Raw genomic sequence first — 57671 nt, 5'->3', positions numbered from 1 at the left:
ACGGTTTCTGTACGTGTGTTGTAATGATGCATCTTCTGCTTATCCAGCACCCATATGTCCTTTTTTTTATCTACATATACATGAAAATCCCCGTCGACGAGTATTCCCAATTCCCGCAAAAATTCAGGCACGTCAGTAATAAAATTATCCTTGCTACGGTTGTACACCAGATAAGAAAAACTACTGATCCAGATATTCCCCAACCCATCTTCCTGCAATCCCATTACATTATTCAATAGGCGGTTATTGGATGCCCCCAGTTCAGCACTGTAGCTTTTAAACCCATAGCCATCGTAACGGTTTAGTCCATACTCCATTCCAATCCATAAAAAACCGTAGCTATCCTTTAAAACAGCGCTGACATTACTGTTGGAAAGTCCTTCTTTAGTCGTGAGGTGTTGAAATTGATAATGCCGCTGCCCTACCGCCCTTATGGAGAAAAAATGAACCAGTATTAAAACACTTAAAACAGGAACTAACCACTTCATACTTAACTGCTATAGGATAATTGGAAAATACAAGATGAATCGAGCCTGCCTACTGTCAGGTGGGCATGATGCAAGCTACACTCAGAGGGATGATTATCAACCATAGATTTGCCTAAAGTACGGCAGCCACGTGGAGCCTCTTAAAAACAAATTATAAACACATAGAAAATAATCGATGATTATCAGGCATCAAGCTAGTTTACAGACATTTCAAACAGCTCAATCAGCCTTTGTCATATACTTCTTTATGCCAATTATACCAATTTCTCTGTATGTGAACCAAAAGAGGTGACTATTTACAGCATTGCTTTCTGCTACTCCCCCTGAATATTGGACTGAAAAGGCTCTGGGCTTCATACTATCCGATAAATTTCGGCTAAATATCCCAATAACATGCTTTAGGGGAGGTGTGTTATGTGTTCAATAAGGTATAAATATGTATCCTTATCAACGAAATGGGTACTTTTTTTCAGTTTAGAAAGGATTTGGATCCAAAAAAGGCTAGAGCATCAAGAAATTGAAGCTCTAGCCTAAATAACAGGCTGACGAAGAACTAAAAAAACTGACATCGTAAACAATAAGACTAAGTCAAACCCATGGTGCTATGATTGCTGTTCTTCCATGGTGCTGTATGAAAAAAGCTAATCCTATCTGTTGCTTTGGGGCTATTCTGCATCCGGACAAAGAACATATTCCGTATTCGGAACATCAATACCTCCATCTTTTCTACCAACTACTCCAACCCCGATATTCAGTTACTGCGTAATCACATCTATTTCAGCGTATCCGACCGTATTGTTGTCATTGGTATTTTTCAACGCTTCCAATTTGATGTACCGTGCTTTCACTGCCTTAAATGACCTGACTTGTTTTAACGGGTTATTCTTGATATTAGAAAATTCACCCTGATCCGCCAGTTGCCACTGGCTTCCATTCTGAGATACATAAAACCGGAAATCCGTGATGATACCGTCACCCCACCAGTTTTGATCAGGCAAATAACTGAACCCTACCAGATTCTCCTCCTTCCCTAAATCGATCACAATACTTTTGGGCAGACTTGTATTTTTGTCCTGATACCAGGATGACCCCATATTTCCGTCGATAACCCTATTTACCTCTGCATCTTCGATTCCTACTACTTTCCAGTTACTTCTGGAAATATCGAATTTCTCCTCAGTTTCCGGACTGCTTTTTTGCGTTTTGGAGTTATAGGCCATAGCCTTTACTACCACTTTGCCATCATCGGTACTGACGGGGCTTGTGTACAGGGATGATGCCGGGGTGGGATTGGTACCATCCAGAGTGTAATAGATTTCGGACTCGGGATCTCCGGGGGTGATGATTACCTCACCGGATTGGTTTCTGTTGATGATAGGAGCAGTCAGAATTTGTGACGCATTGTACACACCTAGGGTAGATATCAAGGGACTGCTCTTGGATGCTGTAATATTCAGTCTTATTTTGGTGGCTTCTACAGTAGGAAAACGTAAAATCCTCTTGTATCCAATAGTCGTCTCTGAAGCCAGCTCTTTCCAATTTCCGTCGACGAGTGCTTCAAGTGTAAAGGTCTTCACCCGCTGGCCCAACCTGATATATTCCTGCACCAAAAACCTGTTAAAGCTTGTGGGCTTTTCAAAAGTGACAGTCAACGAGCCGGTAGAAACCCCGTCATCCGTAGTCCAGTAAGAAGTTGTATTGCCGTCGATGGCTTTGTCAGCAGAATAAGCAGAACTGTTTCCACGTACGTTGCTTGCCTCTGTCTTTGCATTTTCCGCCAAATTATTGGTAAATGCTTCCTTTACCGCATCCGCAAATTCCAATACCGCTTTCTCGTCTTTTTCATGGATCAATCCATTGGGCATTATCGGGAAATTCAACAGCAACGTACCGTTACGGCCGATGGAATGATAATACGTATCCATGAGCTCAGGCAAGGTTTTTACTTTACTGTCTTCTTTGGGGTGATAAAACCATTCCGGACGTATGGAGGTATTTACCTCTGCCGGAACCCAAGAATCCCCATCTTCCACTCCATGACGTAACATGTCCTCAGGCACATCCCCTGTGGCATTTAATAAACTCCAATTAGTCTCCCCTACATATCCCGCTTCGGTGCCTACCCAGCGCAAGTCCGCTCTATCACCACCATCATTCCAGATCACTATATTAGGCTGTAGCTTACGTACCAGCGCATAGGTGTTTTGCCAGTCGTAATAGGTATTTCTGTCAATCTTGCGGGTCTCGTTCGCTCCTCCATAATACCCCGATCCACCATGTGCTCCGTCAAACCATACCTCGAAAATCTCACCATAGTTGGTCAGCAGTTCCGTAAGCTGGTTTCTAAAATAGGTGATGTATTCCGGGCTGCCGTATTCCGCATAATTTCTATCCCAAGGAGAAAGATAAATACCGAGTTTAAGTCCATACTCCTTGCAGGCTTCTGCCATTTCACGTACTAAATCACCTTTGCCGTTCTTATAGGGAGAGTTTTTGACGGAATAATCTGTGTATTCCGATGGCCATAGACAAAATCCACTATGGTGCTTGGCCGTAAGGATAATCCCCTTCATCCCGGCTTCCTTGGCAATCCTCGCCCACTGCCTTACATCCAGCTTCTCCGGGTTGAATATCGCAGGATCCTCATCTCCAAATCCCCAGGACATATCCGTGTATGTATTGACTGAGAAATGGACGAATGCATAATATTCCATCTCCTGCCATCTCATCTGATTTTCGGAGGGAAGGGGGCCTACCGGCTCGGGGACGTTCACCTCTTTACAGGAGCTCAATACAAGAAGGAATAGAAACAGATAGAAACTGGATTTGACAAAACTCATCTTATGGTGTTTTAAAAACTTTTAGTTCAATAAATAATTCTAGTTAACTTCCATCACCCGCTAAAACTTCTTCTCCATCAGTTGAGGAAATAGTTAGTACAAAGCTCAATTCTCCGCCGGTAGCAATTCCAGCAGCGTTGGCAGGAATCTTAAACTTACTCCGGAAAGATTGGAACGGCAGCAAGTCAGGGAGTTTAATCATTTTGCTAAGCAGGGTTTCTCAGTTTTTGATCAGCTCCAGGGCCAACTTGACGTTTTTGGATTTAACCTGTCCGAAATTCTCCACCCTGACGATGATGTCGTCCGAAGATAAAAAGAATTCCGGTTTTCTGGCGGATAGAATAGCAGTAGTGTACACTACCCCCGGCAATCTCATGCCCGAGTATCCGTGGATAAGAAAAGTAGGGCTGTGTACCTTCATATGCATGTAAATCTGTGCTACATATTCCTTCAGACCTTTCGATCATGGGCTATGCCGACGAACCTATTTCCACCTACTTAGAGCATGCTGAAAAACGTCTGTAATAGATCAAAAGCTATCATTTTGAATGATTAACCCGTTTTTGATGCGAACGGTTTTTCAGCAGGTGCAAGCTTATTGACCACAATAGGTCTTTATACATGTATCAGAAAATCCCAAAATCTGGATTTTCAACCCGGATTTTGAATTAGGTTTCGTTAAGAGACCATTAATTGCAATAAAATCAGGCTGTTTGAAGACTGAGTCCGCCGCGGCGGATATGGTGAAGTCGAAAACTGCAACGCAGTGACTGATTTTGAAGAAATTATTGGTCGCAATAACTTGTGCGCCGTGGCGTAGAAATGCTAATTCATAATACGGTTTTAAGCTAGCCTCAGCCATACCATCTTCTACGTTGGCCTTGTTCGAGGTATAAGCATACATCTTCACTCGGCCGCCTTGAAGCTGGCATAACTGAGACTTTTTCAGCAAGCCCTACTTAACTCCCCAGCTTTCCAGCGTTAATCAACAACCTTTTGAAATGGGGGTTTTGGCCGCCAAATTCCTATTGAATCAAGTAAATAACACCAGCCTTTCTATTGAAACCAAAAGTCTGAAAACAAAGCTAATCCCTAGTGGATCAACAAAATAGCACCAATTCTAGCTTATCATGTAATCCAAATCAAGTTTTACCCTGATAGCTTTCAGCCCGGAGACCCCTTGCAGGTCTTCGACATCAATTTTCTCTATTTGCTCCAGCAGCAGACCTTTATGCTGAAGGTATTTGGCATATTTAATATAATCAATCCCATCGCTTTCCCGGCTGTACACTATTGTGATTTTACATGGCTCCGTAATACGCTTATCTGTTCCTTTAATCAAGGCTTTATCAAGTCTTTTCTTTACGATTTCATATCGTGCATTGTAAGATCCGTCTACATCAAAATGTTTTTCATCCATCCTAAACCGAATTGAAATGGGGGGATTAAAGACGAGAATAAGTGAGGCCACTTCCAGTTGGCAAGGCAGGCTCGCACAGAGCTTATAATGGAAGTGCTCCATTTCACACATGGTTTCAAACTGAAATAGCCGTAAGTTATCCAGATAAAATTTTTCGAATTTCCTGTTTGGCTCAATCGATGCGCCTATGTAGAGATTATGCTCCACACCGTCTGTCTTAAAGCGCTCGTAATAATGCGGAAAGGCCTGCTGGGCAATTTGGTTCTTTTCATCGAGCAATGCCGTCAGCGCTCCGTTAATAGTCATAATACTATCGTCTAGTTCCTTTCTTGCCTGAAAAAACAAGCCTGTTTTTGGATCAGTCAATTTCAAATAGTCCAGAACCAGTCCATAACAGTGATGATCTGTACTGACAGTTTTTAAAATAGGATGAACTTCATTCTCAATATACCGCTGGATTAGTTGCTCCAATTCATTTTGAAATGATTTACCCAGCGCTTCTTCATATCTTTCAAGCATAAATCTGATCTGGGCGAAAAAAGGAACAGGGCTAGAATCCTCCAGTATCAACAGCAAAGCTATGATCTGCCCGATTTGTCGCTTAAGGTCGCTGACTATTGCCTGATTTTTTCTTTCGGAAGACCCCTTGATATCCGTCTGTCCATAAAGGGCGTACACATCCTTAAAAACGATATCTTCAAAAACAACCGTCTCTCTATTCGCCTTAAGCGGACTAAATGGGTCTATCTTTTTTTTTACTTCTTCCCTGAACTTCCAGTAAACACTCTTGTGAATAGAAGTATATTCTCTTTGTATCACTGCTTCAATTTCATTTTCCATTTCCATCAAAACCCTGTTTATACTGTCGGTTAAAATTGGAAGGATCAACATTAGCTTTTCTTCAGTTATAGCATTTATAGCATATTTTCTTGAAGAGAAAAAGAAAGCTATACCTATAACCATATCATCCTTTATGGCAGGGGAAAACATACAGCTCAGAATGCCTCTATTTGCGAAATATCTACCTATTTCTCCATCTGCTCCGGTATCATAATTCCCCATATTGGAAATAACAAAGGCTTTTTTGGATACAGCTACATCCTCCAATACTTCAATAAAATAAGGATTACTCTCTAAATCCTGATCAATAACGTCTTTCGGATAGTCGAATTGATGAATCATCCTAAAAGAGCTTTTTTCTTTATCATACAGATAAAAACCTCCATTCAAGTCAACGATATTAAATATTGATCTAAACAAGGGCAGCATTTGTCGCTGTACATCCAGGTCCCGGTCGATAGGGCGGACCAGTATGGACTTGAGTGTCGAAATAGCTGTTTCGGTAGTGACATCAGTCAAATTTACAGGCATAAAGCCTCGAATGCTCCAACTGCCCGTCGGAAACATTTCTTTCCATAGCGCTATATTGTCCCTGCTATTCAACAAATTCTCGACATCTGCCGTCGTCAATGACTTGCTGTAAACCGTATTTTTTATTTCCAAAAAATCCAAATTATAGGAGGCCTTGTAATGACGCATAATCCCTTCTTGGTCAGGAATATTCATAATAAGCGGAAACTCAATATCAACTGCTATAGCGTAGACCTCTTTGAGTATAACACAGCAGCTTAGAATATAAAATTTGTCAGGAGATATATTGCTAATCACAGGTTCGTATCCTATACCCGCAGCATCGAGGATTCTGGCAAAACCTTCACTGCGATGAAAGAAGAATGTGGTAAAAGGAGTAGAAACGGCTTTTAGTTCATGGTATGTGAGCGACTTCGGAAACAACTCCTCCAGCAAGTCCGCTAGAATTGGATTTTCAAAAATCAGGGTGTCCGGGGCTGTTAGGCTTTCAGTTTCACACAGTTTATAGAAGCCCTTAAGTAATTTTCTGGCATGTCCACTCTTGTAGCTTGTGGTGTCCATGGCTATGCCTTCCCAGATTTCTATGATTTTGTGAAAGGAAAGTTCAGTAATAAAAGGACTCTCGTTAAAAATCTTCTTCATGCTTCTGAATTTTCGCTTGCTGTAGTTAATACTTAGAAAACTGTCTGAGATAAGAACAGTATCATCTTTTATGCTTTAAGAAAAAAATAACATTCTTTTTTCAACAGTTTCTTTATTGATAAAACACTGACTTATACCCCACTGAATAAGCTATAGTCTCTAGAGAAATCCCCGTAAAAGTCGGCCTTACTCTGTTGTGGATAGTAAGGCCGACTACTGTTTCAAGAATTATCAGTATTGATCGTAGCCAGTATTTGCCAAAGAGCCGGTAGCTCTCTTGTAGCTTGCCAGATTAATCATGTACTCCGATTTGGCATCCACCAAGGACAAAACAGCCTGTTCCCAGATCACCTGAGCCTCAAGCATATCATTTCCCGTGATTGTACCTACGCTAAACCTGTCATTGGCCAAGCGGAGGTTTTCATCGGATTGCTTTAAGGATATTTCTGACAGTTTGATTTTTTTAAACGATTGATTCAATCTCATTTGGGCATTTACCATCTCTAGGTTGAAAAGCTCCCTATTGTCTTCAAGCTCTGCTTTTGCCGCATCAATCTTATAATACTGTTCCCGTACCTTGCTTTTATTTTTGCCCCAATTGAATATTGGAATAGAAACATTGACCATTCCGTAGTAGGTATAGAGCTGGTTTTTTCCTGTAGAGAAATTGGCACCATCGCCAAATGCAGTAAGTCCGCTTAGAGAAGCCCCTATTTGCGGGAGTTGATCTGCTTTCACTATTTTGGCCTGCAGTTCATCGATCTCAAGGCTTTTCTCCAGGATAGCCAATTCCGGGCGGCTTTCTATTGATCCCGATTCCACGATTGGCATATACTCATAATCCAGTGCTTCCAATACCCTATATTCGATATTTCCGGGTTGACCGATTAGTTGTGCGAGTGTCAGCTTATGAAGTATGAGTGCATCGCTGGCCTGTATAATGGACAGTTCCGCATTATTAAGATTCACTTCTGCACGGAGCAAGTCATTCTTATAGGTGAGACCGGCATCCACAGAATTCTGGAACTCCTGTCTTAATTCCTTAAGCATATCCCTGTATTTATTCGCCACAGCGATTCTCTCTGTAGCCTGTACAAGCTGCCAATAACTTGTTTCTACGGAAAGTAAAACCTCAGCTTCTGTCATTGTTTTCTGGCTTTCATACAGCTCCACCGCCTTAGCGGCACTTTGCTTCCCGTAATTGACCTTGCCCCCTGCATAAATGTTTTGCTTGATATCGAGTCCCCCGCTGAGCATTTCAGAAGGCAGCAAGGTACTTAACGGATCTCCCAAATGCACACCCGTAATTGATCCCTCCACAGAAGGCAATGCAGAAGCTTTAGTAGAAGCTAAGCCCTCATTGGCAGCATCAATACTATGTATTGCGGATTTTATTTTTTTATTATTGGCTAAAGCGAGGTTGCGACATTCTTCCAAGGTGAATGTCTTATCCTGCGCAATAGCGGTATTGCCATTAGCAAATGCGAGCAATACCAATATGCCATATATGATTCTCATTTTATTTCTTGTTTATTAGTGGATAGTGGTAAGCATACCATCTTGGTCAACCTCCTGAAGCTCATTATCAATAATTGGTTCAGGCTTAATGAACTTGTAGTACATCACAGGTATCACAAATAGCGTCAGTACCATAGATACAATCAGACCGAAGGCCAGCACACTGCCCAACGGAGACCAAAGGGGGGACTTGCTGATGATCATCGGAATAAGCCCTACGGCACCTGCTGCAGAAGTCAAGAATATGGGTCTCATCCGTCTTTTGGCAGCTGTAAGCGCAGCATCCCGTATACTGTAGCCATGATCCTTAATCAGCTCATCGGTAAAATCGACCAGGATGATCCCATTCCTCACGACAATTCCTATTAAGGCTATAATGCCCATAAATGCCGTCATGCCTATTGGATTTCCTGTAATCCAAAGCCCCAAAAATGCACCTAAAAGGCTAAGCAGGAATGTGGAAAGAACGATGAGTGCCTTTACCAGGGTTTTGAACTGGAATAACAGCGTCAGGAAAATCAGTAAGATACTCACAGCAAGTGCTGTGGCCATTCCAGGCATATTATCGGCACTGGATTCCGCATCCCCACCGTATGTGATAGAAATACCGGCTGGCAAGTCAATGGCCTTTATCTGCGGAGCAATATTCTTCAGAATTGTTGCCGCTTTAATTCCGGACTGAGCCTCCGACAGCACTGACAGTGTACGCAATCCATTTCTACGCGCTATCACTCCTGTGTGCCAAGTGGGAACCACTTCCGCAACTTCCTTGATGGGGATCGAAGCACCGTATGAGCTAGGGACATGTAGGTTCTCTATATTACTCAGGTCATTTCTGTTGCTGTCTTCCAATCTTATATAGATATCAATGGGATTATCCCCTTCCCATACTTTGGAAACAGAATAGCCCTTTAAGCCGGCTCCCAGAGTTTGCGTAATAACTTCATTGGTGACGCCCAGTCTGGAAGCTGCACTTTCTTTGATTTTTAAGCTTACTCCCATGTAATCCTGCTCATAATCGCTGCGCACCCAGTTTGTACCCTGGGCATTCTCCAATATTTCAATGATTTGGTCTGCCACAAGCTTCTGATCTTTCATATCATTGCCTATGACACGTATCGCTATAGGAGCACCCTCCTGTAAACTCAGCTGCTTAAAGCGTACATATCCATCCTTCAAAAATCCCTCAAACTGAGGCCGGTATTCTTTGACCAGCTCATCAGTAGCCTTGTTGCTCTCTGTTGTTATTAAAAGCTGTGCAAAATTCCGTCGCGGGTTTTCAGGGGAGTATGATGTCTGAAACCGGGGCGAACTGGTTCCTATAAAGCTGGCAATCTCTACAATCCTGCTGTCCTCTCTTAAAATCTCCTCTACCCGCATCGTAGCTCTCTCTGTCTCGGCCAGCGAGGTGCCGTTTGGAAGCCAAAGTTCCACACTAAATTGATCTCTCTCACTCACGGGGAAAAATTCCTGTTGTACATTCCCCGCTATTACAAAAGCCAAGACTATAGCCAAAACACCTCCGGCCAAAGTGGCTTTTGGCTTGGTGAAGCAGTAGGTTACGGCTCTGTCAAAGATCTCCTGCATATGGTCAAGCAAGGATTTCTTCTGGGCCTTATTGCTATCTTTCCCGTGATGCAACCCCTTTTTGATAAAAACATAACACATGTATGGGGTTAGGAACAGCGCTATAAGCAGTGAGGCAGTCAGCGCCACAGCTATAGTCACCGGCAGGGAAGCCATGAAATCCTTGGCAATTCCATCCATAAATAATGCAAGCGGCAAAAATGCAAATATGATGGCCAGTGTAGCTGTGAATATGGAAAGTGCCAGCTGCTTTGCAGACTTGTGCGCAGCCTGCCATGGGCTGATCCCCTCATCAAGCTTGTCTATATAGTTATCCACCACTACGACGGCATCATCCACCAGCATCCCAAGCACAATAATAAGCCCCGCAAGAGACACCTGATGAAGCTCGATACCTATCATATTCATCACACCAAAGGTGACCATGACCGCTATAGGTGCCGCAAGAGAGGAAACAGCCGCCATTCTAAACGGAAGTAATAGCATCACAACTATCACGACACCCGATATCGCCAATCCAAACTCGAGCATAAAGTAACTGACACTTTGCTCAACGACTTTAGGCTGACTGAAAATGGTCTCAATTTTTATATCGTCAGGAAAATCTTTCTTAAGTTCAGCTAATTTGCTATCAATATTTTCTCCAAAGGCCACTATGTTATTCCCCGGTTGCATGGCTATAGATAATAGCATGGCTCTTTCGCTTCCCAACCTGATATAGGAAGTTTCCTCTTCATATCTGCGTTCTACTTTGGCCACGTCCTTCAGCCTTACCGCTACTCCTTCAGGAGTAGTGTATACGATCTGCTCTGCTATCTCCTTCTCCGAAGCATATTGACTATTCGTGAAAACAGGAATTGTATTTTCCTTTAGGGTTACTTCCCCCGAATAGCCCGTCACATTGTGACTCTGCAACACATTGGCAATTGTGGAAACACCGAAACCGTACTGCTGCATCTTTTGGTCATCAATGCTTACATAGATCTGCTCCATTTGCTCCCCGGAGCGGTTTATTTTAGATACTTCAGGAATCGTTTTTAAATAATCCTCTACTTTATCCAAATACCTGTCGAGCTCCTGATAGTTACGGGTAGCAGAAGAGATGGCGATTATCTGTGCAGAAACATCACTAAAGTTGCTATTTATGATCGGCCCCTGCACACCGGAGGGCAAATTTGGCTTCAATACCGAATTGATGCCATGCTGCAGTGTAGACCAAAACATTTTTCGGTTTTTTACCGTCGTATAAAGTTCTACTGTTACAAAGACCTGCCCGTCCTTGGTCTGCGAACGCGTTTTCCTCTTGTCAACTTCTTCAAAGGAGAAAAGATACTGCTCCAGTTTTTCGGTCACCTGTTTTTCGGTTTGTACCTCGTCTGCTCCGGGATAAAAAGCATATACCATAGCTACAGGCATATCAATTTTTGGATCTTCTGCCCGGGGCATGGTCATCAGGGAGTATATTCCGAAAATTACCAGCAATGCGGTGATTACGACAGTAATCTCCTTATACTTCATTGCCGCCTCTATAAAATTTATTTTTCGAGTTTTCATTTCTGATAGTCTTCTTCTCTGATTAATAGGTTACTGTGGTACCATCCTTAAGCCGGGAAAGCCCTGAAGTGATCACCTTGTCCCCATTATGCAAACCTTCGTCGATGATTAGCTCCTGCATACCGGTAATTTCCCCGACAACTATACGTTTTCGAATAGCTTTATTTGACTCGTTTACTACATATACATAGGTGAAATTATCCGTATCCCGGACAACGGAAGTGGCTGGGACGACAATGGCCCTTTCGGTTCTTTTTGGATGGATCTTTACTTCAGCGAGCATTCCCGGAAGCAGTCGCTGATCCTTATTGTCCAATTTCACCTTCACCTTATAGGTTTTGGAGTTAGTATCTGCCTGAGGATTGATAATGGTGACTTTTCCCTGTCTTGTCTCACTAAGCGTAGGTATATAAATAGACACATCCATACCCTGAAGTAAGTCTCCCACCTCTATTTCCGGAACATAGACCGTAGCGTAGACCTGATCTGTTTTGATAATGGTAAAGGAGACTATTCCCGGGCCGGCAGTGCTTCCTCTTTCAATCTTTTTCTCGGTGATGATCCCTGACATCGGTGAGAACAGTTTACAGTCAGCAAGTTCCTTAGTACTTATTCTTTTGTTGGCCGCAGCCTGTTCCAGCCTTGCTTTAATGCTGTTAAACTCACTCACAGGAAGGCTTCCTTTTTTAAAAAGTTCGTATTGCCTTTCGAATAGGTCAAGCGTTTGGACATGGCTTGAATTGGCAATTAAATAAGAGTTGTTGTAAATGGTGGTATCCAATGAGGCCAGCAGTTGTCCCTGTGATATGTTCTGTCCTTCTTCCACCATTATCTTGCTTACTATCCCGGAAACAGCAAAGCCTATCTGAGCAGTGTTATCCGCTTCAATGGTAGCCGAATACCGTAACTTCAGCTCCCTCTCGGTTTCCGCTATTGTCTGAAATGAGACCTTGACGGCTTCCTGCTCCAGTTCTTTTGATTCTGCATTCTTACAACTATGCAGAGAGGTCATAATAATAAGTGCCATTAAAGAGATTTTTAGTGTTCTCATAGAAAGAAAATTAAGTTCCTGTGTTTTGTACTGTATTTCTACAGCAAAATTAGGTCGCCCATAGGGCTTCAAAAAGGCTCATAATTCTGTAAAATTGGTCTAATTGCCGTTTTTATTGAGTTATTAACACATAAATCAGTATTTTTTTGGTTGTTTTAGAAAATACCCTTGGCTAGCAATTGATGCATTTACCCCGCGCACAACAGCATAATTTTCCATTGGAGAAACTTCCAGTCCCTATCGGAAACCCCGAAAAATGTAAAAATTCGCTAAAGGTTATTACCACAAATCAATTCTGTCCGTGGATTTGGACATGTACATGTATGAAGCAAAAAATAGCGTTAAGCTTTTAACCATTGATCTAAAAAACAGGGGAATCAGTGGACTTAATCCAAGCCGTTATTTCGGAACTACAGAATTTCTATAGTGCTTTGGTGAAACGCCGCTGTTTCTTTTAAAAAATTTCCCAAAGAAAGATTGATCACTGAAATTGAGAATATTTGCGATTTCGCCGATGCTTAAAGAGGGATTTTCTAAAAGTAACATAGCTTCCTCAGTAACTATCCCTTCAATTATTTCCGAAGCCGGTTTTCCGGAAATCTGTTTAGTGATCTCTGTCAAGTACTTTGCGGATATATTTAGTTTAGAAGCATAATAGTTCAGAGACCTATGATCCTTAAAATTCTCTTTAACAAGACTTACAAAATTAAATACGATCTGTTCTTTCCTTGATAAAGGTTTATTCGGTGTAGTGGAAAATTTTTGTCGTATTGCTGAAACTTCAAATAACAGTGATGCAAAGGATAAGTAAAGTAATTCTTTGCCATATTGATGATGCTCCTGCTCGACATACAGCCTATAAAGCTCTGATATTCTACTATTTATACTCATATAATGAGAACTATCGAGACTGCTCAACGGTGATAGACCGGTAGAAAAAGTCTTAAGGAATTCCATGGCATACTTGCCATTTCCCGATTCCACTATAAAATCATTGGTAAATAAGACCATTGAATGCGAGCATTGGTCTACGTTGTTAACTTTCTTTATATCATATGGAGAACAAATTAAAAGATCATGGGATTTAACTTTATGATCAATCAAATTAATACTCAATTCCGCATTTCCCTTGCTAAAAAGGAGGATCTGAAAAAAATCGCTTCTAAAATGCCGGGAAAGAAGATCCAATTCCGGCATTGGAGCATTATGTCCCACCCACAAACCCCTATGGTAGATTCGCTCCAGAGTCTGAAGCTGACTGAATTCAAGTCGGTGCTCTACGTTTTTATTTCTACCCATTGTTTAACTTTTCAAACATAGGAAATAATTACAGAAAAATGCGGTGCGGAATTTCATCAGCTTTCAATGCAGCTTTTTCAAAAAAAATCGTGGCGACACGAACGGTGGCTGAATATTAATTCGAAACGGCAGTCAAGAGAAATACAATTATCGAAACCCCGTCAGCGTGATAATACACTCTTTTGTCCGGAAACGAGCGCAACTCCCCCTTCTACACATACACTACTATGGAAAATCATCCTTGTCAAAGGGGGCTAGGGGGATTTTATAGAATTGTTCCGAGGAGTAGCACTAATTCATGTAGGTCAATGGAAAATACAGCTTCAATTGCTCTATTGACCAGTATCGATAGTGTTGATATTTTTTCTCTCTTACTTTTTGAAGGCAAAAAGTAACCCGCCTTCGGACGGCCAGGCAAAAACCTTCGTCGCAGCAAAGCTTCCACGCGCAAGCCAGCCGTCTGGCCCGCTGCTGCGACCACCTCCCTGCATTCACACTAAACCAACGCGCTAAATACGATCCCTCTAGTGCAGGTGGTAGAATATGGCTGGTTAGGTAATATCTCACTGCATTTTGGGTCGCCACAAATTCGTGCCACCGTCCGTGTCATCACGGACGGCTACAACCGGAAATCCAACCGTTCGTGGCCACACGAACGCTGACGGAATATTAATTCGAAACGGCAGTCAAGAGACTGCAATGTATTGGGTTCAAGTCAGGAGACTTGAACCGGCAGAAATGTTACATTGTCAAACATCAATACAGATTGGTTTTCTCATCATCTTTTATCATGTCATCCAATTCTTGGTAAGTGATATCAAGTTTTCCGTGATCCACCAAGGCTGTAGCTAGGGTTGGAACAGAACGTTCTTGTGTGTCATCAATGTTCATCCACAGATTGGACCTTATAATACATTTGGCACAGTGCATAAACACCTCTTTTACCTTCACAATTATTGCAAATGATGGTTTTTTGCCCTGACAGGACAATAGGTCCAAAACCCTATCATCGGTTACTATTTCGGCTTCTCCGTTCACTCTTAAGGTTTCTTTAATTCCCGGAATCAAGAAAATCAACCCTATGTTTGGATTTTGAATAAGGTTGCTTAGTGTATCCGCTTTACGGTTTCCGGGTCTATCCGGGATAGCGAGTATTTTATCGCTCAATATTTTTACAAACCCTGCCGGATCACCTTTTGGAGACACATCAAAATTACCATTCAAGTCAGCTGTCGCTATGGTGATAAAAGGGGATTTTTCAATAAACCCTTTACAGTGTCCGTCAATATAATCTATCGTCTTCCGGGTCACTATCTCGCTGGGATATCCCATGATTTCACGGAGTTCCTCCTCGGTTGTAATCCTATTTTCAAATGTCCATTCCATAATTTTACCCGTCATTGCAATTCATTGCTCTCTTCAAATAAGTAACCACTCTAGTTAGTACAAAAAGCTTATAATTCAACCATCGCTTTGATCACCCCTGATTCAGGCCGGAGAAGTGACTCGAAACGCATCGGCAAATCCCCAAAAGGTACACGATGCGAAATCCAGTGATCGGTAGCAACTTTGCCTTCTTCCATTAAGGAAATAATTTCTCTGAAGTCTGCTCCCAATGCATTTCTACTGGCAAGAAGTGTAATTTCTTTTCTGTGGAACAAAGGGTCAAAGAATGTAAAATCGCCTTGGTAAAGGCCGATAAAAACAATTCTTCCGCCAAAAGCGACATAGTCCAATGTATTTTTCATGGAGTGCTCGCTCCCGGTAGCATCCATTACCACTGTGGGCAAATCCCCTTCAAAAAGCTCCCTCAGCTGTTCCTTCACCGTATCGGAGGTGGCATTTACCGCGCCTACAAGATCTAAATTCTGCAAACAGAACTGAAGTCGATCTTCATTGATATCCAAAGCTACTACTTTAGCCTGCCTGATCGTGGCAAACTGCATGGTAGCCAAACCAATGGGGCCGGCTCCTATAACCAAGACCTTGTCTTCCGGCTGGATAGATGCCCTGCTTACCGCATGGTATCCTATGCCCAAGGGTTCAATTAGAGCCAATTGATCGTAGGTAAGTTTGGTTGATGTATGTAGATATCTGGCCGGCACTTTGATGAATTCCCGCATGCCTCCATCCTGATGCACTCCGAATACTGAGATAAATTCTCCGCAGTTTGTCTTCCCCAATTTCACGGCCTGATCTTCTTCGAAATTAAAGTAGGGCTCCAGCGCGCATTTATCTCCTACCTTCACAGAGGACACCTGTCTACCGATTCCAACAACTTCCAGACCGAGCTCATGTCCCAATATTCTGGGATAGGAAAAAAATGGTTGTTTGCCCCGAAATGCATGCATATCAGTTCCGCAAATGCCAATTCTATGAACTTTCAGTAGCACTTCATCCTCCTGCAAATTCCAGTCTACCGTTGTTTCCTTTATCTCCCACTTACCGGGCTCATTTAATATCAGTGATTTCATCTGTTTCTGCTTGTGAATTGAGTTGTATTGTATAAATGATGCTTGTGGACAAAATGACTTTAGGGTCAGATCTGTTGCTTTTCTTCAAAATGCACTACTGAAATCCGCTACTTTCCAACCACTCCATTGATGACCCTAACCTGATCATGGACTAGCTTTCTATCCAAATGGACGTAACCACCATCTACAAAAACAAATTGACCCGTGGTATGGGATGAGCAGTCCGAGGCAAGGAATAAAACTGCGTTGGCTATTTCCTCCGGGGTTGTCATTCTTTTGCCTAGAGGAATTTTCGAGACGATTTGCTCCTTTACTCCTTCCGGATCGGGAAAAGTATCCAGCCAGTCTTGGTATGCAGGTGTTTCACTTTCTGAAATAACGACAGCATTTACCCGTATTTCAAATCCTATCAAATCCACTGCCCACTCTCTGGTAAGGGCCAGCACTCCCCCCTTGGCAGCAGCATAGCCGGATGTCCCTCCCTGCCCCGTAAGTGCCACCTTAGATCCGATATTGATGATATTCCCTTTGGACTCTTTCAATTTCGGCAGAGCTAATTTTGTCATCAGAAAATAACTCGCAAGATTAAGCCGTATGGAATCCATAAACTCCTGATAAGAACTTTCCAGACTTGTTCCATCATTAAGCCCCACATTATTGATGAGAATATCAATTCGGTTATATTTCGAAATAACGGCTTCCACAGCGGTGTGGCAGGCTGTAGGATCAGTGACATCCGCCTCAATAAAGAGTGCATCAATTCCGCTATTTTGAAGATGCTCCTGAATCGCATAGCCCCGACTATCCCTATCGATGATCACAGGTATCGCTCCCTCCGAGACAAAATGCCGTACAATAATTTCGCCTATGCTGCCCCTTTTACCGGCACCGCCTACTACTAACACGATCTTATTAGATAAGTGTAAATCCATACTATAATTCTGTTCTTATTTTTTTAACATGTTTCAACTTAAGGAGGGTTTATCGTAAATCAACATGTTGCTTTTCAAATAGTTAAACTTATAAAAAGTCTAAAACAATAGTTGGGAAAAATTGTATAAATTATTTCTCCATACTGGCCAGGTATGTCCTCCGGGGTATTCCGAATAGGTATAGTCGATATTCATCTCATCGAATTTGCGCATCATCGTTTGGCAGTTTTCATAAGCAATGTCTTCTTTGCCTCCCATAGCAATCCAGAACATGGCAAGTTCTGAATTGATTTTATCCGCATTCTCTTTCATAAAGACATATTGTGCATCTGCAATTTCAGGTAGTCTTGACGCTATCCATCCGGAACTGAATACTCCAAGATAAGCGAATAGGTCAGTGTTGTTCACACCTGCATATAAAGTCTGAATCCCACCCATAGAAAGACCCGCCAAAGCACGGTTTTCCGCACCGGACTTTACCCTATAATTTTCCTCAATGTACGGAATGAGGCTTAATTTTAACTCAGCCTCAAATTGTTTCAAGCCATTTTCTGTAAAAGCACTTGCCGGCATATTCCCGTCAGGCATCACCACAAGCATGGGCTTGGCTTTTCCTTCAGCAATCAAATTATCTAAGATTAAATCTGTTTTGCCTTGTCTTGCCCATCCGGTCTCATCCTCCCCACCACCATGATAAATATACAGAGCGGGATATTCCTCCGAGGTATTTGAATCGTATCCGGGAGGTGTATAGATAAAAGCCTGTCTCCAAGCTCTAAGTACTTTGGAAAAATAGCGAATCCTTCTCACGTCTCCATGTGGGACATCTTTGAGCTCATAGTATCCGTCTCCTTTGAAGGGCACTTCAATCCCACTGGCCATGCGACCCATCCCGTAAAACGTGTCACTTGACGGATCCGCTACCGCCACTCCATCAATTATGAAAGAGTAATAATGAAAACCCTCTCCCAGAGGATCTGTGGTAACCTCCCAGACTCCTTCTTCACTTTTCACCATATCGTATTTCTTGCCCAGATCCAGTTGCACCTTTTCTGCCTCCGGGGCTTTTAATCTAAATGCAGTCCGGCGATCGGGGAAAATCTGAGGATACTTTGCCGATCTTACGTTAGTAGCAGCAGGTGTCCCCAGAGGACTGTATTGATTGAATTTGGATTGATCTACCGGTTTGAACAGGAGTTGGGAATACATGTATAAACCGTTTTTCCAAACCTTGAAATCATGCCCCCCGGCTTCCAGATAATAAATATGCGGAACATCATTTTTCACCAGGTACTCATGTGTTCTGGAGCTAAATCCCAACAAACCATCCGCATCTCCACAAGAGATCCAAAGCAGGTTCAGCAGTTCTTTTGCTTTTTCCGGATCAGGAACCAACTCCTCCGGGACTCTGGTATTCGGTGCGGAAGAAAATCCGCCTACCCAAGCAAATTTATCGAGATTGCCCAAGCCAAAATTCAGAGATTGTCCTCCTCCCATAGATAGTCCCGCTATCGCCCGAAATTCCCGATCAGTAAGCACGGGATATTCTTTTTCGATAAAAGGAATGAGATCATTGAGCAAATCCTGTTCGAAGGTCGCAAAGGCCTGTACCTTCTCCGGCTCCATGATATTTCCTCCTGCACGGTCATCTTTCATAGCCCGGCCGTTTGGCATCACCACAATCATGGGCTCCAGTTTCCCGTCCGCATACAAATTGTCTAATATCACCTCCGGATGACCGCCATTCAACCATTCTCTCTCATCTCCTCCTATACCATGCAGCAAGTACAGCACCGGATACTTTTCTTTTTCCGAATAACCGGGAGGAGTATAGATCAGCGTCTGACGTTCATTTCCCACAGTCACTGAGGTGTATGTGATGGTATCGATTTTCCCATGGGTAATTCCATCTCTGGGTTGATCAAAGCCCACCGGGGCTTCTTTCTCCAGCTGCTGGGCATAGAGATGCCCCGTAATAAGAAATAATAGGAATAATAGGTTTTTTGAGCAGTTCATATAGGTTTATAGGTTAATCATAATCATCAATTGTGGTAAAATCTTCGACTGGTCTTAAGCTGATATTTTCTCCATTGGGAAAATCAGTCGGTATAGGGTAGGTCACTTGTCCTGTAGCCAACCATTCCGCCGCTCTGATCACGGTAGTTTGGAAACCGGCACAGCGATATGCCTCTGGATAGGTTTCTCCATGCCAAAGGTGTCCCATACTTGAATTGTATACTTTACCTTTGCCGTAGGCGACCACCCATTCTACCGGCCAAATTCTTTTGGTATCCGTACTATCGTAGGCGCAGGACAACACCGTGATATTTTCCGCATTTCCTCTTGGAAAGCTATACACTTCTGTATTTGCCGTTTTCCATGAGCTTGGGTACCCCTCATTAATCGGATGCGCATTCATTACTTGAATGAGCGCATCGAAACGATCACCATGATTTGTTCCTTTTCCTTCACCGAGTTCATGTCTCACCAAATTCATTAGAGAATCCACTTCCAGAGCTACGCCCATGTCGGCAGCTCTCCATCCCAGACCAATCATCTTGTTATACTCTTCCCAATCTGAAAATGCATTGTTTGCAGAGTGAAGGATATACAGCCCTCCACCATTTTTTACATATTTCTCCAGTTTCTTCTGTGCAGGTGTCGGCCAGCCCAACCCCGGATCATGAATATTGTTGGAGTTTTGGATTATCACATCATAAGCTCCGAAATCAGGATTCCATAACTTTCGTCCGGCGCTGTCCAAAGGAACAGTGGTTACTTCTACGTTAAATCTTCCACTCCCTTCCAATAGCCATTTTATGACCGCAGACGTTTGCTTCCAATCGTGATTGCTAAAGCCATCAACGATCAATGCCTTTGAAACTGTTTTTTGCTGCGCAAATAGGATTGATTTGAAGGACGGAAAAAACGAGATGCTCAACACCAGCAACCCCATAATTAACCTAAAACCTAATAAACTGAAGTAATTCATATGCTAACTGTCCCTACTGTTTTGACTAGCCTTTAATTCCTAGCCGTGATACCTATAGCTTCCTATGAGCTTGAATCTGTGATTTCCAAATCGACCATTCCTCCATCCTACTTTCCCAGTAGCGTGATAAGATCTCCCGCTGAAGTAGAAAGATCATACATAACCGTATCTCTTAGCTCAGGAATTTTCACCACAGCTTCTTCGGATATTCTAGGATCCGGAGTTTGCGGAATAAAATAGAAAGGATTTGGATTTTCACCTCTTGCAGTTTCAGGGCTCTCACCATTCGCAGCTTTCAAACCATTAGGCAAGCGCAGTCTAAGGTTTCCTCCAATAGTCGATTTAATTACCAATTTCTCAATTTTCCCATTTTCCCATTTAAGCTCTACTACCTCAAAACCACCCCTGGCACGAATCCCTGTAATACTTCCCGATGCCCAAACATCCGGCAAAGCCGGAAGCAAGTGGATTTCCCCATTGACACTCTGTACCAGCATTTCAGTAATGCCGGAAGTACAGCCAAAATTTCCGTCAATCTGAAACGGAGGATGTGCGTCAAACAGGTTATTGTAAGACCCGCCACCGCCTTGATTTGTTCCGACGGGGGATAATTGGTTCTGAATAAGCCTATAGGCATGATTTCCATCCAGCATCCGGGCCCACCAATTGACCTTCCACCCCATACTCCATCCCGTGGATACATCACCGCGTTGGATTAATGTGTTTTCTGATGCAAATGCCAATTCAGGAGTTCTGTAAGGAGAAATTTGATTGGAAGGAAACAAGCCATACAGGTGAGAAATATGGCGATGGTGATCATTCGGATCATCTATATCTTCCAACCATTCCTGAATCTGGCCGTGTTTTCCGATATGCATTGGAGGTAAGCGATCACGCATCATTTGTAGTGTATCCGTAAATGCATCTTTTATATCCAGTAATTTTGCCGCATGGATCACCGTGCTGAACGCATCGAATACCAATTGATTGTCCATGGTAGTACCTGCGTCCAAAGAGGATCCCCCATGGGCTTGGGGTGCATTTTCAGGTGATGTGCCTGGATTCACCACCAACCATTTATTGTCCGGATGTTCGACTAGAAAATCCACATAAAAAGTCGCCGCCCCTTTTAATATCGGATAAATTGACTCTAGGTAATCCCTATCTCCTGAGTAGAGGAAATGTTCCCAGAGATGCTGGCTGGTCCATGCTCCTCCTCCACTCCAGATTCCCCAGAATATCGCATCCACAGGTCCAGTGATTCTCCATATATCCGTATTATGGTGAGCCATCCAACCCCGGGCTCCATACATGACTTTGGCAGTTTCCTCCCCTGCTTCAGCCATTTCCCTGACCATGTTCAGGAATGGCTCATGGAGCTCTGCCAAATTCGCTTTTTCCGCAGGCCAATAATTCATCTGCGCATTGATATTGATCGTGTACTTGCTGTCCCATGGTGGAGACATTTCATGATTCCATATTCCCTGCAGGTTAGCAGGCTGTCCGCCAGGCTGAGATGAGGATATCAATAAGTATCGTCCATACTGATAGTAAAGCGTGACCAGCTGAGGGTCATTGCCTGTTCTGAAATTCTTTAGTCGAACATCCGTTGGAAGTTGATCCGCTTCTGAGTGTCCCAAATCCAAGCTTACCCGATTAAAATAGTTTTGGTATTCCGCCAAGTGATCCTTCATCAGATCAGGAAATGAACGGGCAGCTCCTTTTTCCAAAAAGGCTTCTGCACGGGCAGCATCATCTCCACTCAGGTCTTTGTAATTGACGAAATTGGTGGCAATAGAGATGTAAACAGTTGCCTCATCGGCACCACTTACCACCAGTGCATTATCCTTGGCAGCTATTGCTCCTCCCTTGGTTTTGATCCGGGCCAATGCTGTGAATTTAACCTGTCCGGACACTCCCTCATGGTCAGTAGTAGTTCCGCTCAGTATCAGATTCTTGTCTCCATTGCTACCGATTGTGGCATTGGGCTGTGGAGTGGTCAACGAGGAGCTGAACGAAATTTTCCCCGGCTCGCTAGCCGTCAGCCGGACAGCAATAACCTGATCAGCCAGAGAAGCAATTGCTTCTCTGGTGTAAGTGACTCCATCTACTACGTAACTTACTCTGGAAATAGCCTGCTCAATATCAAGCTCCCTTCTGTAATCCGTAAACTCAGCATGGCCTGAAAAGTCAATGATCAGATCCCCGACAGGCTGAAACTTCTGTCCGTGGGATTTTTTGCTTTGGATGGTTTTGGCAGCGAGTAGCTCGGCTTCTTTCTGCTTACCCTCAAATATGAGTTTCCGTATCTCCGGCAGGGCATCCAATGCATCAGGATTGTCATTTCGGTTTGGACCTCCTGACCATACCGTATGCTCATTTAGCCGGATAATCTCCTGCTCCACATTTCCATAGACCATCGCACCAAGCCTCCCGTTTCCTATGGGTAAGGCATCCGTCCAGACTTCCCCGGCAGGTTGCTTATACCACAGCTTAAGCTGATCATTTTGGGCGTACCCCATACTCGTCAGGGATACAAATAGAATTGTAAAAAACTTCTTCATTAATTGTCTTTGTGATCAAATTAAATTAGCTACAGACTGAATAAATATACTTCTAAAGTCATGCAACCGGCTAGGTAAAGTAGTCAAATTTATTAAAATAGCACTGATGACCGAACTTCTCCGGTCATCAGTGGAATTGGGCTACTTAATATCCCGGATTTTGTTCCATGCCTGCGTTTCTCAAAATCTCATTCTGCTCAATAGGCAGGAAATACATCTTTTCCTCAAATTGTCTGGATAGCAATTGGATCCGTGTATAGGTTTTTTCTCCTGTTGTAGGATTCTTTATAATATCCATTCCGATGATTGGTTGATTCTCCACTGTTTCAGCTATTTTCCATCGTCTTACATCCCAATAGCGGTGCTCTTCAAATGCCAGCTCAATCCTGCGCTCATTATATAATCTTCTTCTTAATTCCTCCCCTGTGACCGAATCTGGGATCGGAGGCATATTTACCCGCGCTCTTACCTTAGAAAGATATTCCCTACAGGTAGCTTCATCCCCCAATTCAAATTTCGCTTCGGCGTAATTGAGATAGATCTCACCCATTCGGAATATAATCCAAGGATTGGTATAGGGTTGCTGCCAGCTCAGCGGAATACTTTCATCAGGCATAAACTTTCTAAGGACATAATTAGATCTTGGATTGTCTCCGCTCTGTCTGTAGGAGTCGAATCCCCAAGATTCCCCATCCGGTGCCACCCACATTTCAAACTTATCTCCATGATAGGTAGAGCCGTCATAAATGATCGTAGCGTCAAAACGAGGGTCTCTGTTCAGGTAAGGAGCCTGCGGGTTGTATCCGGAGTTCGGATTGATAGTCTTTTCCCCATTAGGGTAAATAAAAGCCGGTTCCCCGTTGATCATATCATAATCATCAACCAAGTTTTGTGAAGGGCCATTGCTTGCCCACCAGCCGCCATAGGCTCCATAGCGTCTGTTAAGATTATCCATGGGTGCCGAATGAAAGCTGCCGGGACTTGCTGCAAATGGCCTTACAAATATCATTTCATTGTTTTCCGTTCCCGTAGGCTGATTAAATAGGCTAGTGTAATCCGGATGTAATCCATAACCCGCATCAAGTAGCGCCCCTGCTGCGTCTGCAGCTTTTTGCCACTTACTTAGATCACCTGTCTCATTGAACAAAGGGGAAGCAGCATACAAAAGAACCCGGGAAAGCAAGGCGTAAGCTGCATCCTTGGTTGCTCTGCCAAAATTGGCGTCGGACGCGGCATACCGTTTTTGCAAATCAGGTATAGCTGTATTCAGTTCCATCTCAATAAAATCCACGCATTCCCCAAATGTATTTCTGATGAAGGATTGATCTGCCCCTAAATCATAACTTTCTGTCACAATAGGCACTCCTCCAAATCTTTCCATGAGTAAGAAGTGGATGTACGCCCGCAAGAATTTTGCTTCTGCAACCAATTTTTCTTTCTCAGAGACAACGATATTCTCATCAGCCATTTTTTCAAGAAATATGTTAATTCTTCTGATGTATTGGTAGCCTGTATTCCAATAATACAATCCTCCTCCTCCGGTCCAATGGGTATCGGCAACGCTGGTCACATTATCTGCCCTAAGTGTCCCCGTAGGAATAATCCCAATATCCCAGTTGATTGCACAATAGGCTTCATCTGTTGCTTTGGAAAGCATGTGAATCCTAAATCCATGCAGGACTCCGTTGTAGAGAGAGGTGTGATAGGCTCTGATGAGGTTTTCATCCCCCCAGACAGCATCTTCAGATACTCTATCCTGTGGCTGCACATCAAGAATATCATCAGAACATCCTGCAAGCGCACCTAGAATGAGTAGGTATAATAATAACTTTTTCATTTCAGTTCAGCTTAAAATTTAACATTCAGACCAACATTCATCGTACGTAGCTGTGGGTAATACAAAAATCCTCCACTGGCTTCGGGGTCTGCCCACTTAATCTCCTTCGACCAGGTAAGCACATTGAATCCACTTACATAAAACCGGGCATCGGTAAGTCCGATTTTGGAGATAAAGTTGGTAGGAAGGGAATACCCGAATTCCACATTTTTCAATCGGACAAAGGTGGCGTCAAACAACCACATGGTATTTGCTCCCGGTTCGATTGCATCCGCCCTAGGCTTGGTACCATTGGGATTGTCTACTGTCCATCGGTCAGTGGCGCGTTCCACCGTAGCATTATCAAATGCGGAATTGCCTAAGTCAGGATAACTGCCATCGTAATTATAGACATTCGTCTGACCTTGGAAAAACAGGTTCAAATCAAAATTCTTGTACGAAAAATCAAAATTTAAACCGAACACATATTCGGGAGTCGCAGTATAATCAAATCTGAACTGATCGTCTCCGTCGATTTTTCCATCATTATTCCGATCAACTATTTTCACATCGCCCACTTGTGCGTTGGAAATATGAGGATAGCTATCAAGCTCTTCCTGAGTGTTGAAAATACCATCTGCCTGATAGTACAATCCTGCCCCCACTGGACGCCCTGTAAGATTTTTGTCCGCTATATCGTTGGGAACTTCGTCCATAAATTGGATTTCACTTCTCGCGAAGGCCACGTTTCCTGAAATTCCGTAATTGAATTCTCCCAAGGATCTCTTGTGGTTAAGAATCAATTCAAAGCCTTTATTTCTTACCCTGCCGATATTTTCATCAGGCAGACCCGGATAACCATAGACATTGCTCACAGAGACATTTCTTCTGGCAAGTATATCCGAACGCTGCTCGTTGAATACGATAAACTCAAACCCCAATCCGCCTTGCCATAACACGCCTTCCAGTCCTATGTCAACTTTTTCACTGGTTTCCCAGGTAATGTTTGGATTAGGCAATACACCCGGATTAACTCCCGGGGAAACATTACCTCCAAAGTAATAGTTGTTGCCAAAAGTAAAGGCTTGAAGATGCTGATAGGCAGCGACAAAGTCATTTCCGATTTTCCCGTAAGACCCTCTGATTTTCAATTGATTGACAAAACTCAGGTTGTTCATAAACGACTCTTCGGATATTCTCCATCCGGCAGAGACTCCCGGGAAAAAGCCATACCGGCTTTCTTTGGGAAACTTCTGGGATCCATCGTAGCGAAACAAAAACTCCAACAGGTACTTTCCGTCATAATCGTAATTAAGACGTCCAAAATAGTTGTTATATCCACCGATCCGTGTGGATCCCCCCGTGTTCATGTCATTGGTATCACTACTGCCTGCATCTATTTGATCGATCGCTGAGCTGACAAAATTTCTTCGGAAGGCATACACCCAATTCTCATTGTTCTCCTGTTGTTCAGTTCCCAGCAAGGCGGCTAAGTAGTGCTTGCCAATGGTTTTTGAATAATTCAGCCGGACGTTATAAAGTTTGGTGGTCCACTTGGTGTTGGTCTGGGACAACTCAGGTGCAGTAACTCCCGTACCCTGACGTTCGTCATACTCTCCTGTCACGGTATTAAATTCATGAAAAGTATAGGGCGTTCTCCATCTTCTTTGGACTTGATTGTTTATATCGTAATTGAAACTCGCTTCAACCTTAAGTCCCTCCACAAATGGAACCTTGTAGGAAGCAGTGAAGGAAGAGAACATTGGCGTACTCTCTCTGGTAAAATAGCCACGCTGATCCATCAGAAGCGGATTCTCACCCAATCTTCCGGGACCATATAAACCGTTTGGATACTGAGCTACCAAAGTTGGGTTTGCTTGGTAAATATTTTTGAAGTTCACCCAACTTTCCTCATCGGTTGCCACTGACCCAAAATTCTGGTCATTCAACATTGCGGACAAATTTGCCCCTACAGTAAGGTTATCCGTCAGATTAACATTGACGTTGACCCGCATATTATATTGGGTGTATTTGGTAGGATCATTTATCAGGTTTCCATTTTGGGTCATTGCCCCAAAAGAGAGAAAATAGTTGACATCATCTGATCCGCCCCTGGCTGATAAGTTGATCCTTTGTTGGGTTGAGAAGGGTTTAACCGCTTCATCTACCCAATTGGTGTTGGGATATCTTACCGGATCTGATCCGTCTGCATATTTTTGGATAGCATCTTGGCTGAAGGGCGGAGTCCAATCTGCTTCGGGTCTGCCGGCTCTGTACCAAGCCCCCTCGTTATAGACCTGCGCAAATTCTGCTGCATCAAGCATGTCCAAAATTTTCGTTGGCTGCAGAAATGACTGATTCATTGTGAAGTTAAACACAGGTTTTCCCTTTTTACCTGCTTTGGTAGTCACCAGAATCACACCGTTTGCAGCTCTAGCTCCATAAATGGCTGCGGAAGCATCCTTGAGAACGGAAATACTTTCGATATCTTCAGGATTTAGCCGGCCTAATTGACTCCTTGGTACCCCGTCAATAATGATCAGAGGGCTATTGTTTCCAAAAGTACCGTTGCCCCGGATCAATATGTTAGGATCATCTCTACCAGGCTCACCTGACCTTTGGTTTACCGTAAGTCCCGGCAGCCTGCCGGCAAGTGAATTGGACACGTTGGCGTTCGGGCTCCTTACCAGTTCGTCACCTTGGATATTGGCAACTGAACCAGTCAATGTTTCCTTTCTTTGTTCGCCGTAACCTACCACTATTACCTCTCCTAATTGGGTCATATCAGGAGCTAATTCCACATTGATCACTGTTTGATTACCTACAGCTACTTCGTATGAGCTGTATCCGATAAAGCTAAAAATCAATACGGCGGATTCTCCCACAGTGATGGAATAGGTACCATCTATATTAGAGATGACACCATTGGAAGTACCTTTTTCAACTACATTGACTCCCGGTAAAATATCTCCTCCTTCTTCTTTCACACTACCCGTGATCCGGGACTGTGCATAACTATGTAGTGCTCCCTGAAAAATCAGGAATACCAGCATAAAACTTCTAACATGATATAGCTGCCTTTTGACATACCTATACCATGTAATGGTAAGATTTTCTTTCATAGGTTTTGGGTTATTGTTATACAATTCTACTCACTAAGGAATCAGTGAATCTTTAAATAAAAAGCACACTTATCCCATATCATTAATTAAAACTAATGATATTTACTAGTAACATATCGACAAACGATACATCACTATACTAACACATATATGGTATAGCCCTAGAAACTAAACAATACTTTCGCTCTTTATTTATATAATTTTAAATACATATTTACCCCAGTACAAGTAAATTCCGATAAATAATTACACAAGCCTTTGCGCAAACCTTTGCGGAACGCAACCGTACTCAACCGACGTAAGTTATTCATATATAAAGCGTTCCGACCCCAAGCGGATAAGTACCCGTCACCCGAGCAAGAAAAATTAAGTTATTTGCCCCTATATAACGTAAACCCAACAACACTCCTTCTAAATCATAGCTTATTGAAGGCCTTCACACAATTCTTGAGCGGTCGGAACAGATCCTATTGACACATGAACTACACAGTGCATTGTAATGCTAAGAAGTAATGGAAATTGGATTTATCCCAGTTAAAAACCTATATTCAGGGACTTATAAAGTTGAAAGAGCATACTTCAGACCCAAAGTAATCAGTTAATCAATTCATAATGAGTAGAAAAAGAGTTTCTTTGAAGGACATGGCTAACGAACTGGGAGTTTCAATCTCTACAGTTTCAAGAGCATTGAAGGATCATTATGATATTAGCCCGGAGCTTATCACAAAAGTAAAAGACTTGGCTAAGGCCTGGAATTACAGACCAAACCCATTCGCCGTTGGATTACTCAAGCACCGGACAAAAACCATTGGGGTAATAGTCCCTGATATTGTCACCCATTTTTTTTCTTCTATTATCAGTGGCATAGAAAGCGGGGCAAAAGAACAGGGGTATCATATAATTATATCTTCTTCTCAGGAATCCCACATTAAATCCAGGGAAAGTTTGCAAAATTTACTGGATTTAAGAGTAGACGGATTGATCGTTTGCCTGGCCCAGGACACCAGTGATTATTCTGATTTTGACCTAATCCAAAGTTCGGAAGTTCCATTGGTGTTCTTTGATAGAGTATGCAGAACAACTGAATTTTCCTCGGTTGTTATTGACAATATTGAAGCCGCCAGAGATCTCACAGTTCATTTATTTGAAAATGGCTATCGTGCGATCGCACATATTGCGGGACCCGAAAACATCAATATAAGCAGGGAACGAATACTTGGATATAAAAAAGGCTTGAAAGAATGTGGCTTAACTTTTAAACCTGAATTTCTGGTGCACTGTGATTTGAGTATAGCCCAGTCAGCAATAGTTGCAGAGCAATTGATGTCACAGCCCGAAATCCCTGATGCAATTTTTGGAGTAAACGATACCGTAATATTTTCTGCAATGAAAGTATTAAAAAGTAAGGGATTGAAGGTTCCTCAGGATGTAGGGCTTGTTGGTTTTACAGATGAATTTCACGCAACCGTGGTGGAGCCTAACCTTACTGCCATTGCCCATCCGACTTTTGAAATAGGAAGAGAGGCTGTTGGATTACTTTTGGATGAAATCACCTCAACGATACCCAAGCCTGTAAAACAAGTGGTCATGAAAGCAAAGCTAATGGTAAGAGAATCCTCCAACAGAAAGAACAATGCTAACTAGGGCTTACTGAAACAGGATACCTAGCAAAATTTGTACTCCAATATACACGGATTCATGCGTAGATAAATTACTTCACTACACCGGTGATTTTCTCAATTACCCCCAACTTTGGATCCAGATTTCTATCGAATAGCAGAGGATAATTTGTCCTGCCACGGACCGGAAAGTTGTTTAGCCAACTGCTTCTATCTCCTAAACCCCAGAAAGTAACTCTGGAAATCTTGTCTTTGTGCTTTTCATAAATCTCAAAAATAGCAGCATATCGCTCGGCTAACCTTGCCTCAGCTTCCGGAGTGATTCCGTCTTTGTAAGGGTTATACTCGTCCGAATTGACAAAGTTCATATTGAGATCAGCACCTTCGGCCCTCATAGGTCTGGGCAGCACATCCACGTCAAGTTCTGTGATCATTACTTTGAATCCGGCCTCATGGATGTCGATAATTCCCTGTTCAATTTCTTCCAAAGTTGGAGAGTCGAGCTGATAGTGTCCCTGCATCCCTATAGCATCCACTCTGATTCCTTCTGAAACCATCTCTTTGGCAAAGTCAAGAATTCCCTTGCGCTTAGATGCTCTCCATACATTGTAGTCATTGTAATATAGTTCTGCCTCCGGATCTACCTCATGAGCCTTTCGGAAGGCAGCTTTCATAAAGTCCTTGCCCGCAATTTTATACCAATCCGACTCCCGATAAGACCCATCCTCATTAAACGCCTCATTGACGACATCCCAGCCATGAATTTTCGTTTTGTATCTCTCTGCCACAGTTTCTATGTGCTCTTCCATCCTTTTAATCAAAGCTTCCTTTGATAGCTGTTCTTGATTCTCATCCACAAAAACCCAGCGTGGTACCTGCTGATGCCAAACTAAACAATGTCCAATCGTAAATGCACCGATTTTTTCACCCAAAGCCACATACTCATCACCAAATTCGAAATTGTACCTGTCAATTTCCGGATGTACCAGCTGCCATTTGAGACCATTTTCAGGGCTTAGGCTGTTGAAATTCTTTTGAATGACAGAATTGACTTTCTCATCAGAGCTATTCACCTGTCTTGCATTGAGTGCAACACCAATGTGGTAGCTGTCTGAAAATATATCTTTTAATCCCTCATTTTTCGGAGGCTGTCCCGAAAACATCAGGGTAAGCAAAACAAAGATTAAAGTGTTTTTGAATATCATGATCGTAGGTATTTAGACATGTAGGGCTTGGCATCTGGGGTACTTTGTGAATTTAAGAAATACGGGAGACAGCCTCAATTACCACTATAACAAACTGAAAACAAGAAGATTATAAATTCATTCTTGAAACAAAATTATTTTGAAAACAATAGTGGAGCCAGCTCATATAAGCTACGTCGCCAAGTTTGAAACTCATGCGCTGTTCCTTCTGAGACAAAAGAAACCGCATTTATTCCAGCCTCACTTAGGGCCTTGACGGCGCTTTGTACCCGCTCAGGATTTTCCTTACTTCCACAACTCAAAAAGATCAGCTTTGGAGTAGAACTATCCTGAATTTCTTCGGGAGTATAGATTCCCCCGCTCAGTAAGGCATAATAAGAAAACACATCCGGCTTGTTCAAGGTTATTGCGTGGGTTTCCATGCCTCCCATCGAAAGCCCGGCCATTGCCCTATTTTCCTGATCGGAAAATGTTCTAAAATTAGCATCCACATACGGAATTAATTCATCAACAAGTACAGTCTGGAAAGCATCCACTTTAAAATCTCTCAATCCTCCATATTTTACTTCATTGGTCATGCCATAGGTCATTACTATAATAAAGGGTGCCGTTTTACCTTCGCTTAGTAGATTATCCATGATCAGATTGGCATGTCCCTGATTGCTCCAGGCCGTTTCATCTTCACCCCACCCATGCTGTAGGTATAACACCGGATAGCGTTTGGTTGGATCTTCCTCATATCCCGGGGGAGTATATACGAATGCTCTCCGGGAAGTTTCAGTACTTGGTGAAGGGAATAATACCTGTTGCACGTTTCCATGAGGGACATTTTTAAGCATATAAAAATCCTGGTCATGCGCAGGAATTTCAATACCGCTTTCCCAACGTGTAGATCCATAATAATTTAAAGCACCTGGATCATTAAATACTCCCCCATCAACTGTCAGATGGTAGTAATGAAAGCCTTCATCCATAGGCCCGTCAGTGGTCCCCCACCAAACCCCATCCTCATCCTTGGTAAGGTCTGTTCCGCCTTTTCCTCCAAGACCAAGACTCACATTTACGCTTTGGGCCTGCGGTGCCTCAACTTTAAACCGAGCATATCCCTGAGAATTTACCTGGGGATACTCCTTTCCGGGTTGGTTTTTTAGTGAGGGTTTAAAATCCTCCTTTACTTGAGATTCTTGGGCGATGCTGAGCGTAGTACTGATAATCAATACCAGTCCCAGAATTAAAGAAAACTGTTTCATAATTAATAGGTTATAGGTTTATTGTTTATAAAAATAGGTAATTCCTAGGTATTTTCCGGGTAAGCAAACACAAAAGTATAATGCTACCCAAGACTATAATCGACTTGGAAATCAAGAATCATTTTAAGTATTCCAAGACTGTATAAGTCAAGAGGATGCCTCATAACTACTCATAATTGTCTCGTTGAGCACCCGCCTCCCGGAGGGCAGGAAGTCGAAATGAGCTTAAATAGCACATAAAAGGCTTCGACTTTCATGCCTTCGGCAGACTGGCTGCTCAGCCTGACAAGGAAACCTGATTATGAGACATCCTCTTCTGGCTGAAATTTCTTACATACCTTCCAGCCCTTCAGCAAATCCGGCATATGCCGGTTTCCGGTTTAGATTAATATCCCACAAACCTTGCTTCTCCCCAGGTAACCAGGAAGAATTCATGTCACTGTCTTTGATTCCCCACACGGTGATTCCGTAGCGCTGAGCCGCTGGCACATGTTCAAGGTATTTTTCTGCCACAAATTGATACATTTCCCGCTGAAGATCAAGTATTTCAGCAGTAGGATTAGGGGTATTTACGCGTACATCCAATTCAGATACTTTGATCAGCTTTCCTGTTGCCGCAAGCATTTTAAACATTTCAACAATGTTATCCTTATCTGAATCAATCCCTATATGCATTTGTGTACCGATACCATCCACGGTTATCCCTTTGGTTTCAAGATAACTGACATAATCTATCAAGCCTTGGCACTTAGCCAGACTGTATTCAAGATTGTAGTCATTTATAAAAAGTCTGTCATCAGGATTCCCATACTGTTCTGCCAGTTCAAATGCTTTTACCGCATAGTCCTTACCAAGGTAATCCTGCCAGAAAAAGTGATCCGCAGGAAGGTCGGTCTTACCAACACCTGTCTTCAATTCTGAGGGATTGTCATCATCCATTGGCTCATTGACCACATCCCATGCTTTAATATGCGCTTTGGAATTAGCAAGCATACCGGCTATCCATCGTCCAAACTCTCCTGAAACGATTGCTGTTTTTTCTTCCGCAGTTTTGATCACCAGGGTGGTGGTTCCTCCTGAAAGCGAAGCACTGCTAAGAACCACATTATCCAAATAGACAGTTCCTTCGAATTCACCGTAGCTTATTACAAATCGCACGCGATCAGGAGCAGTAGCTACTGTAATTAGAGACACTTGCTTCCATTCTTTGGTTACCCCTACCTGACCAAATCCATTGGAGGAATAATCAGGACTCTGCAGTTCCGGTCTAATAATGCCTTCAGCATCGCCTTTGACCCAGAAACTCAACTTATACTCTTCCCCATTTTTTAAAGGTTCGGCAAGTTCATAGGAAGTTTGTACTTCCCAGAATCCGCCTGTAATAGAGGGATTGGTCACGTAAAAAGATCTCCCTGATCCACCGAAACCCATTCCTTCTTCGGTGACTCCTCTGGTAGAGCCATTTCCCCAGCCTCCCCAGCCGGTGCCGCTTTCAAAGTCACCGTCGGAAATCAGGTTGGAAATGGCAGGTTCTCCTGTAGGATCAAACACATACAAATTATTGATGTCTATGCTGTAGGATACATCGGGAACATAGCCCAAATTAATTTTTATCTTAAAACTATTGCCCACAAAATCACTTACACGAAAACGGATTTCCTGCCAGGAAATGCCTGTTTTGAAAGCGGAACTGTCAGAGCCGGTATTCATCCAGTCGATTTCAGGAGAATTGTTGGAAAGTCCCTCAAAAGTAATTCCCCCGCTGCCCGGAACATCGGACTTGATATATAAGACTATTTCATAGGCCTTCCCTTTAATCACCGGTATTTCAGGAGTCTTTAGCTGTAAACTTTCAGGATTGGATCCGGCTCCGGACGTCAGGACAAAAGCAGCAGTTCCCTCACCCATTCCCCAGTCTGTTTTAATCGTGACATCCCCTGTCTTTTCCCATTCTCCCAGTTCTCCTGACATAGGGCTTGATAGATCCAATTCATTTGCAAAAGCAGGTGAATTTACTACCAGAGGTTCCAATAGGCTGTTTAGATAGGCGGCATTTTGGTTGGCATGCCATGCCAAGGTATGCCCAAATACAGAGACACCTGCTCCTGATGCGGTTTCCAGCATGGAATTAACTCTACTAAAATCAAAATTCCCGTTTGCCTGGACCACCGCTCCGTGCTTCATACCGAAGCCGGCAGTAATTTCGTCAAAATTACTGTTGATCAAGCGGTACATCACCCCCTTGGAAGAGTATTCCGCCATATCCACGGCACCCCCAAGTTTAAAATCCGGGTAGGCAAGGGTATCAATGTAGCTTTTCAGCACTCCATAGGAATTAAGCACTTCCTGTGCAGCAATAGTTGCAGGCTTTTCCACCTGAAATTCATCAGTAGCCATTTGATCCACACAGGAGGCGGCCCCTATCGAAATAGCCAGAAATAGGAGATATTTATATATAGGTTTCATCTGTTTATATTTTGATTTTTAATGGTCAGATGGAATCTCGCATATGGGATAATCATCCCAGTGTGTGATCCCGTAGGTACGGGATCATGCTCGATTTCATAAGATCTTGGGTCTGATTAATTTTCAATGTAAACTGGAGTAAAGACCTCATAGCCAACTCCCCGGTCCCGAACCACCAGCGTGTCCACGGCAGTTATCTGCATCTCCGGCAAATTGATCTCGTACGCTAAATAAAGGACATCCCTATCCTTATTGCCCCAGCTGTTTTTTTCTCCCTTGGATACAAAAGTGCCCGATCCGCTTGCTGTATATCCGGCTCCAAGAGCCGAAACCGTACAATTTCCGTTATCATCAAACGTAAGTTTTAAATCTGCAGGGATGTTTTCGCCATCCAGTCCAGGGAAAGCCAAGGGGAATTCCACTTCATTGAGCGCACTGGTTATCAGAGCATTCAGTTCATCATTTTCCACGAATTTTTCGTGTCTGATTACTGTTCCATCCAAGCCGGAATTACCCGGACTCCCCGTAATGATGTCCTGTCCACGGCGCAGATAATTTCCATGCCAAGGGTTTACATATTTGAGTGCATACAAGACAAAATCCTTGGGCTGCACAGACCAGTCAGCGGGATTGTTTCTTAAGGGATTTGGCACCAAGCCTTCTCCCGACAAAACAGAGTCAGCGTTAGTTATCTCAGTGATCCGCAAAGGCAATACATAGCTATTTTTAATTGCTTTGGGGTCATTAAAAAAACCACTGTTCAACCGGATTTCTATTCCGCCAACTACCTCCCCCCTGGGGATAACAATCGTCTGTCCTGCCAATTGATAGTATTCAGAAGGAAGCGCCTCTACCGGATCTCCGTCTTGATTAAACAGCAAGCCTTGAGTAAGACTTTCATCCACAGCAACAGTCACGTGGACATCCTGAGGCGAAGCATATACCCCCCCTGTGGTGGCGAGAATCCGAAACTTGCCTTCATTGTCACCGGAAGTATCGAAGATATCATCTCCCAGCGTAATCGTTCTGACCGGATATTGGTAGGCAAAATAAACGGTTTGATAATCAAAATCAGGAAACTCCCAATCCTCGTTCTCGCAGGATGAAAATATCAAGACAATAGCTATAAATATATATGGTATCCTTTTCATTTTTTTGAATTTAAAACCAAGTTAAAATCAGTCATTTTCTGCTCTATATTGAATTACCAACCGGCGTTTTGCTGAAGGGCGTTGAACTTCAATATTTCACTATAAGGCACAGGGCCGTAAATCATGTAATCCCGATAAACCCGGTTTTCCACATTGATCACAGTATACTGATTTTGATTTACAACACGCATTCCCCGGGCGGTCTCTGTCAGATCCGACTTCCACCTTCTCAAATCCCAAAATCGAAAACCTTCAAAGGACAACTCCAGGCGGCGTTCGTTTCGGATCAATTCCCTCATGGCAGCTTGATCATTTTTAACGGATTCCAGGTAAGCATCTCCATTGTCAGCACCAATTCCGGCACGCTGCCGGATGGCTTTGATCACATCATATGCAGAATACCCAAAGGATCCACCAGCCATTGGTCCCCATGCTTCATTGGCTGCTTCTGCGTAGATCAGAAAAATCTCAGTATACCTGATCCTTGGATGAAGATGACGTTGACCAGTGTTGGCAACAGGATCCAAATTCACATCTTGACGCAACAATTTTCGCATGTAATATCCAGTACGTGTAGAAGTTTCCACTTTATTCAGGCCATCGTTTGTATCAGAATCCAATGCTGTATTGATTGTCCTACCTAAGGGTCCGGCAGTACTTCCGTTGATCACAATAAAATGTCTAAGTCTAGGATCCCTGTTAGTATAAGGGGCATTATTAGAATATCCAGAAGCAGGATCTGAAATAGGGTAACCATTTGCCATTGGGAAGGCATCCACCAAATTCTGGCTGGGATTTACCCTACCACTACCAAACAATGTAGGAGGGAAGTTTTGTTGCTCCAAGTTGTTGGATGGACCTCCAACAGAGCCTCTCCACAAGATCTCGGAAGGATTGTCTCCTGCTCCTAAATTATCTATCATCGAAACATTGCTGTACCAAGTAACTCCATTTGGATCCAAACCACTCATTCCTCCGATTTCATTAAGCATATTTCCGGCATAGGTAGCTGCATCAACCCATTTAGCTTGATCATTATCCAAGTTAAAAGCAGGGCTGGCTGCTAACAATGCTGCTTGTGCTCTTATAGCATGGACGATCCTTCCTGATACCAGTTGCTTGGCGTCATCCCCAAATACCCTATTGTATTCACCTGTTTGAGCACCCATCTCTCTATAGACAGAAGGTATCATTCCTTCGCTGTTTATATTATGATAGTTCATGGGTAATAATTCAATAGCCCTTTCAACATCTGCATAAAGCTGCTGCATACAAGCTTCGAAAGTGGCTCGAGGAATGTTGAAATCAGAACTTGCTGTTTGTGCTTCAAGTAAAATAGGCACTCCCATCAAGGTTCCATCTGCAATTCCAGCATGTGATCTAAGCAAAAAATACATGAATAATGCCCTCAAGCCATATGTCTCACCTTTCATACGGTCGATAAACATTTGATTGACAATTGGATTTGCAGCATATTGCGTGTTTTCTACCTCAGCTAACATTTCATTCAAGTATTGAATAGCTGATTGAGAATTAGTCCATTGATCTAGGGGATTATAGTTGGAAGCCCATTGACCAACGCCAGTGTTCAACAGTCCACTATTTAGATCATTTGTCACAGCATCATCTGTCGCTACTTCACTGAAACTAAAACTATTGGTTGGTATCCTCAGATAGGCATTTATTAGCAAGCCATGGATCATGTCCGGCCTTTCTCTTAGACGGCTCTTGCTTTGTATATTTTCCAATGCAGGATCAAACATATCAGCACAGCCAGTCATGATGACTAAGCTTGTAATAATAAATCCAACTTTAAAATTTATCTTCATTTTCATTTTGGGTCTGGTTAGAATTTTGCTTTAACACCAATGTTGTAGAACCTGGTTTGAGGAGCACTTCCAATGTTCATCTCCAAAATACCTCTATTGGGAGCGATGGTTAGAAGATTGGCTCCATTGGCATACACGTCCAACCCTCTCAAGAACCGCTCGCCAAACATGCTGCTTGGGAACGCATAAGAGAGCTGCACTCTTGTCAAATCAAACCTGTTGGTACTATACAACCAAAAATCAGAATTACGGTAATTGTTCGCCCCATTTAAGGTGGTCAACCTTGGATAGCTAGCTGTAGCTATTGTAGCCTCTGTCCATCGGTCTCTGACCACTTCGGAGTATTTGTCATCCGCTTTCACCCAGAAGTAGTTATTGTTTTTCATCGCATAACCTCCGGTACGGGAAGTTCCCAAAATGAAGAAGTTGAAGTTTTTGTACTTCATAGACAGGTGAATACCCGTAGTCAAAGGAGCTCCGGACCATCCACCCCTACCCAGGTACACTTCATCTTGAGCATTGATGATACCATCACCATTCTGGTCTATATATTTGATATCACCGGGTTTTACTTCCCCAAAGGCCTGCACAGGGGAATTCTCTATATCCTCTACCCCCGTGAAAAAACCATCGCTTTGCAGGCCCCATATCCCATCCAATGGTCTCCCTATCCTGGTCTGGTAATCAAATTCGAAGTTTTCAGACCTTTTGCTAGCCTTGGTATCATAATAAATACCTGAAAACCCCAAACTCCAGTCCACCTGCCCAATGCGCCGGTTCAGGTTCAGTTGGAAATCAAAGCCTGTCCTAAGGTCATTGTCATAGTTGACATAAGGTATCCAAGAAGAAACAGGCCATCCTGTCACAAAATAACCGGGATAAATATTGCTGTCCTGCAGAAATAAGCCCGTCATCTTACTAACAAAGAAGGAACTATTGATTGTCAACAGCTTATTGAATAATGAAGCGTTCAGTTCCACACTGACCTCTTCCCTTTTTGGTAGTTTCAGGTCGTAGTTTTGTCCTCTTCTCACGTCAGTGGCTGTATTGTTCAATCCATCTTTCCATTCATACCAAGATCCTTCATCTGTGTAAATACCTTCATACAGATAATACTCGGCTATGTCCAGATCGGTGTGAAGGACACCTCCGGATAGGGACAACTTAAGGTCATCCACCACGGAGGAAGAAGCCATAAAATCCTCTTCACTGAGCCTCCAGCCCAAAGAGGCCGTAGGAGAGAAAGCTTGCCGGTTGCCGGGAGCTAACATTGCGCTATGGATCATGGCTCCGCTGAAATCCACATAATACTTTGATTTGTAGTTATAAGCTGCATGCAAACCAATATTGGCATTGCTCACCTTATGGTATACCCCGGATTCACCTGTCTGGAAACCATTGGCTATCAACATAGTGGATACACGATGCTTGTTGTTTATATTTTTCTCATAATTTAGTTGAGCGGAAAATGACAAGGTCTGCCGAAACCAGCTGTCATTGATATTTTGGGTTCTGGAACTGGCGTCCTGTCCGAATCTGGTCAGGTGTGAGATCTCATCCATCCCGTTATAATTGGTCCAGTGAGGCTCAAAAACTGCATAATTATTGTTGAAGGACAAGTTGTAAGAACTTGCATAATCCAGTCCAAAAAGCGAGCTGAAGGAAAGCCCCTCCAATACATTTCGCAAATCGGCATTCACTCCGGCATTGAACTGGAACTGTCTGTTGGTGTATTTGGAGGAGCCGCCTGCGTAACTTCCCGCGATGGGATTGGACTGATCCAACTGAGTCCCTCCAAGCAAATACTTCCCATCAATCAAGTGCTGACTGCTTTGCACATAACTCATCGCAACTTCATCATCCGGCGAAAGCATATCCACAGGAATCAGTGGGGTAAACCGGTGCGGCCTTAGTGTCGTAGATCCTCCCCAGTAATTCGCATTGATTCCTCTGACATTATAAAATATAGCAGCTGCATCTACTTTGGCTGAAATATAATCATTGAGGTTAAGGTCCACATTTCCACGTACGTTAAACCTCTCATTGCCATTTTCTGCAGCCTGGCCAAAATCCAGAACAGATCCTTCGGACCAATAACCTACATTGGTATAATACCGCGCGCTTTCATTGCCTCCGGAAATTTCCATGGTGGCATCATAGCGGGTATAGGCTTTTTGCAAGTAGTCCTCGGAAAAGTAATCCACATTAGGATAGCGATAAGGATTAATTCCGGAAGCGTAATTATAGATTTCTTCCTCACTGTACAATGGACTTAATCCATCATTTGACCTGGCTTCATTATATAGTGACATGTACTCAGCCGATCCAAGATATTTAGGATAGCTTTTAGGCACATTCACGCCAATATTGGTACGAATATCAATTGTTTGGGCAGTGGCTGAACCGCGCTTTGTAGTGATCAGTAAAACACCTTTCGCTCCTCTGCTTCCATATAGCGCAACTGCATTGACCCCTTTTAAGAAAGTAATCTGGGCGATTTCTGTGGGCATTACACTACCGATATCACGGGGAACTCCATCCACTAAGGTTAAATAACTGCTATTCCCCCATAAATTACCGTTGAACCCACCTACATAAGCTTCCATCCCATCCAAAGGGTAGGTAATGAAATTTTCATTAACTAGTTCAGGCATATTAACTGACGATACACCCCCCAAAAGCTCATTCTTATCCTTGGTTTGGAAGGCTACCAAAACTTCTTTCCCCTCCAAGTAAGGAAACAGTACAATTTCTCCCAATTCAAGGAGGGCTTGTAATAATTTGGTTTCGTAACCAGGAGCTTCGACCACCAGATATGTATTTAAAGTCACCTCCAAATGCACCTGTCCCAGGTCATTGGACACGGCCGAATATTCATCCTGCTCACTTCTGACGATAGCACCACGTACAGGATCACCTGAACTGGATCTAACTATCGGATCGATGGTTATTTTCATTGTATCCTGAGCTATAAGGCACAGTGGAAACAGTACCAAATAGACACAGCATATCAGAGCTATTTTTATATCATTCATCATGTTTGTTCATTAATTTTACAAGACAAAAAATTGTCTCTATTACCACCCGGGATTTTGGTACAATTCCTGATAAAGACTCACATCTGCTAATTTTAGCGGTAACCAATAATGTTTGGAGCTATAATTACGTTTGATGATTACCTCCTCCCTCATGTTCACAATACGGTTTTCAGTGGGATCCTCTGTATTGAACTCACCTGACCGCTCAAACTCAAAAGAAGTCTTGATGGTATAAGGTGCTTCAGTCAAAAGCATCCACCTACGCAAGTCATTGAACCGATGCCCTTCGAAGGCCAGCTCAACTGCCCGTTCGCGCCTTAATTCCTGCAAAAAAGTGTCTACTGATCCCAAAAACTTATTGTGGACATTGGCCATTCCGGCACGCTCCCTGATCACATTCACTGCATCCACAGGTGTTTTAGAAAAAGTAGCAGAAGCGGCCCCCACACCATTGTAGCCTATCAAGGTGGCCTCGGCATACATCAGGTAGATATCCGCTAAGCGCATATAAGGCACATTAATGTGCAGGGAAGCCCCCCAATCATATGCCCTGTCAAATTTATTGGCTGTCAATGGAGAGAACTTACGCGTCATGTATCCTGAAAGGCTTCCTGTCACCACCTCTCTATAGCTGCCTCCTGTGTGAAGGTTAGCATGGCGATGAATTTCCTCGTTAGAACCCGGAATAGCACCCTGCACCACTTTTACACCATCGTAAGCAATGGCTGCATAAAATCTGGGATCACGTCCTTTCCAAGGGTAATGGGGATCATACCCTGATTCCTGATCCGCCTGAGTGACATTTTTAGGTAACGGCAAACCATTGGCCATCCCAAAATTAGCATGCACATAATTGGCGGTAGGGTAGAAATTTGTTGGGTCACCTTCATCCATGAATGTAGGTTTATACTGCTTTGAAATTCGCCAGTTTGTTCCGTTGGCAGAATAATATGGAGACCTGAATATAGCTTCTGTCCCTCCCGGCAAGGCCCAGTTTTGTCCTGTAGTATAGAAATTAGTATGGTACCTATCAAAAGATATCAATTTGTATTCAGTTTCCCCACCTTCCACTAATTGAAGCAATTCACCAAAAGTATCGGCAGCCTTCTTGCAATATTCTGCATGATAGCCCTGACTTCCGGTGCCCACCGAATTCATTAGGGGGCTACCTGCCCAAAGGTAGTTTTTGCCCAAATAACCCAAAGCCATGATTTTGTTTATCCGCTGTTGGTTTTTATTCAAGGTCATGCTACCTGCTACAGTATTATCCCAGTTGATCGGTAGCAACTCACTCGCTCTTTTCAAATCCTGAGCTACCCTTTCGGCGCTTTCGTGGTAACTCAAACGAGGCAAAGTCAACTGCTCATCACTTGGCAAAACATGATCAACATAAGGTAAACCTCCAAAATACTGGATCAACATAAAATGAAACCACCCTCTAAAAAACAACAATTGCCCTTCTATCAGCTGCCGTTCCTCATCTGTAGCATCTACCATCCGGGAAAGGTTTTCTAACCCCATATTGGCTTTGCGAATCCCATACCAGGCCAGTGGCCATAGCCCTTTATTGTGGTGATCCCTGTTGGTGTTGGCTGCGGGAGCATTATTAACTGAGGGAGCGTCCAACCAGCCTGTGTTTCCTGCACCATTCTCTACCTGCCAGGCCCAGAAGTTGCCCCTGTCCACGGCGTATGAAAACGTAAAGGTTCCAGCTGTCGATTCTATCTCATCCTCACCCCAATTCCATGAACTCACCCAATTGGACAAAGTGAAATTGGGCACACAATGGTATAGCTCCTCCACATAGCCTTGGAAATTGGTGAAATTTTGAAAGGCCTGCTCTTCCGATATAATAGACTCCGGAGTCCTTTCCAAATAATCTTCACATGAGCATATGAACAAAAGCATCGCTACCCAGACGGATCCCTTCAATAATGATTTTATATAGTTATTCATTGGATTGGCTTGATTAGAATATAACATTTAGACCCATATTGATCCGTCTTACCGTAGGATAGGCTCCTTGCCAGGATGGACCTCCAAAATTAGATTCCCGGTCATCCGGCATGTCAGTCCACAGCAGGAGATTGTTGCCGTTGATGTACATCCGCATACTGCTCAGACCCAAACTTCTTACCCAATCGGACTGGAAATTATAGGCGATTTCTGCGTTCTTCAGTCTCAGATAAGACCCGTCAAAAAGGTATCTGGGGCCATAGTTAAAGCCTGAGGGCTGGGAACGCCATCTTGGCAAGGGGGAATCCGCATTGGGACTGTCTTTGGACCAATAGGTTCCTTCATCATACACCAGATTAAGCCCGTTGTTCAAGCTGCCCAATGCCACATCCCTAGTTACGTTGTTGACCCCATAGAACTGTAGAAATAGGCTCAACCCTTTCCATTCTATTCCCAAATTGGTATTGTAGGTGTTTTGAGGGACTGCTGAAAATCCATAAGGAGCAGCATCAAAATCGTCTACAATACCATCCCCATTAAAATCTACGATATAGTAATTCCCGGGAAGTTTGGCCATATCGTTGGTATTATGCTGGGGACTGGCATATAGCTCATCCCAAGTATTATAATATCCTGCACTGATATGGCTTCGGTATTGTCCTAGCTGATACCCTTCATTCTTTTGGTAGCCGGGCCGTAGTGCCGGATCATCTCTATTAATGACCTGATCAATGGCATGGGTCATAGCAAAATCACCCCAAAGTCTAATCCCGTTGCTTAATGTGTGATTGAGGCCTACCACCAATTCATACCCCTTTGTCTCTACCCTTCCAAGGTTGGCGGCCGGAGCATTGGCTCCATAATAAGAGGGAACCGAACGGCCACTGTTCATTAGGATATCCACCCTATTGTCCCTAAACCAATCCACACTACCGTTAATTAAACCACGTAGAAATCTGAATTCAGTCCCCACATTATACTTGTATATTGTTTCCCACCGGACATTGGGATTACCCACTGCATTTTGTCGGAACCAAGTATAGGGACTGTTTTCTCCCCCTTCACCGATCACCCCTATTTGGGAATTGCCATCAAAGCGCCACTCATCCATAAAGAGGAATCTTCCTCCAATATTATCGTCCCCCACTTCACCGTAAGAAGCCCTAAGCTTCAACATGTCCACAAAAGATATGTTTTTCATGAAATTCTCCTCGGAAATATTCCAGCCCAATCCTCCGGAAGAGAAAAACGCAAAGCGGTTTTCGGAAGAGAACTTTTCGGAACCATTGTAGGCGCCGTTATACTCGATCATGTATTTGCTTTTGTAATCATAGGTAGCTCTAAAGACCCAGTCTTCACGGTAGCTTGGAATTACACTCCCTTTGGCATCCTCTTGCCTGTTTAGAAGCCCCATGAGGGAGTAATTATGTATCCCCTCTATACTTCTCGCATAGTTCAATTGAAACTGGTAGAAAAGCCTCCTTTTTGACTCATCGTTGTTCACATCCCCTCCTTGATGCCCCCATGTGATCGCTTCTACAAAATCAAATCTTGTGTTTGAATCCAGTAATCTTCTATATACCGCTTCGCCGGTAAGGGGGTTGATCCATTTGGTAAAGGGATCATTATAAAGATCATTTATTCCCCTATTGGTTTCCTGAAAAGAATTATCAACTGCGAGAGTCCCCTTGAAATTCAGGCCTTTCAAAATCACCCCCAGATCCTGCTCCAGAAGAAAATTGGTGGACAACATGGTCGTAGTAATGTGATTGGTCCCACTTATAGCCAGATTTAACAAGGAATTTGTAACCGCATAATCATCTGGGACATAAGTCCCATAGGCTCCATCCGAGTATCTGGGTAAAAAAGCATCCGGAGGGCTTCTATAGGCAGAATTCCAGTACGCTTCCGGAAAAGCATAGGACCATGGAGCTTGTCGCACGCCATAGGTCCCCCCAAGATTTACCCCCAACTTGGTAGAAGGTGTTAATTGAAAATCAAGGTTACTCCTAAAGTTGATCCGATTAAAATTAAATCCGGCTTTGTAGCCTCTTCCTGCTTCAAATTGCCGAAAAAGATCGCCTTCATGTTGGTAATCGATACTTGAAAAATATTTGACAAAATCAGTACCTCCCCTTATGGCTACATTGGCATTATAAGCCATGGCATGATCTTTAAACACTACATCCTGCCAGTTTACATTCGGGTACCTCTCCATTTCTTCTAAACTGGCCGGATAGCGGTACTTTAATCTCATTTCCTGAGGGATAATCTCCCCCCAACTATTTGGACTTAAGGACAGTTCACGTTCAATCGCAAGATTCCGTACCCCTATGGCATCATAGGAATCCATCTTGCCCGGTAGTTTGGAAACTGATTTCATGGTAGAACTGAAATTAGCGGTAATTTCAGCCTTTCCGCTTCTACCACGTTTGGTCGTCACAATGATCACCCCATTGGCTCCACGAGACCCAAATACCGCAGTGGCTGAAGCATCCTTCAATACAGATATGGATTCTACTGAGCCGATGTCCATATTAGTAAAGAACTCGGGACGCTCCACACCGTCTACCAAGATCAGCGGTGCGTTGCCGTTCCAGCTGTTCTGTCCACGGATCACAATCTGGGGCATTTCCTCTCCGGGTATACCCACGCTCGATGTGGTAATCACTCCGGGCAGATTTCCTGTCAAAGCCTGTCCCACGTTGGATACACCACCCGTACGTTTTAAAACTTCTCCCGTAGTCTGTGCCACAGCTCCTACGATGGTTTCCTTCTTTTGCTCAGCGTAACCGACCACAATTACTTCCTCCAGCGATTGAAGATTTTCTTCCAACGTCACATTGATGGCCGACTGGTTGCTTACAGTGATTTCTTTTTCGACAAACCCTATAAAACTAAACAGCAGCACATCACCTTCATTGACCTCCAGAGAATATTCTCCATCCAGATTTGTTGTGGTTCCTATGTTCGTCCCCTTGATTCGTACTGTGACTCCCGGCAAAGCAAGGCCTGAGGGATCAATCACCTTACCCGTAATCTCTACAATTTGCTGAGGTTTTACTTCTGCTATTTGCTCTTTTTTTGGAACCCGCGTGATGTGAATGTTATCATCCAGCTGGACGAATTTCAGGCTTGTTTGACCTGAAACCTCCAAAAGAACTGCGGAGAGCGAAGCGTTTGTTTGCGAGATATCCACTGTAAGTTCATCTATTGCAACTTTCGCTTTATTATAAGTGAATTGAAAGCCACTTTGCTTCTCCAATTCGTCTATTAATTTGCTGAGACTACTTCCCTTGCATTTTACCGTAACAGTGACATCATCCAATGTCTTTAATTGAGCACTGCTCGTATTTGCCAACAATACAACAGTACAAAACAGCTGAAAGATAAATGCACAAACAAAATATTTAGAAAGCATAATGATTTTCCTAAGTATTGATTTTTCCATACTTTTATGTAAGATTTTAAGTGTGTATTACTTGGAATTTTAGCCTTTGATAAAATTGACCGTTGGACCAAAGGCTATAGGCAGGAAAGCACCAGCTTTTCTGCCTTATTTTTACACTCAGCTGGAATTCGGATAGAATTTTTTCATGGTTATTTGGTTTGAGGGTTTAAGATTGTTACTGTTTTGCTTTCTATTTTGTACTCAAATTCCGAGGAAATACTTATCCCGTCCAGAACCTGGCTTAAAGGTTTATCATGATATTTACCCGAGTAAGACCAACCGGATTCAACGGTTATTTTTGAGATCACCTTGACACCAAACCAAGCCTCTATTTTATCTACCACCTCCTGGAAAGTGTCATCCTTAAAAATCAGGTGTTGTTCTTTCCACCCAAAAACTTCCATCGGGTCATAGGCAGTAATAGAGACATCGCCGTTTTTGTTTTTGATCAGCATTTCATTGGGAAGCAAGGAGATGATCTCACCGGTTTCTCCTTCTACTTCCACCTTTCCTTCTTCCAATGCCAGTTCAAAATTCCCTCGGTTTTTCAAATTGAAGGAGGTACCAATCACCTTGACTTGGTTATTTTCAGTTTCAATAATAAATGGTCTATCCTTATCCTTAGCGACATTAAAAAATGCTTCCCCCTTCATTCGGATGACTCTACGGGAGGGATCAAAAGTTTCCGGATATTCTACGCTACTCTCTGAATTAAGATGGACGATAGTGCCATCGTCTAACTTGAACCTGTATTTTTGACCGGCAGGATTGTATACACTGAGCCATTTGGTTACCTGCTGAGCTTGATCTTTTTTACTGTCTAAGCCAGTGAAATAATTAATACTATACACAGTCGAGAAAGCCAGAAACAGAATTGCAGCTACTTTGTGCCAAATGCCCCATTGAATATGTCTCCTGTCCGATCCCACCTTGTTGCTTTTTTCTACGATATTTTCGTATAGATCCATGTAAGCCTGATCTGACAGTTCATACCTAGTCCGGTAATCCACCAGCATAATTATCTCTCTAGCCTTCTGTAAAATGTGCTTTCTATCAGGATTATTTTCAATCCATTTCATCCAAAAATGATTAGTCTCTTCTCCCGGGTTTTTTACCCATTGGATGAAGAACTCATCGCTCAAAAAATCTTCAATATCAAAATCTCTATATCTCATTTTATTAGCTAGTGTTCTAGAAAGGAGTTTTTTATTCATTTCATCCGACATCAAATATCTCCTTTAACTTTTCCAGCCCGCGATACACCAAGGTTCGAGCTGTTTTAACCTGACTGAATTGCATGATTTCTGCTATCTCCTTATAGGACAATTCCTCTTGGTAAAGCATGATTATAGCCTGCCTCTGCTTGGGGGCTAGTTTATTTAATGCCTTAGTAAGTTCTGCCTTCATTTCAGCATCAAATTCTTCCGCAATCAACTTTGATTCGTGTGACTTTTCTATAAAAAAATAGTCCTGATCGCTTTCCAGTGGAACCGTATTGTCTTTGGACTTCTTCTCCTTTTTTATCAGTTTGAAAAGATCTCTCTGAAACACCTTGAACAGATACCCTTTAATCCGTTGAACATCGCCCAAACGGCTTTGGCTTTTACGTAAATTGATAAACATCTTTTGCAGGCAATCCCGGACCAATTCATCACTATGGCAGACTTGCATTCCATAATTGTACAGATCTCCCACATGCTTTCTATAGATGTAATTGAATGCAGCTTCATCACCGCCTCTGAAAGAAGCCCATACTTCCCTGTCCGATTTCTCAGTATACACAATCATTACCTGGCTATGCTGCATATAGAGCATAGCGGATGATTCTTGGGAATCTATGCGATTACTTTGGGTATTTTGGGTTTCTTTCATTTTGAACAGGAAGATGTCTCCTCTCTTCACCTATAAAGAGGACACTCAACACATAAACAACCTCATTATTTTAAAATATTTTCAATTATCTATAAAAAAAACTGTAAAACAGACTTCAATTAGTCGAAAAACACACCTTAAATCAGTTCAACGAAATTTTATTTCATAAAAAAAATCCTTTATGGGACATAGCGCCCTGCTTCCCACTTGTTTTTTAAGGCTGAATAAACTGCTTCTTTAAGAAAAAACAGCTTTTAAGACAATTGCACTTCTTTTCAGAGTCAATGCCAGACGTTCAAATTCGGTAATTCCCCAGATATAGGAACCAAAAAAGGACAATCCATACCTCTATAGCGGATCTTACTAAGTCTTCCCTGAATGCTTATGGATTTTAACGGAGCCTGAATCAACTAAAACATTCACCCATCTTTTGTTATTCATCCCTCCTTCGAAACTCTGAAAATTGCGGATTACCGGGCTACATCAATATCTGGTTTGTAGGAACAATAGGATTTGGCAACTCTGTTTTCCCAAGCATTTCCCTTAGATCAATTTCAATGGCTCTGCTTATTTGTGCCATAGGAATATCATTGGCTCCTCCCTCAAATGGATTTTCGGTGCTTTCACCGACCTGCTCGAGGGAAGTAAAGACCCAACCTATAATCACACTGAAAGGTATGGTGAGCCAAACACCAAATTCCCCCAGTTTACTCAATGAATCCAACAATCCAAACGGAACAAGAATAACCAGCAACCATATAAAATACAGACTGATACTGGTAAACTGACGTGGATAGGGAAAGTTTTTTATCCGTTCGCACTTGCCTTGGTGCGCGAAAAAGTCTTTTAATTGATTTTCCAAATTAACGTAAGGAAAGCCTTCGATGAGGCCTTTCTTCCTCAGCTTTTTCAAATCTTCGGATTGCAAAGCGAGAATTTGTGTTGCACGGTTTTTCTTGGCCAATACATACTTCAAATCCCCCTGAGACAGAAACGGGTTTAAATCATCTTCTATGTCAATTTCCCACTCAGGCACTTTATAATAGTTTAAGTATTCCTTAAAATAGGGTTTTGACTGATTTTCCCAGCTTTGGGGTTTCCGCAATTGATGGCGCAAAGCCGTAAGCCATGCAATATGTCTGTAAATGATTCTCTGATGGATTTCTGACAGGGAGGAACTGTCATTGTCTGTCTCTTTTTCAGTAATAAAATCCCTGACCATTACTCCCCAAGTACGGCTGTCATTGATAATGGCACCCCAGATTGTTCTTGCTTCCCAGAGACGATTATATGTTTGTGTGTTCCTGAACCCCGCAATAAAGGAAGCTCCCACTCCTACCAAAGCTATAATAGGCCAAGGAATGGCAATCCATCGGATTTCAAATACGGCGAACAACACTGTGGGCAGAATAGCCAAAACCAATAACCGATAAATATTCCTTCGAGTCCAAGGGATAAAATGCTTTAGTTTGTAATACTCACCTGTATTCATGGTTTTTAGTGCCTTTATGTTATTTGCGCTTCGCTCAGGTCTATCTTCTCTCCCTGCTTGCGTAATATTTCATCTGAAAACAACTTCTCTTTTCTTAGTCTTGCCAACTCATTTCGCTGAATTGTAAATATGTTATGCAATTCTTGATGAAAAAGAATGATATCATTATTTTCAATTTCATCATATTCAAGCGAAGAGACTTTTTCCTCAAGATTGGAGATTTCATTTTCCAGACTTGCCTTGTAATTGGTCAAGAGTCTGTTTTCTACCAGCTGATCTTGGCTCTTTTTGGAGAGATAGTTGAGTGTCGTTTTGTTCAATTGCAATTGAATTCCTGCAAGTTGCTCTTCGTCAGAAGCTACGCCATCAATCTCTTTCATATTGAGCCATTTCACTACGAAAGGCAAAAGCAGTCCTTGTCCTACTAAAGTAATCATTATGACTACAAACGTTATCAGTAACATAACACTACGCTGGGGAAATGACTCACCGTTTGTAAGCAATAGCGGAATGGAAAAAACTGCTGCCAATGATACCACACCACGCATAGCCGCAAAACTGATGATAAACGGTCCTTTCCAACCCGGACTCTTTTCAGTCTCCCGGATGGATTTGAAAAGCAATCGTGGAAGATGGGCACTAATATATGTCCACACAAAACGGAGTCCTATGATAAGCAGTGAGATGGCAAGTCCATGTAGAATGACTTCTGTTTTGGACACATTTTCCAAGTCTTCTAAAATGATAGGAAGTTCTAAACCAATCAAAATAAACACAGTACCATTTATCAGAAAAATCAATGTATGCCATACACTTGTTGCCTGTAACCTTGATTGATGCGTGAGCATTCTATGAGACCGATATGAAAGAAATAATCCACCACTAACCACAGCCATTACTCCCGAAAAATGAAAATGTTCAGCCCCAACATACATCAGGTACGGGGTTAGCAATGTCATCGCTGTGTCAATACTAGGGGTGGTAGGCAGATATTTGTGAATAGCATACACCACAACCGCTATAAGCAACCCAACCACGATCCCCATTCCTGCCAAAAGAAAAAAATCGCCCACTGCTTCCTGCAGTGAAAAATGTCCTGTAAGGATGGCTGCCAAAGCAAACTTCACCACAATCAAACTGGACGCATCATTTACCAAACTTTCACCTTCAAGTATGGTCAATAACCGTTTTGGAATTTTGACACCTTTCAAAACTGAAGTTGCCGCAACGGCATCCGGTGGAGATATTATCCCACCCAAGAGAAAACCAAGCGCCAGCGTAAAACCGGGAATAAATGCCACCGAAAAATAGGCTACAACTATAGACGTAAAAAACACCAGTCCAAAAGCCAATAGACTTATCGGGCGTTTCCATCTCCAGAAGTCATGCCAGGAAGTGTACCAGGCAGCTTCGTATAAAATAGGCGGTAAAAATATCAGAAACACCAAGTTTGGGTCTATTCTAATATGCGGCATACCAGGAATAAAACTCAGTAATAAACCGGCAGTCACCAAGAAAATCGGATAACTAATTTTTAGTTTTTGTCCCACCATTACCAGCAGCAATACTGCCAGCAGAAGCCCAACAGTCAATAACAGATAATCATGCACCATAATTTATTTGTTTGTCCTATATCAAATCGTGTGATTATTCTTTCCGGCTTTCCCGGGCTATTGCGCTTGTCAAATTCTCCTCTCTTTGAGAGAAGCTACAATACAAGGAGTAGAAGCAGCACAGAAACTATTTAGGGCATGCTGAAAAATGCCGGTAATAGATCAAAAGCTATCATTTTGAATGATTAACCCATTTTTGATGCGAACGGTTTTTCAGCAGGTGCAAGCTTATTGACCACAATAGGTCTTTATTCATGCATCAGAAAATCCCAAAATCGGAATTTTCAAGCTAGTTTCAGCAAGCCCTATTTAAGCACTAATTCAACACGTCGATTAGCTGCTCTCCCATCTTCATTAGAGTTTGTTGCCACAGGCGATGCCATACCTACTCCTACAGGAGTCATTTGGTTGGCATTGACACCATAGTTATCCACCAAAGCAGCAATCACCGCCTCTGCGCGCTTCTGTGACAAATCCAAATTGAGCTTAAAATCACCTGTATTATCTGTATGCCCAACAATAAGCACATTAGCCTGACTGTTGGCAGCCAAGTAATCCGCAATCACCTGCAGGGCCTCGCCGGAATCTTCTTTCAAAGAAGCACTATTCAGATCAAAATTGATCCCATAGAAAGCGTAACGACCTTCTGTCTCGATCATATCTGTGACCGAGGATACATCCACTTTTTCTGTGTCCAGCTCTTCAAGTTTCACTATACTCATGGCGTATCTGCAGCTGTTTGATCTACTGTCGCTCCCAATTATTAAGCTCAGGATATATGGTTCATTTTCGTAGGTTCCCGATGCCACGATATAAGATCCCCTTTCACCCACCATTGCATTGCCAAGTTGACTGGAAGCTTCAAGGTATTTTCTGGAAAAATGCATCGGCATTGATCCGCATTCTTTACCCATGCAGGTAAAAATAGTTTTAAATCCGGCTTTGGTAAGCTGAGTTTGATATGTCCGATATACCTGCGTAGCAGTAACCCCTTCCGGCGCAACATATTCTATAAATGTGATTTCGCCTTCTACAGTTTTTGATTCCTTGAGCTTGCTGTAATCCACCATTTCAGCGGACGTAGGGTATTCAAAGACTTCAAATTGCTTCACCATGTAGGCATTGATATAAGATCCCTCGTATCGGGACAGCAAGGGGTGATCTTTAGAGCCGGACTTATCCTGCTGAGCAAGAGATATTGAATATATAAGACCAAATAAGAAAAGAGTTGTGAATGTTTTCTTCATGCTATACTAAATTGAAATGAATTATTTATACGCGACTATCCGCCTTTATACCAGTCACCTTAGTTTCTTCGCTTCTCTGGTCAGAAGTCCCTATGTAAAAGCTGGCAGAGAAGTGGACGGCACTAAAATTTACCAAATTTTATGACGAATATTTATACTCTAATTAAATTCCGATCTTCTCAAAGATAAAGTTTTCGATAAAATCCCCGTTGAAATTCTTCCCATTTAATTTGTCTTCTACGACTAACTTCAAGGAAGTTTAAGAAAAAATCAATTACCCTAAACTCGCAAAAAAAAGATCCTATAACTGCCGGTACATAGCACCCACCCCAGTCTTATGTTAAGTGTAAAAAGTAACGGATAAACCTGAATGTATTTACCGGTATGGCGGTGTCTTTTTCCCTTAATCCACTTTGGCGATCACTGCTATATCCTCCCCTTTATTGATGGGCGGAGTTGCGATAATCATAAGCAACAACCCATCTTCTTCTGCATAAACAGTCTGAAGAATGGCACCAAAATAATCGGTCACATGGCCTAATTTCATCCCTTTAATCACGTAATCCCCTGCTTTTTTGGCAGGGTAGAACATGCCGTTAAAGTTGGAAGAGGAATAAATCCGTTGGGAAATAAGAATGGGAGTATCGGACACCGCCCGCTCATTATCAAGAAGAAGAAAGCCCAAATAATCCAGCAAGCTCAATACACTGCCGGCGATCTTTTCCACTGCGTCCTGCTCTACTATTCCCATTCGGCCACACTCAATATCAATGGAGGGTATCCCCCGTTTGAAGGCTTCTGCGGTACAATACAAGCTCGACTTATCCTCTTCCACATAGTTCTTTCCATCTGTATTGAATTGCACTACATGGTCAAAACCCAATGATAGGGCCATCTCTTTCCCTTTGGCAGAAACCTCAGGCATATCACTGTTACTGTAGTATGCTGAGTATTTCATCAAATCCTCCGGTGCATCTCCCGAGTGCATATCCAAGAAATAATCAGCCCTGGATATGATATGCTCCGAGATAAAATTGGCTACCCTTTCAGTAATAGTTCCATTGATCTTGCCCGGAAATGATCTGTTCAAGTTCTTTCCATCGACAGGACTTATGTAAGGAGATCGTCCCAAAAAGCTTTCCAACCCCGCCAATTGGACTAAAATAATTACTCCCTTTAGTTCCTCAGGATTGATAGCGTGGATTAACTTCTGCGCACCCAAAATGGGAGCATATTCATAGCCGTGAACTCCGGCAGTGATCCCCAGCGTCTCACCATCTTCTATCCCGTTGAAGACCGTAACGGGAATGGCAGTAGAATCCTGTCCATCAATGATAGGTATACTGAAATATTCCTTGGTACCTGCTTTAACGTCCTTGTTTTGAAATAAAAAAGAGGACTGGGCCGTAGCGAATCCTGACATCATCCACAAGCCGATAATTAACCTAATTTCTCTTTTCATTCCCGATATGATTTCATTGATTTCAATACACGGTTAGCCCCCGCTTTTGCAAAGGAGAACTTTTCAGCCGCAATAGGGTTGCAAATATAGACTCTTTATTAACGTCAGCACAAACGGGGAATTGGCTCCGAAGGGTCATATACAAACTAACTGGAGTTGTGACTGTCCCATAACTTAAATGAAACTCATGAGATCCGGCGCCATGAAGTCTAACGCTGAAAACCTCTTCAAATAAAATGGTACCCATCTTTTGAGACAGTCTCTATTGCATTCAATCGGGCCTATTGCCCCAGTCAATATGCTTCAGCACAAATTCCATTTGTGTATCTTTTTGCTTCAAAAAGTCATCTAACTGAGGCCAAACTTCATAATCCGGTATAATTCCTCTTCCATCAGGTTGGTCAGGTCTTTCAGGCGCATCCTGAACCACATAGACAATCGAGAATTTTGTTTTTATTTCAGAGTTTGGCATTTCATAGACCAAGGCAATATGACCGTTGTGAACATAGTACCCACCCACGGTTTCGACCCCCACAATGATAACATTCCTTGCATAAGCTTTGACTAGGGATGCAAAATGTGAGGCTGCAGAGGCCACATTTTCATTGATCAGCAGATAGACTTTTCCCTTGTATGCAGGTGATTTGGGATGATACACCGGATTGTATTTATCGTTTTGATGGCTTTTGCCCCCTTGGAAGTCATCAAAATAATCCTCAAGGAATTCCATTCCCGCTGCCAGGGTAAGGCTATCTATACGCTCTGAAGTAGAAACGCCCCAAAAGTAATTATCGTAAGGAATAGTCTTTGGATCGAATATGATATGGGCCTCCAGGTTTTCTTTGAAATTATCATCGCTCAGGTACATTACCGGTTGTTCGAAAGTAGGATCACTTCCTCCCGGATTGTTTCGCACATCAATAATCAGATTGGGGATTTTCTTTTGGTCCAGCACATTAAACACACTGTCTATATAACTTACATAGACTTCAAATGCCGGGTCATCTTTCCCTGTAGCCATCCCAAACCACCTAAGATTAAGGAGGCCCGATGAGGGATTGATCATTTCAAAACTATAAGCCGGCTGCAGTTTGAAGTCAAGCAGATTAGCTAAAGGGGCGCTGTACCTGTTTTTTCGGTTCTCTTCCTGCTGATCTAGGGAAACAGCGGGCAATAACGCTTCCTTTATTGTGTCAGACCCCGGTTCCGAAAACTCCACCACGTATTCTTCTGCTAGACCGTATTCAATAAAATATCGCCAACCAAAGACCTTTTCTACACTGGCAGATAACTTTGCGGTGACTGTATGTCCGTCAGCCGGAAAATATTTGTAAAAAGACTGCATCAACGTTGAATCCATTATCCCGTTAATACTCAAAATTCTAGCTCCGGGAGGAATTGCCCCGTGGTGACCGTCAAAAATCATTTTCCCGTCTATATAGGCTAAATGATAAGGAAAAAAAGTTTTCTGCCGTTTCAGGTAATCCATAAGTGCTGACCCCGGTTCGGTATAATTGTGAACACTTCCTTCAAAATCGGTTAAGCGTAGTATGATTTTGTAAAACTCCGTAGTAGGCATAGGCTGGGCTACTTCTTCAAAAGCCCAATTATAAATACTGTCTATCTGTGAGTTGGTTCTATAGCGGTATAGACCTGAATTCATATCTTTCCGGATGTCGATAAATACTTGCAGATCCTCCTTCATTTCCTGCGGAGAAAGTTCTCTGTCGAAAACAGAAAGACTGTCTGAAACTACTACCCTGTCGCTTTGAGCCCAACCTATTTCTGAAAAAAATAATACCGGCAAAATAGTGCACAGGAGTTTCAATACGTTATAATTCATAGTTAACTTTTTTTATCAACTGAGTGGATATCCGGCAATATGGAATGGTTGATTTTTTTTTGGATTGGGAACTTGTCCATATACAAGATCACTGAAGCAGGAGAGTCATCCCCTTTCAAACAGCTGAACTCCATCCTGCTTACACTAGTACTCCCTCTTTTCAAAAACTAAACTATCAATTTTCTTTTGGATTTTGAGCCAAACTAAGGTTTTTTGTAAAGAGAGTACGTTTGTGTGCCCAAGCTATGCTCTCTTCGGTCCATTGTTATAAATTTTTAGATTTCGATGGACTGAATCCTTACATTTCTCAGAATCTCCAACCCAAATGGATGGTTGGAAAAGGAGTCCATTTAGACTGGGGAAAAGTTTCAGATCCGATTTGTCGGGGTTTGGTATCAGGTGAATACATCAGCGCAACCCAAGGAACAATATAAAATCCGCGGAAACGTGAGTCCTCCCCACCGAACATAAATCTATATCCAGTCCTTAATCCGGTCGAATAGCCCCAAAATCTTTCTCGTTCCTGCGAATCCTTAAGCTCAATTTTATCCCTTCCATAGACAAACTGTGCTCCTACGAATAATCCTCCTGTTCTATTGAATAGATAATCGAATTTCATATCATACCCGGAAGAAAAAACTGAAAATTTGTCATCCTTGAGAAAAAAATCGGGAGTTTCTATACCAAAAACCCCAACACTTGCCCTAAAACTTGAAAAAGTATATCCTACATGGAGCGAATACCCTTTTAAAATAAATGCAAGCGGATCTGATTCTATTTCCAATCCGATTGCTTGTGTTTTTTCTTGGGCAACTGCAAATTTCTGGAAATTCAACGTTGCCAATAAAAAGAGTAAAAGAAATAGTCTGCTCGATTTCATGGGATTTTCAAATGGTCTTGTAGCCCACAAATCTCCCGAAAAGTCCGTCAGACACCCTTAACAAAAGATAAGAAAATCTACTTCTGAGTAATTCTTCGCCTTATTCTGCTCATAGAAACCGGCGTAATGCCTAAAAAAGAAGAAATTATATGATGGGGAACTCTCAACAACAAATCCCCATGCTCTTTTTCGAAATGAAGGTAACGCTCCTCAGGGGTATACATAATCTGCGAAGTAAAAATCCGCTGCGCATTCACAAACCGCTGCTCTGCAACAACTCTCGTCACAAGGTTCATCTGGGGAATGGATTCATAGAGTTGTTCCAGTTTTGCCTTATCAATGGCCAAAAGTGTACAATCCGTAATAGACTCCAGAGCCTGATCACTTTCACTTTGAGTCAAAAAACTCTGGAAACAACTGGCGTAATGATTCTCTTTGAATAAGAAAATAGTGACTTCTTCATTTTTGGGATTTAGGCAAAAGAGCCGCAATACCCCATTTATGATAAAGTAGACGTTTTTTTCCACGTCACCAATCTTAGTGACCAATTTCTTTGAAGGAATATTCACCTCCCTAAAGCAACTCCGGATTTCATTCCATTCAGCATCGGAAAAGGTGGTAATACGTCCAAAAATTGCTTTAAAATGATCTTCCATCAGTCATAAAATTGAATTTACATATACGAATTAATTATGCTTAGGCTCATAAATTAACCGCAAAAAAGAGCTAAATCTTTGATTCTCTCTGCTTATGGGAATCCCTGTCACTATACCAATTAATAAATTATCTGTAATTCCTACCCTCATTTGTGGTCTTATTGTCATATCAAAATCGCCGTTTTTGATTGTTTTATTAAACTCCAACCCCAAAAAATTCCGTGTGCCCGGTATCATGTAATGCAGATTACTGTTGATTTGCCAGCTTGTGCTCATGGATTCACCTGAGAAATGCTGAATAAATGCAGGGCCGGTATAGAGTAAGGTATGCCAATTCATTCCCAATCTTTTTGCAGCTATAAAAAAGGGGTTATAAACATTTCCTGTAAAAAGCTTTCCATCTCCATACTTATTAAACTCAGTCACTTCAAACTCGTGAATGTATCCTATCGCCATACTTGTTTGGTACTTTTGGGAAACATAAAAAGAGTATTGAGCAGCCAATTTCACGCTGTTTAGTTTACTGCTCGGTGCTGATCCATTCCCATTGGTCGGATAGTAAAAAGAGAAAGGCAACTCTACTTCAAGTCCAAGCCTATTAATTGGAGCCCATTCATATTCTACCAGCGCAGTATATTCATCATATTTATTATTGTCCGTCAGTCCCAATCCCACATTCCATTCCTTCTCTCCTTTTCTTGCTCCCAGATCCCGGATAAGATCAATATATAAAGGCTCAGCATGAAGAACTTTGGCCGGTTCACTTTTGTCCTGCACTTCATGAATGTAAAGACTGTCTTGTACAGCTTTAAGGCTATCGGTTTGAGCGTATAGGTTAGTTAAAGTTAAAATTGTAATGATTCCTATAATCGTTATTTTCATCTGTTTATAATTGTCTGTTAATTCATTTTTATATTTTTAGGTAATGGTAAAAAAACGCTAAGAAGTTAAATTTTCATCTACATGCTCGC

Annotated in this window: 35 protein-coding genes and 2 pseudogenes (1 of these 37 running past the window's edge); 2 read left to right on the top strand and 35 right to left on the bottom strand. The window is 42.5% G+C overall.

The genetic code is table 11. The features are described from left to right. The 4 genes and pseudogenes from J2X69_RS20910 to J2X69_RS24885 form a co-directional block, all read right to left on the bottom strand. Window positions 1-488 carry the start of a two-component regulator propeller domain-containing protein gene (locus J2X69_RS20910; protein WP_310107730.1) on the bottom strand. It extends 3508 nt beyond the left edge of the window, so the window shows 488 of its 3996 coding nt (coding positions 1-488); its start codon is at window positions 486-488; its stop codon lies off the left edge, out of view. Window positions 489-1243: 755 nt separating this feature from the next. After that, on the bottom strand, window positions 1244-3328 hold the full coding sequence (locus J2X69_RS20905) for an alpha-L-fucosidase (RefSeq protein ID WP_310107727.1): 2085 nt from the start codon (window positions 3326-3328) through the stop codon (window positions 1244-1246). Between the two features lie 43 nt (window positions 3329-3371). Next, on the bottom strand, window positions 3372-3530 hold the full coding sequence (locus J2X69_RS20900) for a hypothetical protein (protein WP_310107725.1): 159 nt from the start codon (window positions 3528-3530) through the stop codon (window positions 3372-3374). Between the two features lie 160 nt (window positions 3531-3690). After that, window positions 3691-3786 (bottom strand): annotated as a pseudogene (locus J2X69_RS24885) (alcohol dehydrogenase catalytic domain-containing protein); the annotation flags it as partial. Between the two features lie 507 nt (window positions 3787-4293). Between J2X69_RS24885 and J2X69_RS24880 the strand changes: the two are divergent. Next, window positions 4294-4440: pseudogene (locus tag J2X69_RS24880) on the top strand (hypothetical protein); the annotation flags it as partial. 8 nt (window positions 4441-4448) lie between these two features. On the opposite strand, the gene J2X69_RS20890 reads toward J2X69_RS24880, so the two are convergent. The 13 genes from J2X69_RS20890 to J2X69_RS20830 all read right to left on the bottom strand — a co-directional run bounded on the left by J2X69_RS20890 (window position 4449) and on the right by J2X69_RS20830 (window position 27670). After that, complete coding sequence (locus J2X69_RS20890; RefSeq protein WP_310107721.1) at window positions 4449-6761, bottom strand: hypothetical protein; 2313 nt, start codon at window positions 6759-6761, stop codon at window positions 4449-4451. Window positions 6762-6992: 231 nt separating this feature from the next. Beyond that, window positions 6993-8279 carry a TolC family protein gene (locus J2X69_RS20885; protein WP_310107719.1) on the bottom strand — a complete coding sequence of 429 codons (1287 nt, stop codon included), beginning with the start codon at window positions 8277-8279 and terminating at the stop codon, window positions 6993-6995. Between the two features lie 15 nt (window positions 8280-8294). Continuing rightward, the gene (locus tag J2X69_RS20880; RefSeq protein WP_310107717.1) at window positions 8295-11420 is read right to left on the bottom strand and encodes an efflux RND transporter permease subunit; all 3126 of its coding nucleotides are present in this window, start codon (window positions 11418-11420) and stop codon (window positions 8295-8297) included. Between the two features lie 22 nt (window positions 11421-11442). Next, a complete protein-coding gene (locus tag J2X69_RS20875; protein WP_310107716.1) occupies window positions 11443-12471 on the bottom strand; it encodes an efflux RND transporter periplasmic adaptor subunit in 1029 nt (342 codons plus the stop codon). Between the two features lie 399 nt (window positions 12472-12870). Beyond that, window positions 12871-13770: a helix-turn-helix domain-containing protein gene (locus J2X69_RS20870; protein ID WP_310107714.1), complete on the bottom strand. Its 900-nt coding sequence runs from the start codon at window positions 13768-13770 to the stop codon at window positions 12871-12873. Between the two features lie 756 nt (window positions 13771-14526). Then, the gene (locus J2X69_RS20865; RefSeq protein ID WP_310107712.1) at window positions 14527-15156 is read right to left on the bottom strand and encodes an MSMEG_1061 family FMN-dependent PPOX-type flavoprotein; all 630 of its coding nucleotides are present in this window, start codon (window positions 15154-15156) and stop codon (window positions 14527-14529) included. Between the two features lie 68 nt (window positions 15157-15224). Continuing rightward, window positions 15225-16244, bottom strand: a complete 1020-nt coding sequence (locus tag J2X69_RS20860) for a zinc-binding alcohol dehydrogenase family protein (protein ID WP_310107710.1) — start codon at window positions 16242-16244, stop codon at window positions 15225-15227. A gap of 107 nt (window positions 16245-16351) precedes the next feature. Next, on the bottom strand, window positions 16352-17176 hold the full coding sequence (locus J2X69_RS20855; RefSeq protein ID WP_310107708.1) for an SDR family oxidoreductase: 825 nt from the start codon (window positions 17174-17176) through the stop codon (window positions 16352-16354). Between the two features lie 99 nt (window positions 17177-17275). Next, on the bottom strand, window positions 17276-19192 hold the full coding sequence (locus J2X69_RS20850; protein WP_310107706.1) for an alpha/beta hydrolase-fold protein: 1917 nt from the start codon (window positions 19190-19192) through the stop codon (window positions 17276-17278). Window positions 19193-19205: 13 nt separating this feature from the next. Then, complete coding sequence (locus J2X69_RS20845) at window positions 19206-20168, bottom strand: ThuA domain-containing protein (RefSeq protein WP_310107703.1); 963 nt, start codon at window positions 20166-20168, stop codon at window positions 19206-19208. A 107-nt stretch (window positions 20169-20275) separates the two neighbouring features. Beyond that, the gene (locus J2X69_RS20840) at window positions 20276-22732 is read right to left on the bottom strand and encodes a glycoside hydrolase family 95 protein (RefSeq protein ID WP_310107701.1); all 2457 of its coding nucleotides are present in this window, start codon (window positions 22730-22732) and stop codon (window positions 20276-20278) included. 145 nt (window positions 22733-22877) lie between these two features. Next, window positions 22878-24569 (bottom strand): RagB/SusD family nutrient uptake outer membrane protein, encoded by a 1692-nt coding sequence (locus J2X69_RS20835; RefSeq protein WP_310107699.1) that lies wholly within the window; start codon window positions 24567-24569, stop codon window positions 22878-22880. An 11-nt stretch (window positions 24570-24580) separates the two neighbouring features. Continuing rightward, window positions 24581-27670 carry a TonB-dependent receptor gene (locus tag J2X69_RS20830; RefSeq protein WP_310107697.1) on the bottom strand — a complete coding sequence of 1030 codons (3090 nt, stop codon included), beginning with the start codon at window positions 27668-27670 and terminating at the stop codon, window positions 24581-24583. A 612-nt stretch (window positions 27671-28282) separates the two neighbouring features. Between J2X69_RS20830 and J2X69_RS20825 the strand changes: the two genes are divergently transcribed. Further along, window positions 28283-29314: a LacI family DNA-binding transcriptional regulator gene (locus J2X69_RS20825; protein ID WP_310107694.1), complete on the top strand. Its 1032-nt coding sequence runs from the start codon at window positions 28283-28285 to the stop codon at window positions 29312-29314. A gap of 67 nt (window positions 29315-29381) precedes the next feature. Here J2X69_RS20825 and J2X69_RS20820 read toward each other — a convergent pair whose 3' ends face one another. The 18 genes from J2X69_RS20820 to J2X69_RS20735 form a co-directional block, all read right to left on the bottom strand. Then, window positions 29382-30494, bottom strand: a complete 1113-nt coding sequence (locus J2X69_RS20820) for an endo-1,4-beta-xylanase (protein WP_310107692.1) — start codon at window positions 30492-30494, stop codon at window positions 29382-29384. Window positions 30495-30628: 134 nt separating this feature from the next. Beyond that, window positions 30629-31744: an alpha/beta hydrolase-fold protein gene (locus J2X69_RS20815; protein WP_310107691.1), complete on the bottom strand. Its 1116-nt coding sequence runs from the start codon at window positions 31742-31744 to the stop codon at window positions 30629-30631. A gap of 330 nt (window positions 31745-32074) precedes the next feature. Further along, window positions 32075-34210, bottom strand: a complete 2136-nt coding sequence (locus J2X69_RS20810; RefSeq protein WP_310107688.1) for an endo-1,4-beta-xylanase — start codon at window positions 34208-34210, stop codon at window positions 32075-32077. Between the two features lie 116 nt (window positions 34211-34326). After that, a complete protein-coding gene (locus tag J2X69_RS20805) occupies window positions 34327-35361 on the bottom strand; it encodes a DUF5627 domain-containing protein (RefSeq protein WP_310107686.1) in 1035 nt (344 codons plus the stop codon). Between the two features lie 53 nt (window positions 35362-35414). Beyond that, entirely contained in the window at window positions 35415-37196 is a 1782-nt protein-coding gene (locus J2X69_RS20800) for a RagB/SusD family nutrient uptake outer membrane protein (protein WP_310107684.1), read from the bottom strand. A gap of 11 nt (window positions 37197-37207) precedes the next feature. After that, window positions 37208-40147, bottom strand: a complete 2940-nt coding sequence (locus J2X69_RS20795) for a SusC/RagA family TonB-linked outer membrane protein (RefSeq protein WP_310107681.1) — start codon at window positions 40145-40147, stop codon at window positions 37208-37210. Window positions 40148-40267: 120 nt separating this feature from the next. Beyond that, complete coding sequence (locus tag J2X69_RS20790; RefSeq protein ID WP_310107679.1) at window positions 40268-42184, bottom strand: RagB/SusD family nutrient uptake outer membrane protein; 1917 nt, start codon at window positions 42182-42184, stop codon at window positions 40268-40270. A gap of 13 nt (window positions 42185-42197) precedes the next feature. Continuing rightward, window positions 42198-45635 carry a TonB-dependent receptor gene (locus J2X69_RS20785; protein ID WP_310107677.1) on the bottom strand — a complete coding sequence of 1146 codons (3438 nt, stop codon included), beginning with the start codon at window positions 45633-45635 and terminating at the stop codon, window positions 42198-42200. 149 nt (window positions 45636-45784) lie between these two features. After that, the gene (locus tag J2X69_RS20780) at window positions 45785-46810 is read right to left on the bottom strand and encodes a FecR domain-containing protein (protein WP_310107675.1); all 1026 of its coding nucleotides are present in this window, start codon (window positions 46808-46810) and stop codon (window positions 45785-45787) included. 40 nt (window positions 46811-46850) lie between these two features. Next, a complete protein-coding gene (locus tag J2X69_RS20775) occupies window positions 46851-47507 on the bottom strand; it encodes a sigma-70 family RNA polymerase sigma factor (RefSeq protein ID WP_310107672.1) in 657 nt (218 codons plus the stop codon). A 478-nt stretch (window positions 47508-47985) separates the two neighbouring features. Beyond that, complete coding sequence (locus tag J2X69_RS20770) at window positions 47986-48999, bottom strand: bestrophin family ion channel (RefSeq protein ID WP_310107670.1); 1014 nt, start codon at window positions 48997-48999, stop codon at window positions 47986-47988. A gap of 14 nt (window positions 49000-49013) precedes the next feature. Beyond that, entirely contained in the window at window positions 49014-50612 is a 1599-nt protein-coding gene (locus J2X69_RS20765; RefSeq protein WP_310107668.1) for a Na+/H+ antiporter, read from the bottom strand. A gap of 305 nt (window positions 50613-50917) precedes the next feature. Further along, window positions 50918-51859 (bottom strand): DUF4892 domain-containing protein, encoded by a 942-nt coding sequence (locus J2X69_RS20760; RefSeq protein WP_310107666.1) that lies wholly within the window; start codon window positions 51857-51859, stop codon window positions 50918-50920. Between the two features lie 403 nt (window positions 51860-52262). After that, window positions 52263-53321, bottom strand: coding sequence for a M14 family metallopeptidase (locus tag J2X69_RS20755; protein ID WP_310107664.1), 1059 nt, complete (start codon window positions 53319-53321; stop codon window positions 52263-52265). A 271-nt stretch (window positions 53322-53592) separates the two neighbouring features. Next, a complete protein-coding gene (locus J2X69_RS20750; RefSeq protein ID WP_310107663.1) occupies window positions 53593-55164 on the bottom strand; it encodes a S41 family peptidase in 1572 nt (523 codons plus the stop codon). 307 nt (window positions 55165-55471) lie between these two features. Further along, on the bottom strand, window positions 55472-56044 hold the full coding sequence (locus J2X69_RS20745; RefSeq protein WP_310107660.1) for a hypothetical protein: 573 nt from the start codon (window positions 56042-56044) through the stop codon (window positions 55472-55474). Between the two features lie 77 nt (window positions 56045-56121). After that, the gene (locus tag J2X69_RS20740) at window positions 56122-56700 is read right to left on the bottom strand and encodes a Crp/Fnr family transcriptional regulator (protein ID WP_310107658.1); all 579 of its coding nucleotides are present in this window, start codon (window positions 56698-56700) and stop codon (window positions 56122-56124) included. A 30-nt stretch (window positions 56701-56730) separates the two neighbouring features. After that, window positions 56731-57582 (bottom strand): HAEPLYID family protein, encoded by an 852-nt coding sequence (locus J2X69_RS20735; RefSeq protein WP_310107656.1) that lies wholly within the window; start codon window positions 57580-57582, stop codon window positions 56731-56733. Window positions 57583-57671: the final 89 nt, after the last annotated feature.

Origin of the sequence: Algoriphagus sp. 4150 (genome assembly GCF_031457395.1) — a bacterium.
Lineage (GTDB): Bacteria > Bacteroidota > Bacteroidia > Cytophagales > Cyclobacteriaceae > Algoriphagus.
Note: the sequence above shows the minus strand (reverse complement) of the source record. Positions and strands in the feature narration are given on the sequence as shown.

Bases quoted from the DNA above. Each gene is read 5' to 3' on its own strand.
- J2X69_RS20905 (WP_310107727.1), bottom strand. From the start codon at position 3,328: ATGAGTTTTGTCAAATCCAGTTTCTATCTGTTTCTATTCCTTCTTGTA.
- J2X69_RS20900 (WP_310107725.1), bottom strand. From the start codon at position 3,530: ATGATTAAACTCCCTGACTTGCTGCCGTTCCAATCTTTCCGGAGTAAG.
- J2X69_RS20890 (WP_310107721.1), bottom strand. From the start codon at position 6,761: ATGAAGAAGATTTTTAACGAGAGTCCTTTTATTACTGAACTTTCCTTT.
- J2X69_RS20885 (WP_310107719.1), bottom strand. From the start codon at position 8,279: ATGAGAATCATATATGGCATATTGGTATTGCTCGCATTTGCTAATGGC.
- J2X69_RS20880 (WP_310107717.1), bottom strand. From the start codon at position 11,420: ATGAAAACTCGAAAAATAAATTTTATAGAGGCGGCAATGAAGTATAAG.
- J2X69_RS20875 (WP_310107716.1), bottom strand. From the start codon at position 12,471: ATGAGAACACTAAAAATCTCTTTAATGGCACTTATTATTATGACCTCT.
- J2X69_RS20870 (WP_310107714.1), bottom strand. From the start codon at position 13,770: ATGGGTAGAAATAAAAACGTAGAGCACCGACTTGAATTCAGTCAGCTT.
- J2X69_RS20865 (WP_310107712.1), bottom strand. From the start codon at position 15,156: ATGGAATGGACATTTGAAAATAGGATTACAACCGAGGAGGAACTCCGT.
- J2X69_RS20860 (WP_310107710.1), bottom strand. From the start codon at position 16,244: ATGAAATCACTGATATTAAATGAGCCCGGTAAGTGGGAGATAAAGGAA.
- J2X69_RS20855 (WP_310107708.1), bottom strand. From the start codon at position 17,176: ATGGATTTACACTTATCTAATAAGATCGTGTTAGTAGTAGGCGGTGCC.
- J2X69_RS20850 (WP_310107706.1), bottom strand. From the start codon at position 19,192: ATGAACTGCTCAAAAAACCTATTATTCCTATTATTTCTTATTACGGGG.
- J2X69_RS20845 (WP_310107703.1), bottom strand. From the start codon at position 20,168: ATGAATTACTTCAGTTTATTAGGTTTTAGGTTAATTATGGGGTTGCTG.
- J2X69_RS20840 (WP_310107701.1), bottom strand. From the start codon at position 22,732: ATGAAGAAGTTTTTTACAATTCTATTTGTATCCCTGACGAGTATGGGG.
- J2X69_RS20835 (WP_310107699.1), bottom strand. From the start codon at position 24,569: ATGAAAAAGTTATTATTATACCTACTCATTCTAGGTGCGCTTGCAGGA.
- J2X69_RS20830 (WP_310107697.1), bottom strand. From the start codon at position 27,670: ATGAAAGAAAATCTTACCATTACATGGTATAGGTATGTCAAAAGGCAG.
- J2X69_RS20825 (WP_310107694.1), top strand. From the start codon at position 28,283: ATGAGTAGAAAAAGAGTTTCTTTGAAGGACATGGCTAACGAACTGGGA.
- J2X69_RS20820 (WP_310107692.1), bottom strand. From the start codon at position 30,494: ATGATATTCAAAAACACTTTAATCTTTGTTTTGCTTACCCTGATGTTT.
- J2X69_RS20815 (WP_310107691.1), bottom strand. From the start codon at position 31,744: ATGAAACAGTTTTCTTTAATTCTGGGACTGGTATTGATTATCAGTACT.
- J2X69_RS20810 (WP_310107688.1), bottom strand. From the start codon at position 34,210: ATGAAACCTATATATAAATATCTCCTATTTCTGGCTATTTCGATAGGG.
- J2X69_RS20805 (WP_310107686.1), bottom strand. From the start codon at position 35,361: ATGAAAAGGATACCATATATATTTATAGCTATTGTCTTGATATTTTCA.
- J2X69_RS20800 (WP_310107684.1), bottom strand. From the start codon at position 37,196: ATGAAAATGAAGATAAATTTTAAAGTTGGATTTATTATTACAAGCTTA.
- J2X69_RS20795 (WP_310107681.1), bottom strand. From the start codon at position 40,147: ATGAAAATAACCATCGATCCGATAGTTAGATCCAGTTCAGGTGATCCT.
- J2X69_RS20790 (WP_310107679.1), bottom strand. From the start codon at position 42,184: ATGAATAACTATATAAAATCATTATTGAAGGGATCCGTCTGGGTAGCG.
- J2X69_RS20785 (WP_310107677.1), bottom strand. From the start codon at position 45,635: ATGGAAAAATCAATACTTAGGAAAATCATTATGCTTTCTAAATATTTT.
- J2X69_RS20780 (WP_310107675.1), bottom strand. From the start codon at position 46,810: ATGAGATATAGAGATTTTGATATTGAAGATTTTTTGAGCGATGAGTTC.
- J2X69_RS20775 (WP_310107672.1), bottom strand. From the start codon at position 47,507: ATGAAAGAAACCCAAAATACCCAAAGTAATCGCATAGATTCCCAAGAA.
- J2X69_RS20770 (WP_310107670.1), bottom strand. From the start codon at position 48,999: ATGAATACAGGTGAGTATTACAAACTAAAGCATTTTATCCCTTGGACT.
- J2X69_RS20765 (WP_310107668.1), bottom strand. From the start codon at position 50,612: ATGGTGCATGATTATCTGTTATTGACTGTTGGGCTTCTGCTGGCAGTA.
- J2X69_RS20760 (WP_310107666.1), bottom strand. From the start codon at position 51,859: ATGAAGAAAACATTCACAACTCTTTTCTTATTTGGTCTTATATATTCA.
- J2X69_RS20755 (WP_310107664.1), bottom strand. From the start codon at position 53,321: ATGAAAAGAGAAATTAGGTTAATTATCGGCTTGTGGATGATGTCAGGA.
- J2X69_RS20750 (WP_310107663.1), bottom strand. From the start codon at position 55,164: ATGAATTATAACGTATTGAAACTCCTGTGCACTATTTTGCCGGTATTA.
- J2X69_RS20745 (WP_310107660.1), bottom strand. From the start codon at position 56,044: ATGAAATCGAGCAGACTATTTCTTTTACTCTTTTTATTGGCAACGTTG.
- J2X69_RS20740 (WP_310107658.1), bottom strand. From the start codon at position 56,700: ATGGAAGATCATTTTAAAGCAATTTTTGGACGTATTACCACCTTTTCC.
- J2X69_RS20735 (WP_310107656.1), bottom strand. From the start codon at position 57,582: ATGAAAATAACGATTATAGGAATCATTACAATTTTAACTTTAACTAAC.